This window comes from Tahibacter harae, assembly GCF_024437735.1.
GTDB classification, from domain to species: Bacteria; Pseudomonadota; Gammaproteobacteria; order Xanthomonadales; family Rhodanobacteraceae; genus Tahibacter; species Tahibacter harae.
On sequence record NZ_JANFQO010000002.1, the window covers coordinates 230686 to 288356 of the forward strand.

At 69.7% G+C, this 57671-nt stretch carries 26 protein-coding genes (2 of these 26 only partly in view); 9 read left to right on the forward strand and 17 right to left on the reverse strand.

The genetic code is table 11. The features are described 5' to 3' along the window. The 10 genes from NM961_RS02655 to NM961_RS02700 form a co-directional block, all read right to left on the reverse strand. Nucleotides 1-6021, reverse strand: partial view of a hybrid non-ribosomal peptide synthetase/type I polyketide synthase gene (locus NM961_RS02655; RefSeq protein WP_255910975.1) — the 5' portion only. The gene continues 5151 nt to the left of window position 1, outside the view; the window shows 6021 of its 11172 coding nt (coding positions 1-6021); it begins with the start codon at nt 6019-6021; its stop codon lies beyond the left edge, outside the window. Then, nucleotides 6021-10637: a type I polyketide synthase gene (locus NM961_RS02660; RefSeq protein ID WP_255910977.1), complete on the reverse strand. Its 4617-nt coding sequence runs from the start codon at nt 10635-10637 to the stop codon at nt 6021-6023. The genes NM961_RS02655 and NM961_RS02660 overlap by 1 nt, the downstream gene beginning before the upstream one ends. 79 nt (nt 10638-10716) lie before the next feature. Next, nucleotides 10717-17658: a type I polyketide synthase gene (locus NM961_RS02665; RefSeq protein WP_255910979.1), complete on the reverse strand. Its 6942-nt coding sequence runs from the start codon at nt 17656-17658 to the stop codon at nt 10717-10719. Next, nucleotides 17658-21062: a non-ribosomal peptide synthetase gene (locus NM961_RS02670; RefSeq protein WP_255910981.1), complete on the reverse strand. Its 3405-nt coding sequence runs from the start codon at nt 21060-21062 to the stop codon at nt 17658-17660. The genes NM961_RS02665 and NM961_RS02670 overlap by 1 nt, the downstream gene beginning before the upstream one ends. Next, nucleotides 21062-27709, reverse strand: a complete 6648-nt coding sequence (locus NM961_RS02675) for a non-ribosomal peptide synthetase (protein WP_255910983.1) — start codon at nt 27707-27709, stop codon at nt 21062-21064. Before NM961_RS02675 ends, NM961_RS02670 begins: the two co-directional genes overlap by 1 nt. Next, nucleotides 27709-31134 carry a non-ribosomal peptide synthetase gene (locus tag NM961_RS02680; protein ID WP_255910985.1) on the reverse strand — a complete coding sequence of 1142 codons (3426 nt, stop codon included), beginning with the start codon at nt 31132-31134 and terminating at the stop codon, nt 27709-27711. The genes NM961_RS02675 and NM961_RS02680 overlap by 1 nt, the downstream gene beginning before the upstream one ends. Further along, nucleotides 31131-32783, reverse strand: a complete 1653-nt coding sequence (locus NM961_RS02685) for a cyclic peptide export ABC transporter (protein WP_255910987.1) — start codon at nt 32781-32783, stop codon at nt 31131-31133. Before NM961_RS02685 ends, NM961_RS02680 begins: the two co-directional genes overlap by 4 nt. Before the next feature lie 110 nt (nt 32784-32893). Further along, nucleotides 32894-36109, reverse strand: coding sequence for a non-ribosomal peptide synthetase (locus NM961_RS02690; RefSeq protein WP_255910989.1), 3216 nt, complete (start codon nt 36107-36109; stop codon nt 32894-32896). A gap of 151 nt (nt 36110-36260) precedes the next feature. After that, a complete protein-coding gene (locus NM961_RS02695; RefSeq protein ID WP_255910991.1) occupies nt 36261-37157 on the reverse strand; it encodes a nicotianamine synthase family protein in 897 nt (298 codons plus the stop codon). Between the two features lie 335 nt (nt 37158-37492). After that, nucleotides 37493-39805 carry a M28 family peptidase gene (locus NM961_RS02700; RefSeq protein ID WP_255910993.1) on the reverse strand — a complete coding sequence of 771 codons (2313 nt, stop codon included), beginning with the start codon at nt 39803-39805 and terminating at the stop codon, nt 37493-37495. Nucleotides 39806-41635: 1830 nt separating this feature from the next. Here NM961_RS02700 and NM961_RS02705 point away from each other — a divergent pair. Continuing rightward, nucleotides 41636-43237, forward strand: coding sequence for a hypothetical protein (locus tag NM961_RS02705; RefSeq protein WP_255910995.1), 1602 nt, complete (start codon nt 41636-41638; stop codon nt 43235-43237). A 31-nt stretch (nt 43238-43268) separates the two neighbouring features. Here the strand turns inward: NM961_RS02705 and NM961_RS02710 are convergent, their stop codons facing one another. After that, entirely contained in the window at nt 43269-44177 is a 909-nt protein-coding gene (locus tag NM961_RS02710; RefSeq protein ID WP_255910997.1) for an SDR family oxidoreductase, read from the reverse strand. A 427-nt stretch (nt 44178-44604) separates the two neighbouring features. Between NM961_RS02710 and NM961_RS02715 the strand changes: the two genes are divergently transcribed. The 5 genes from NM961_RS02715 (at nt 44605) to NM961_RS02735 (ending at nt 50151) form a co-directional block, all read left to right on the forward strand. Continuing rightward, nucleotides 44605-45837: an acyl-CoA dehydrogenase family protein gene (locus tag NM961_RS02715; RefSeq protein WP_255911000.1), complete on the forward strand. Its 1233-nt coding sequence runs from the start codon at nt 44605-44607 to the stop codon at nt 45835-45837. 4 nt (nt 45838-45841) lie between these two features. Continuing rightward, on the forward strand, nt 45842-46660 hold the full coding sequence (locus NM961_RS02720) for an IclR family transcriptional regulator (protein ID WP_255911002.1): 819 nt from the start codon (nt 45842-45844) through the stop codon (nt 46658-46660). Nucleotides 46661-46947: 287 nt separating this feature from the next. After that, nucleotides 46948-48201, forward strand: a complete 1254-nt coding sequence (locus tag NM961_RS02725; RefSeq protein ID WP_255911004.1) for an MgtC/SapB family protein — start codon at nt 46948-46950, stop codon at nt 48199-48201. A gap of 150 nt (nt 48202-48351) precedes the next feature. Continuing rightward, on the forward strand, nt 48352-49578 hold the full coding sequence (locus NM961_RS02730; protein ID WP_255911005.1) for a DUF1444 domain-containing protein: 1227 nt from the start codon (nt 48352-48354) through the stop codon (nt 49576-49578). Between the two features lie 72 nt (nt 49579-49650). After that, nucleotides 49651-50151, forward strand: a complete 501-nt coding sequence (locus NM961_RS02735) for a GNAT family N-acetyltransferase (RefSeq protein WP_255911006.1) — start codon at nt 49651-49653, stop codon at nt 50149-50151. Here the strand turns inward: NM961_RS02735 and NM961_RS02740 are convergent. Then, a complete protein-coding gene (locus NM961_RS02740; RefSeq protein ID WP_255911007.1) occupies nt 50138-51025 on the reverse strand; it encodes a LysR family transcriptional regulator in 888 nt (295 codons plus the stop codon). The two genes, NM961_RS02735 and NM961_RS02740, sit on opposite strands and share 14 nt — an antisense overlap. A gap of 95 nt (nt 51026-51120) precedes the next feature. Between NM961_RS02740 and NM961_RS02745 the strand changes: the two genes are divergently transcribed. Continuing rightward, nucleotides 51121-51630 carry a cupin domain-containing protein gene (locus NM961_RS02745; protein ID WP_255911009.1) on the forward strand — a complete coding sequence of 170 codons (510 nt, stop codon included), beginning with the start codon at nt 51121-51123 and terminating at the stop codon, nt 51628-51630. Nucleotides 51631-51827: 197 nt separating this feature from the next. Here the strand turns inward: NM961_RS02745 and trxC are convergent, their stop codons facing one another. Then, nucleotides 51828-52280, reverse strand: a complete 453-nt coding sequence (trxC, locus tag NM961_RS02750; RefSeq protein WP_255911011.1) for a thioredoxin TrxC — start codon at nt 52278-52280, stop codon at nt 51828-51830. Between the two features lie 66 nt (nt 52281-52346). Next, nucleotides 52347-53012 carry a QsdR family transcriptional regulator gene (locus NM961_RS02755; RefSeq protein WP_255911013.1) on the reverse strand — a complete coding sequence of 222 codons (666 nt, stop codon included), beginning with the start codon at nt 53010-53012 and terminating at the stop codon, nt 52347-52349. A gap of 85 nt (nt 53013-53097) precedes the next feature. Here NM961_RS02755 and NM961_RS02760 point away from each other — a divergent pair, with 85 nt between their 5' ends. Then, nucleotides 53098-54894 (forward strand): acyl-CoA dehydrogenase, encoded by a 1797-nt coding sequence (locus NM961_RS02760; protein WP_255911015.1) that lies wholly within the window; start codon nt 53098-53100, stop codon nt 54892-54894. Nucleotides 54895-55178: 284 nt separating this feature from the next. Next, nucleotides 55179-56072 (forward strand): dienelactone hydrolase family protein, encoded by an 894-nt coding sequence (locus tag NM961_RS02765; protein WP_255911017.1) that lies wholly within the window; start codon nt 55179-55181, stop codon nt 56070-56072. A gap of 162 nt (nt 56073-56234) precedes the next feature. On the opposite strand, the gene NM961_RS02770 is transcribed toward NM961_RS02765, so the two are convergent. From NM961_RS02770 to pgaC, 3 genes are all read right to left on the reverse strand, one after another. Next, the gene (locus NM961_RS02770) at nt 56235-56579 is read right to left on the reverse strand and encodes a hypothetical protein (protein WP_255911019.1); all 345 of its coding nucleotides are present in this window, start codon (nt 56577-56579) and stop codon (nt 56235-56237) included. Between the two features lie 188 nt (nt 56580-56767). Then, nucleotides 56768-57367: a poly-beta-1,6-N-acetyl-D-glucosamine biosynthesis protein PgaD gene (gene pgaD, locus NM961_RS02775; protein WP_255911021.1), complete on the reverse strand. Its 600-nt coding sequence runs from the start codon at nt 57365-57367 to the stop codon at nt 56768-56770. Further along, nucleotides 57364-57671, reverse strand: partial view of a poly-beta-1,6-N-acetyl-D-glucosamine synthase gene (pgaC, locus tag NM961_RS02780; protein ID WP_255911023.1) — the 3' portion only. It continues 946 nt past the right edge of the window; only the last 308 of its 1254 coding nucleotides appear in the window; its start codon lies off the right edge, out of view; it ends in the stop codon at nt 57364-57366. The genes pgaD and pgaC overlap by 4 nt, the downstream gene beginning before the upstream one ends.

The window sequence follows — 57671 nt, forward strand, 5'->3', positions numbered from 1 at the left end:
GTTGAGCTTGACCTGATGATCGATGCGGCCGGCGAATTCCAGGTAGCCGGCATCGGTCCAGCGCGCCAGGTCGCCGGTGCGGTAGAGGCGCGCGCCGGGCCCGGCCGCGAACGGATCGGCGATGAACTTCTCGGCGCTGAGTTCCGGCTTGTTGAGATAGCCGCGGGCCAGGCCCACGCCGCCGATGTGCAGCTCGCCGAACACGCCGATGGGCACGACCTGGCCGTGTTCGTCCAGCACGTGCATCTGGATGTTCTGGATCGGATAGCCGATCGGAATGGTGTGCTCGCCGCGGCTGTCGCGGCAGTCCCAGTAGGTGACGTCGATGGCCGCTTCGGTGGGGCCGTAGAGGTTGTGCAGCTGCGCCGGGCTGCCGCTGGCGAAATGCTGCTGCACCAGGTTCTTGCCCAGCGCCTCGCCGCTGCAAAACACCTTGCGCAGGCTGCGCCGTGCGCCCCAGTCGGCCACGTCCAGCATCTGCGCCAGCATGGAGGGCACGAAATGCAGCGTGGTGATGCCGCACTCGTCGATGACCCGCTCCAGATACTGCGGATCCTTGTGGCCGTTGGGCCTGGCCATGACCAGGCGGGCGCCGACGATCAGCGGCCAGGTGAATTCCCACACCGACACGTCGAAGCTGAAAGGCGTCTTCTGCAGCACGCGGTCGTCGGCGCCGAGCGCGTATTCGCGCTGCATCCAGTCGATGCGGTTGACCAGCGCGCCATGCGGCACCATCACGCCCTTGGGCCGACCGGTGGAGCCGGAGGTGTAGATCACGTAGGCCAGGTGCTGCGGGGTCAGGCCCAGCGCGGCGCTGTCGGGGTTGTGCGCCGGCGCGGCGTCGATCTGCGCATCGGCCTGGTCCAGGCAGATCACGCGCGCGCCGCTGGCGGCGGCGGTGTCGCGCAGCCAGGACTGGGTCAGCACGATGCCGACCGCGGAATCCTGCAGCATGTAGCGCACGCGGTCGGCCGGATAGTCCGGATCGACCGGCAGGTAGGCGCCGCCGGCCTTGAGCACCGCGTAGATGGCGATCACCATTTCCAGCGAGCGTTCCAGGCACAGGCCCACCGGCTGGTCCGGGCGCACGCCCAGCGCAAGCAGGTGGTGGGCCAGCCGGTTGGCGCGCGCGTTGAGTTCGCGATAGCTCAGGCTGTGCGCCTCGTACTGCAGCGCGATCGCGTCGGGGCTGCGTTCGACCTGGGCCTCGAACAGCTGCTGCATGCACAGCGCGCCGGGGAAGTCGCGCGCGGTCTGGTTGAAACCGTACAGCGCCTGCTGCCGTTCCACTTCGGCCAGCAGCGGCAACTGCCACACCGGCCGGGCGGCGTCCTGCAGCGCGCCGTCGAGCAGCACCAGGAAATTCTCCGCCATGCGCTCGACGGTGGCGGCGCGGAACAGGTCGGTGTTGTACAGCCAGGCCAGCTGCAGTTCTTCGTCGTCCTGCTCGGCGACGATTTCCAGGTCGAAGCGCACGCGGTCGCCGGTGCCGGCCAGGGGCTGCAGCTGCAGATCCTTCAGCCCCAGCGCCTGCTGCTCGGTGTTCTGGAACGTGAACAGGATCTGGAACAGCGGACTGTGGCTGAGGCTGCGCGGCGGCTGCAACGCCTCCACCAGCATCTCGAACGGCACCTGCTGATGGGCATAGGCATCCAGGATGTCGCGCTGGTTGCGCGCCAGCAGCTGGTCGAAGCGTTCCTCGCCATCGACTTGCGTGCGCAGCACCAGGGTATTGACGAAGAAGCCGACCAGGGCTTCCAGGTCCGCATGCACGCGCCCGGCGATGGGCGCGCCGATGACGATGTCGCCGGCGTTGCTGTAGCGGCTGACGAACACCGCCAGCAGCGTGTGCAGGAATACGAACGGCGTGACGCTGTGGCGGCGGCAGGCCGCGGCGAGGCGGCGGCTGCGCTCGCCGCCGAGCGCGCGTGCGAGGCGGCGGCCGGCATGGCTCTGCCGCGGCGGGCGCGGCTGGTCCAGCGGCAGGCTGTGGCTCTGCGGAATGCCGGCGAGGCGCTGCCGCCAGTAATCCAGCTCGCGCTGCAGTGTCTCGCCCTGCAGCAGCGTGCGCTGCCAGCCGGCGTAGTCGGCGTACTGGAAACGCAGCGGCGCCAGCGCGGCGGCGGCGCCGCCGGCGTACTGCGCGTACAGCGCGGCGAATTCGCGCGTCAGCAGGCCCATGGACCAGCCATCGCAGATGATGTGGTGCACGTTGAACAGCAACGCATGTTCCTGCGCCGACAGGCGCACCAGCGCGACCGCGATCAGCGGCCCGGCGGCGAGATCGAACACCTCGCCGGCACAGGCAGCCAGCTGTACGCGCAGCGCCTGTTCCTGTTCCTCGCCGTGCAGGGCCGAGAGATCGAACTCGCGCAGCACGAGCCCGTCCGCGGCGAGCACCTGCTGCCGCGCGACGCCGTCGTGTTCGACGAAGCGCGTGCGCAGGATCTCGTGCCGTTCCACCAGGCTGTCCACCGCCGCCTGCAGCGCGGCGCGGTCCAGCCGGCCATGCGCGCGGAATGCGCTGACGATGTTGTACTGGGCGCTGCCGGCTTCGAGCCGGTCCAGCACCCACAGGCGCTGCTGGCCGTAGGACAGCGGCAGCACCGCATTGCGGTCCAGGGTCTGGAGGCCCTGCAGCAACGGCGCGGTGCGGCGCTGTTCCAGCAGGGCGGCCAGTGCTGCAATGGTCGGATGCTGGAACAGTTCGCGCAGCGCGACTTCCAGGCCCAGCTGCTGGCGGATCGCGCTGACCAGCCGCGTCGCCAGCAGCGAGTGCCCGCCGATATCGAAGAAATCGTCGCCGACACCCAGGGTCTCGCGCTTGAGCAGCGCCGACCAGATCGCGTGCAGATCGCTTTCCAGCGGCGTACGCGGCGCGACCACCGCATCGCCGGCGGCGAATTGCGGCGCCGGCAGCGCCTTGCGGTCGATCTTGCCATTGGCGGTCAGCGGCAGCGCCTGCAGGAACACGAACAGCGCCGGCACCATGTAGTCGGGCAGCACGCGGCGCAGCGCGGCCTTGGCTGCGGCGGTGCGCGCGGCCGCATCGCCGTCGGCCTCCGCGTCGCCGGCGGCGACGACATAGGCGGCCAGGCACAGGCCGGCCGGGCCGTCCTCGCGCGCCATCACCACGCATTCCCGCGCCACGCCGAGTTCGACCAGGCGGCGTTCGATCTCGCCCAGTTCGATGCGGAAGCCGTGCAGCTTGACCTGGTGATCGTTGCGGCCGAGGAACTGCAGGCTGCCGTCAGCGCGGCGGCGTACCAGGTCGCCGGTGCGGTAGAGCCGCTCGCTGGTCCGCGGCGCGGTCGCCGGGAACGGGTTGGCGATGAAACGGGTGCGGGTCAGCTCATCGGCATGCAGATAGCCGCGCGCCAGGCCGGCGCCGCCGATATACAGCTCGCCGACCGCGCCCTGCGGGCACAGCGTGCCGCCGGGCGACACTACGTAAAGGCTGGTGTTGTCCAGCGCCCGGCCTATGCCCGGCTCTTCTTCCAGTACGCCGCGGAACTCAGCCACGGTGGAATACGTGGTGTCTTCCGACGGGCCGTAGAGATTGAGCATGCGCCGGGCGCGGGTCTCGCGGAAGGTGCGGTTGACCAGTTCCTTCTTCAGCGGCTCACCAGCGACGTTCACGACATCCACGCAATCAGCCACGGCCGCGTCGTCGAGCAGCACCTTCAGCGCGCTGGGCACGGTGTTGATCAGCGTGGGACGCGGCGCCGCGGGCTGCAGCAGGTCCAGCACATTGCGCACGACCAGGATCTCGCCGCCGTCGATCAGCGGGCTCCACATCTCGAACACCGACAAGTCGAAGCACAGCGACGTGGACAGCAGCACACGGCTGCGTTCCTGCGCGCTGTAGGTACGCCGGGTCCAGTCCAGCAGCGCGGTGACCGAACGGTGTTCGATCGCCACGCCCTTGGGCCGGCCGGTGGAGCCGGAGGTGTAGATGATGTGCGAGAGATGGCGCTGGGTCAGGCCGATCTGCGCTGCGGACATGTTCTCCGCCGGCCCAGCCTGCAGGGCGGCGCGGGTCGTCTCCGCATCCAGGCAGATCACCTGCCGCCCTTCCAGCGGCAGCAGCGCGCGCAGGGCTTCTTCGGTGATAACCAGCGCGGCGCGGGAATCTTCCAGCATGTAGGCAATGCGCTCGGCCGGATAGTCCGGATCCAGCGGCACATAGGCCGCGCCGGCCTTGTGGATGGCGAGGATCGCAACCATCAGCTCGGCGCGCCGGCTCACGCACAGCGCGACCAGGTCGTCCGGCCGCAGGCCCTGTGCGCGCAGCTGCTGCGCGAGGCGGTTGGCGCGCGCATTCAGTTCGGCATAGCTGAGCGCGCCGTCGCAGTCGCGCACCGCGCTGCGCTGCGGCTGCAGCGCGGCCTGCTGCTCGAACAGCTCGAAGGCGCAGTACGGGCTGATCGGCTGCGCCGGCTCGGCCGAGTCGGCCAGGATCTGTGCGCGTTCGCGCGGCGCGAGCAGGCACAGCCCGCCCAGCGCGCGCTGCGGTTCGGCCACCACGCCGGCCAGCAGCGCGGCGAAGTTCTCGGCCATGCGCGCGACGCTGCTGTCGAGAAACAGGTCGCTGTTGTAGGTCCAGTTGATCAGGATGCGGCTGCCCGCCTCGGCGGCGATGATCTCCAGGTCGAACTTGGCCACCACCTCGTCCCACAGCAGCGGTTCCAGCTGCAGGCCCGGCAAGCGGAGTTCGCGCTCGCGGCCGCCGCCGCTTTCCAGATTGAACAGGATCTGGAACAGCGGGCCATGGGCCAGGCTGCGGCGCGGCTTCAGTTCCTCGACCAGGGCCTCGAACGGCACGTGCTGGTTGTCGTAGACGTCGAGGATGGCGCGCTTGTTCGCCAGCAGGGTTTGTTCGAAGGTTGCCGCCGGGTCGACCTGGGTGCGCAGCACCAGGGTGTTGACGAACAGGCCGATCAGGCCCTGGGTTTCCTGCTGCACGCGGCCGGCGATGGGCGTGCCCATGACGATGTCGGATTCGTTCGCGTAGCGGCTCAGCAGCACGGCCAGCGCCGTCTGCAGCAGCATGAACGGGGTTACGTCCAGCTGCTGGCACAGGCGCCGCACGGCCGCCGTGGTGTCCTCGCCGATCGCGCTGAAATGACTGCGGCCGTTGAAGCTGCCCTGGGCCGGACGCGGCTTGTCCAGCGGCAGCGAATGCACCACCGGCAGTCCCGCCAGATAGTCTTTCCAGAAGTGCAGCTGCTTTTCCAATACCTCGCCGCGCAGCCAGTCGCGCTGCCACACGGCGTAGTCGGCGTACTGCAGCGGCAGCGGATCGAGCCGGGCGGCCTGCCCTTGGGAAAAGGCCGCGTAAAGATGACTGAACTCGGCCACCAGCACGGCGAGCGAACCGCCGTCGGAGACGATGTGGTGCATGTTGAAGCACAGCACGTGCCGCGTCTCGTCCAGCCGGTACAGGCTGGCGCGCAGCAGGCTGCCGCCGGCCAGGTCGAACGGCCGCGCCGCGTCCTCGCGCAGCGCCTGCCGCACGCGCGCGTCCTGCGCGTCGGCGGGCAGCAGGCTCAGGTCGATTTCGTCCAGCGCCACCTCGGCCTGGGCCAGCACCTGCTGCCAGGGCGTGCCGCCTTCCTCCATCAGGCGCGTGCGCAGGATCTCGTGGCGCTGCACCAGCGCGGCCAGCGCCTGGCGCAGCGCGGCCCGGTCCAGCCGGCCGTGCAGGCGGTAGGCGCCCTGCATGTTGTACTGCGCCGAGGAGCCGTCGAACTGGTCGACGAACCACAGGCGCTCCTGCGCGTACGACAGCGGCGCGCGCGCCGCGCCGCCGGCGCGCGGCCGCAGCGGCGGCACCGCGGCGGCGGCGTCCGTCTGCAGGCGGCCGAGGTAGGCCACCAGTTCGTCCCGGTGGCGGCGCAGCTCTTCGCGCAGTGCGGGCGCCAGCGGCGCCGCCGTCGCCTCGAACTTGAGGCGGCCGTCTTCCACGCGCAGCAGGATGCCGGCGTCCACCGCCTGCTTGACCAGGGCACGCATCGGCATCAGATTTCTCCCGCTTCGGTGACCACCGCGGCGGCGCGCAGGCGGCTCATGTCCGCGGCGATCTGCTGCGAGTCCTCGCGCTCGACGATCAGCGCGGCCAGCGCGGCGACCGTGGAATGCTCGAACAGGGCCTTGAGCGAAAGTTCCTGCGTGCCCTGTGGAATGCGGCTGCGGATGGTCGCAAGCAGGCGCGTTATCAGCAGCGAATCGCCGCCGAGGTCGAAGAAGCTGTCATTGATGCCGACCTGCTCCAGACCGAGCAGTTCCTGCCAGATCTCCGCCAGTACGGTTTCCGTCGGCGTGCGCGGTGCGGCATAGGCCGCGGCGAGCTGCGGCCGTGCCTGGGCCGGGCCGGCCGCGCGCGCCGCGGGCGCGGCCGGCGGCTGGTACGCCAGCAAGGCTTCGGGGCTGCGCGTGGCGATCAGCCACTGCGCCAGCGGATGCGCCAGCGCGCGGCTGAAGGCCTGCACGCCTTCGGCGTTGCTGATGGCCGACTGCAGGTACTGCTCGCGCTGGGCGCGCAGGTAGTCGGGGATGTCGGTATCGGCGGCGAGGCCAGCTTCCTTCCAGGCGTCCCAGTTCAGGCTGATGTAGCGCGTTGCGCCCTGCGCATCGCGCTGGGCGGCGTAGGCATCCTGGAAGGCGTTGGCGGCGCAGTAGTCGTACTGGCCGAAGGCGCCGACCAGCGCGTTCATGGACGAGCACAGCACGAAGAAGTCCAGCGTTTCGCCGGCCAGCGCCGCGTCCAGTACGACCGTACCGGCGATCTTGGGCCGCGTCACCGTATCGACGAAGGCGCGCGTCTTGGCCGCGATCACGCCGCCGCCGGCAACGCCAGCCGCGTGGATCACCCCGTGGATCGAACCGAAGCGCTGCCGCGCGGCGGCGACTGCGACGGCAAGCTGGCCGGCGTCGGCCACATCGGCCGCGAGCGCCAGCACTTCGCCGCCGTGCGCCTCGATCCGCTGCAGCGCGCGCAGGCGCCGCGCGCCTGCATCGTCGCGCGCCAGCAGCGCTTCCCACTCGCTGCGCGGCGGCAGCGGCGTGCGGCCCAGCAGCACCAGCCGCGCCTGCACCGTCGCGGCCAGGTGTTCGGCCAGGGCCAGGCCCATGCCGCCCAGCCCGCCGCTGATCAGGTAGACCCCGCGCGGGCGCAGCAGCGCGGGCACGGCATCGTCTCCGCCCAGGGCCACGGCCTCGAAACGCCGGCACCAGCGCTGGCTGCCGCGGTAGGCGATCACCACCTCGTCAACCGGCGCCAGCACTTCGCCGGCAACGGTCGCGGCCTGGGCGCTGCGCGCGGCGGTGCTCGCGGCGACACGCACATCGATGCAGCGGCAGCCGACGGCGGGGAATTCCTGCGCGATCACGCGGCAGACGCCGCTCAGCACCGCATGTTCGGGACGGATCACATCGTCCTCGGCGACGCGGGCCAGGCCGCTGCCGAGCAGGCTCAGGCGCAGCGGCTGCGCCGCGGCGGCATCGTTGAGCGCCTGACACAGGAACAGCACGCTGTACAGGCTGCGCTCCAGCGCGGCGGGCATGAACGGCGCGTCCGCGTCGGCGGCCTGCAGCGCGAAGGCATGCACCACGGTGTCGACCGTGCGGCCCGCCTGGCGCAGATCGGCGAACAGGCGCTGGTAATGCGCCGGCTCGGCAATGTCGATGGTCGCCTCGTGCGCGCCGCAGGCATAGGCCCGGCCGGAACGCACGCGCACGACCTGGCCGGCGCGCTCGCCCAGCGCGGCCAGCAGCGCATCGTTGAATTCGCCGTCGTCGGCGAACACCAGGCAGCAGGCGGTCGGCACTGCGCTGCGGCGCAGTCCGGCCGGCGCCGCCAGGCGCCAGGACGGCATATGGAACCAGTCGCCGGGTTCGCGTCGCGCCAGCGACGGCGCCGCCGCGGCGCGCGCGCTGCGGTCTTCCTCGATCCAGTAGCGCTGGCCTTCAAACGGGTAAGCCGGCAGCGGCACGCGGCGGCGGCGTTCGCCGGCGTGATAGGCCTTCCAGTCCAGCGTGGCACCGGCCAGCCACAGCTGGCCCAGCGCCTTGGCGAACAGGCGGTTGTCGTCGCCGGCGTGATCCTGCGCATGGCGCAGGCTGGCGATTACCGTCGCGCCGGCCGCCGCCGGCTGCTTGCGCAGCAGGCTGCCCAGGGCCAGGCCAGGGCCGGCTTCCAGCAGCACGCGCCGGCCGGCCGCCGGCTGCGCCAGCAACGTCTGCGCGCCGTCGGCAAAGCGCACGCATTCGCGCAGGTGGCGCAGCCAGTACTCCACGTCGGTCGCCTGCGCCGCCTCGATGAAGCGGCCGCTCAGGTTCGACACGTACGCCCGCTGCGGCGCCTGCCAGCGCACCTGGTGCAGCACGCTGCGGTATTCCGCCAGCAGCGGTTCCATCATCGCCGAGTGGAACGCATGCGAGGTCGCCAGCGGCCGGTGCGTGATGCCCTGTGCCGTCAGCGTCGTGGCCAGTTGCTCGATCGCCTGCAGCGGACCCGAAGCCACCACCGACCGCGCGCCGTTCACCGCCGCGAGGCTGCACGGCGTGCCGGCGATCAGCGAACCCAGCGTCGCTTCGTCGCAGTCGGCCGACAGCATCGCGCCCGGCGCCATCGCCTGCATCAGCTGCGCACGCCGGGCCACCAGGTGCAGCCCTTCCTCCAGCGTGAACACGCCCGCCACGCAGGCCGCCACGTATTCGCCCAGGCTGTGACCGATCATCGCCTCAGGCTCGAGGCCGTAGCTCAGCAGGCACTGCGCCAGGCTGTATTCCAGGGCGAACAGCGCCGGCTGCGCCAGGCGCGTCTGGTTCAGCGCCTGCGCCGCCGCAGCACGGTCCGCCCCCGCCGGCGGATACACCGCCGCACGCAGGTCCAGCCCCAGCAACGGCTGCAGCAGCTCCGCACAGCGGTCGAACTGGCGGCGGAACTCCGCTTCGCTTTCGTACAGCCCCTTGCCCATGTCCAGGTACTGCGACCCCTGGCCCGGGAACAGCAGCACCAGCGACACGCCCGCCTCCGATGCCTCGGCCGCGACCGCCTGGCCGCCGTCCTGCTGCAGCTGCGCGATGGCGTCCTGCACCGAATCGGCCACCAGCGCACGCCGCTGCGCGTGGCGCGTGCGGCCCACCTGCAAGGTGTAGGCGATATCTGCCAGCGTCTGCGTCGCGCCTTCGCCCTGCAGATGCTGCAACAGGCGCGCACCCGCCGCCTCCAGCGCCGTCGGCGTCTTCGCCGACAGCAGCAGCAGGTGCACCGGCCGCTGCGTCGCCTGCACCGGGCTCTCCGGCGCTTCCTCCAGCACCACGTGCGCATTCGTGCCGCCGATGCCGAACGAACTCACCCCGGCACGCCGCGGCGTCTCGCCCCGCGGCCACTCGCGCAGCTGCGTGTTGACGTAGAACGGGCTCGCCGCGAAGTCGATCTGCGGGTTCGCGTTCGCGTAGTTGATGCTCGGCGGCAGCTGGCGGTGCTTGAGCGCCTCCACCGTCTTGATCAGGCCGGCTATGCCGGCGGCGGCGTCCAGGTGGCCTATGTTCGGCTTGACCGAGGTGATCGCGCAGAACTGCCTGCGGCGCGTATAGGTGCGGAACACCTGGCTCAGCGCATCGATCTCGACCGGGTCGCCCAGCGCGGTGCCGGTGCCGTGGGCTTCCACATAGGAAATCGTATCGGCGGAAACATCCGCGCAGACCAGGGCCTCGGCGATCACGTCCATCTGGCCGGTCACGCTGGGCGCGGCGAAATTCATCTTGTCGCTGCCGTCGTTGTTGATCGCGCTGCCCTTGATCACGGCATGGATGGTGTCGCCGTCGGCGATCGCGTCGGCCAGGCGCTTGAGCAGCACCAGGCCGACGCCGTCGCCGAAGAGCGTGCCGTTGGCGCGCGCATCGAAGGCGTAGCAGTGGCCGTCGGCGGACAGGATGCCGCCTTCCTGGTGCCGGTAGCCGTGGTTGTACGGGAATATCGCCGAGCCGCCGGCAATGGCCAGGTCGCAGTCGTATGCCAGCAGCCCGCGGCAGGCCTGGTGCACCGCGACCAGCGAAGTCGAGCAGGCCGTGTTGATGTTGACGCTGGGGCCGGTGAGGTTGAGGCGGTAGGAAAGATAGGTGCTGAGGAAATCCTTGCCGTTGGCCAGCAGCGCGGCCATGTCGACCGCGTCGCCCAGCGGCTTGTCCTTGCCGGCGAGCTGGTTCATCTGCGCCAGCAGGCTGGAAAACGGATAGGTGCTGTTGGAGGCGCCGACATAGACGCCGACGATCTCCTCGCGCGTGGCGCCGTCGGCATAGCCGGCGTGCTCCAGCACTTCCTGCGCGCAGGTCAGCAGCAGGCGGCGCTGCGGATCCATGTACATGGCTTCGTTCGGCGCGACGCCGAAATAGGCAGCGTCGAAACGGTCGGCGTCGGCGACGCGGCTGACCATGGGCACGTAGGCCGGGTCGCGCGCGCTGTCGGCGCTGACGCCGGCGTCGAGCAATTCCTGTTCCGACAGGCGGCGAATCGAACACATGCCGCCGGCGATATTGCGCCAGTAGCCGGCGCTGTCCACCGCGTCCGGATAGCGGCAGGCCATGCCGACGATGGCGAGTTCGTTTTCGTGTTCCTTCGCGTTGTTCATGCTCGACTCGTGAATTCGTGGTCAGCGCGGCGCGCTGCGTGGGGTTCGGTGCGGCGGCCGGCGGCCGCGGAGCAGCGGTTCAGGCGGATTCCTCCGCCGCCGCGCGGCTGCGTCCGCGGCGCCGCTCCATGCGTTTGCTGACGATGCCGGCGGCGACGGCCGCGCCGTCGTCCTTGTCCAGGAAGCGCGCCAGCTCCTCGATTGCCGGGTACTGGAACAGGCTGGCCACGGCCACGCCGCTGTTCACACTGGAACGGATGGCTTTGTGTACCTGTACCAGCATGACCGAGTCGCCGCCCAGCTCGAAGAAGTTGTCGCGTATGCCGATCTGTTCTATGCCCAGCACGTCCTGCCAGATCGCCGCCAGGCGCTGTTCGGTCGCGCTGCGCGGCGCGACGAAGCTGCTCTGCACCGCCGGGCGCGCATGCAGGCTGCGTGTGCGCGGCGCCTGCGGCGCGGGGTGCAGCCACTGCGCGATGCGCGCCTGCAGCGCGGTGGTGGAGTTGACCAGCTGGGCCTCGCGTCCCAGGCGCAGGGCGAGGTCGAAGGCCTCTACGCCTTCGGCCTCGGACATGCCGGCGCGTTCGGCCGTGGCGTCGCTGCGCGCGCCGAACAGCCAGCCGTCCCAGTTCACCGCCAGCCAGCGCGGCTCGCCGGCGTTGTGGCAGGCCTGGGCGACGGCATCCAGATAGCTGTTGGCCGCGGCATAGGCACCGAAGCCCAGGCCGCCCAGCACCGCCGACAGCGAGGACATCAGCAGGCAGAAGTCGTAGTCGCGCGTGGCGAGCAGCTGCTGCAGCACCCGCGTTCCGTCGACCTTGGCGCGGAAATGCGCGGCGCCGTCGGCCGGCATGATGGCATCGACCGGCTGCAGCGAATCGTGCACCTTGCCGGCAGCGTGGATCACGCCGGCAATGGGCCCGAGTGCGCTTTCGGCCTGCGCGAAGGCAGCCTGCATCTGCGCCGCGTCGGCGACATCGGCGCTGCAGACCAGCACCTTGCAGCCGCTGTCGCGGATTCCGCGCAGACGCTGCACGCGCGCGAAGGTGCCGGCATCCAGCGCAGCGGCGTCGGCCGTGTCCCACTGCGACGGCGGCAGGAAAGCGCTGCGCGTGATCAGCAGCAGGCCGGCGGCGCCCTGCCCGGCCAGGTGTCCGGCCAGCAGCAGGCCGATGTTGCCCAGGCCGCCGGTGATGACGTAGACGCCGTCCGGACGGATGCGCAGGGCCGCCGCGTCCGCCTGCGGCCGGCGCGGCTGGTAATCCAGGCCCCAGCGCCGGGCACCGCGCAGTGCCAGTTGCAGCGGACGCGCCTCGCTGCAGGCCTCGGCCAGCAGCTGGGCCGCAAGGCGCTCGCCGTCCGCGGCGCGCGCACCGGCATCGATGTGGCGCAGGCGGACCTGCGGCAGTTCCTGCGGAATCACCTTGGCCAGGCCCAGGCTGGTCGCCGCGGCCGCATCGACGGCTTCATCGCCGCTGGCACTGACCGCCTCGCGCGTGACCAGGTCAATCGCGATCGGCACCTCGGCGCAAACCGCGGCAAGCTGGCGCGCGAGGAACAGCAGGCTGTACAGGCCTTGCGCCTGCCTCTGTGCAAACCGCTCCGGCATGTCGCCGGTCACAGGCTCCAGGCTGCCCAGGTGCAGCACCTGCAGCGGACGCGGTCCCTCGGCGGCAACGGCGGCGGCAAGCGCGGCGTAGTCGGCTTCGCTGGCCGGATCCAGCGCGAAGCAGCGCGCGGCAATGTGGCGGAAAGCAGCGGCGGGCGTGACGGCGATCACCTCGCGGCCCTGGGCCCGCAAGTGCGCGCAGAGCGCCGCGCCCAGCCCCTGGGCGTCGCCGAACACCAGCCACAGCCGGCGGTCGTCCGCGCTGTGCGCGGGCGGCGCCGGCAGCGGCGGCAGCGGCTGCCAGACCGGCGCGTGGAACCAGTCGCGCGGCGCGGCGACCCGGCCGCTCTGCAGCGGCGCGGCCAGCACGTCGCTGGCGCGTTCGATCCAGAAGCGCTGGCGCTGGAACGGATACGTCGGCAGCGGCACGCGGCGGCGCGTGCCGTCGCCGTGCAGCGCGGCCCAGTCCAGGCCGACGCCGGCCAGCCACAACTGGCCCAGCGCCTTGCACAGGGTGTGCGTGTCGCTCTGCGTCTCCTGCGCATGGCGCAGCGTGGTCACCACGCTGCGCGGCGCGATCGCCGCGTGCTTGCGCAGCAGGCCGGCCAGGGTCGGGCCCGGGCCGATCTCCAGATAGACGCGGTTGCCGCGCAGCCGGACCGTATCGGCGGCCAGGCAGTCCACGCCGGCGGCGAAACGCACCGTGCCGCGCATATGCCGCACCCAGTAGTCCGGATCGACTGCGTCCTCGGCACGGATGTAGTCGCCGCTGACATTGGACAGATAAGGCCGCGCCGGTGCGGAAAGGACGATACCGTCGAAGATGCCGCGGAAAGCGCCGGCCACTTCGTCCATCAGCGACGAATGGAAAGCCTGCGCCGTGTGCACCGCGCGCGCGGCGATGCCGCGCTGCTGCAGCTGCGCGGCCAGCGCCTCGATGGCGCCGGCGGGGCCCGAGGCAACGCAATCGCGCGCGCTGTTGACCGCGGCCAGGCAGCAGCCGCCCGCGGCCAGCAACGGCGCGGCCTCCTGCTCGCCCAGGCTGATCGCCAGCATGCGGCCGGCCGGAGCCTGCTGCATCAGGCGGCCGCGGCGGGCGACCACGCGCAGCGCGTCGTCGAGGCTGAACACGCCCGCCACGCAGGCGGCGACGTATTCGCCCAGGCTGTGGCCGATCATCGCCGCGGGTTCCACGCCGCGCGCCAGCAGCAGCGTGGCCAGCGCGTATTCGAGTACGAACAGCGCCGGCTGGGCGATGTCGGTGCGGGCGAGCTGCGCCTGGGCCGCGGCACGCGCGGCTTCGTCGTCGGCGGGCAGCAGCACCGCGCGCAGGTCCAGCGCGAACTCGGCCTGCAGCAACGCCGCGCAGTGGTCGACCACGGCGGCGAAGCCGGGCTCGCTGCGATACAGGTCCTGCCCCATGCCCAGGTACTGCGCGCCCTGGCCGGTGAACAGAAACACGACCGAAGCGCTTTCCCCCTCGGCACAGTGCGCCTGCAAGGCAGGAGCGCCCTGCTCCAGCGCAGCCAGCGCTTCAGCCGCGGATGCGGCGACCACGGCGCGGCGGAACGGATGCGCGCTGCGGCCGCGCTGCAAGGTATAGGCGACATCGGCCAGCGCCGCGGCGCCGGGCTGCCGCAGGTAGTCGCGCAGGTTGGCCGCAGCCTGTTCCAGCGCGGCTTCGCTCTTGGCCGAGAGCAGCAGCAGCTGGCTTCCGCGCGGCGAATCCGCCGCCGCCGCCGCGGGCGCCTGTTCCAGCACCACGTGCGCATTCGTGCCGCCGATGCCGAACGAACTCACGCCGGCGCGGCGCGGACCGTCCACCGCCGGCCAGTCGCGCAGCGCGGCATTGACGTAGAACGGGCTCTGTTCGAAATCGATCTTCGGATTCGGCGTATGGAAATTGATGCTCGGCGGCAGCTGCGCGTGCTTGAGCGCGAGCACGGCCTTGATCAACCCGGCCACGCCGGCGGCGGCGTCGAGATGGCCGATGTTGGGCTTGAGCGAACCCAGGCCGATCGAATTGCGCGGCGCGCCGGCAAAGGCGCGCGTCAGCGCCTTGATCTCGATGGGGTCGCCCAGCTCGGTCGCCGTGCCGTGTGTCTCTATGTACTGGATGGAATCGGCGCTGACCCCGGCGTTGCGCTGCGCGTCGCGGATGACCTGGGCCTGACCTGGCACGCTGGGCGCGGTATAGCCGACCTTGCCCGCGCCGTCGTTGTTGACCGCCGAACCCTTGATAACGGCATGGATGGTGTCGCCGTCGGCGAGCGCGCGCTGCAGGCGCTTGAGCACGACCAGGCCGGCGCCGCTGCCGGCGCGCGTGCCGCGGGCGGCGGCATCGAAGGTGCGGCAGTGGCCGTCCGGCGAGGCGATGCTGCCTTCCTGGAACAGATAGCCGTTCGGCCCGAGCTGGGCGATGGCGGCGCCGCCGGCCAGGGCCAGCTCGCATTCGTTGTTGCGCAAGCTGGTGCAGGCCTGGTGTACGGCCACCAGCGAGGTCGAGCAGGCGGTGCCGACGTTGATGCTGGGTCCGCCGAGATTGAGTCGGTAGGACAGGCGCGTGGCGGCGTAGTCGGGCCGGTTGCCGTACAGCGCGGCCAGCCGGCGCGGCTCGATCAGCGCCGGCTGCGGCAGCAGATGTTCAAACAGGTAGCGGCTCTCGCCCACGCCGACATAGACGGCGACCGCGCGGCGCTCGGCTTCGTCGCCGTAGCCGGCATGTTCCAGCGCTTCCACCGCGCATTCGAACAGCAGGCGCTGCTGCGGATCCATGACTTCGGCTTCGCGCGGGGTGAAGCCGAAATAGGCGGCATCGAAGTCGGTCAGGCCCGGCAGCACCACGCCCGATTTGACGTAGGCCGGATCCTGCAGCAGCGCTTCGCCGACGCCGGCCTTGCGCAGTTCGTCGTCGGAGAACACGGTCAGCGACTCGACGCCGTCGCGGAGGTTGCCCCAGAACGCATCGACGCCGGCCGCATCCGGGAAGCGCCCGGCCATGCCGATCACGGCGATGGCGTCGTTCTGGGCGGCGGCGCGGTCCGCGTCAGCTTCCGGCGCCGCCGGTTCCGCGTCGCCCGCGCGCAGGAAGCGCGCGAGATCGGCGATGGTTGGATAGGTGAAGATATCGGTGACCGACACCTCCTGGCCGAGCCGGGCCGCGATCTCCTGCTGCAACAGGATGCTGTGCAGCGAACTGCCGCCGACGTCGAAGAAATTGTCGTGAATGCCGACCTGGGGCAGCGACAGCACGCCGCACCAGATTTCGCACAGCTGCGCTTCCAGCGCATGCGCCGGCGCCGTGTAGGCTGGTTTCGCCGCCGCGGCGGCCACCGCCGGCGCAGGCAATTCGCCGGCGCGGATACGGCCATCCGCATCGCGCGGCAGTGCGGGCAGGACGACCAGCGCCCGCGGCAGCAGGTAATCGGGAATGCGTGTCTTGAGGTGTTCGCGGCAGCGCGCGGCCAGGGCGGCGCTGTCGTCCGTCGTCGCGGCCACGTAGGCGACGAGGGCCTGGGCCTGCGGCGTTTCCACCCCGGCACGTACTGTCACATGCGCATCGCCGACGCCGTCGACTTCGCCCAGCGCCGCGGCGATACGCGCGGTATCCACGGCCATGCCGTTGAGGCGCGGCCAGGCGTCGGCGGCGAAGGTCTCGATGGCGCCGGTGCGGCGCAGGCGGCCGTGCAGGCCGCTTTCGCGCAGGCCGTGGCCGCGCAGATCGGCACCGGCAACGGCACCGGCCAGCAGCGCGGACCAGTCTGCCGCCGCGGCAACCTCGTATAGCACGCCGCTGACCGCGAACGGCTGCAGCCGGCCCTGCTCATCCAGCACGATCCGGCCGCTGGCGCGGCTGTGGGCCAGGATCTGCGCGCAAGCCGCCGCATCGAGCAGCGGCAGGCTCAGCGCCGCGCGGGTGGGATCGGCGGCGATCTCGCGCAGCAGCGTGGCATAGCCCGCGGCCAGACATTCGATGCTCGCCGCGTCGAACAGGCTGCTGGCGAACACCCAGGTCAGATGCAGCCCGTCGCTGCGCTCGGCCGCCATCACGCCAAGGTCGAACTTGGTGTTCTGCGCGTCGTTGGCCAGTTCCTCGATGGACAGGCCGGGCAGCTCCAGCGCGCCGACTTCGTAATTCTGCAGCGCGAACATCAGCTGGAACAGCGGCGTGTGGCTGAGGCTGCGCTCCGGGTTCAGCGCCTCGACCAGCAGCTCGAACGGCAGCTGCTGATGCTCGTAGGCGCGCAGCGCAGCAGTGCGGCCCTGGTCGAGCAGGCGCTCCACGCTCATATCCGCATCCAGGCGCGTGCGCAGGACCAGGGTGTTGATGAAGCAGCCGATGAGGTCTTCGGTCGCGGCGGATACGCGGCCGGCCACCGGTGTGCCGATGGCGATGTCGCGCTCGCCGCTCCAGCGCGCGACCAGCAACGCGAAGGCGGACTGCAGCAGCATGAACAGGCTGGCATTGCGCCGCGCGGCGAGCTGCCGCAGGGCTTCCAGCAGCGGCGCATCCAGCTGCTGGCGCACGACGCCGCCCTCGGCGCTGAGCGCGAGCGGGCGCGGCCGGTCCAGCGGCAGGCCGTGCAGCACCGGCAGGCCGCGCAGGCAGTCGCGCCAGAATTCGACATCGCGCGCGCTGCGCTCGCCCTTGCAGTGCTCGCGCTGCCACACGGCGAAGTCGGCGTACTGGATCGGCAGCGGCGCCAGCGGGTTGTCGCGGTGGGCGCTGAACGCCTGGTACAGCGCGATGAATTCCTTCACCAGCACGCCCAGCGACCAGCCGTCGGCGGCGATATGGTGCAGGGTCAGCAGCAGTATGTGGTGGTCGGCTGCCAGCCGCAGCAGCGTGGCACGCAGCATGCGGTCCGCGGCCAGGTCGAAGGGCTGCGTCGCCTCGGCGCGCATGCGCCGGGCGATCTCGGCATCCGCATCGGCATGCGCGGACAGATCGGCGTCTTCCAGCGCCACCGGCCCGGCCGGCTGTATCACCTGCACGCCGCCGGCGGCGGACTTGCGGTAGGTGGTGCGCAGGATGGCGTGGCGCTGCACGATGTTATCCAGCGTGCGCTGCAGCGCCGCGGCGTCCAGGCGGCCGCGCAGACGCAGCGCCATCGGCATGTTGTAGCTGGCCGCCGCGCTCTGGAAATGGTCCAGGAACCACAGGCGCTGCTGCGCGAAGGAAAGGACATAGTCCTGCGCCGGCGGCGCCGGTGCGATCTCCAGCGTGCCGGCCGCCGCCGGCGCCGCGGCGCTGAGCAGCGCGATCAGGCCGTCCTTGTGCGCGCGGATCTGCGCGGCGATATCCGCCGTGATCGCGCCGGGTTCGCTGCGCGTGCGCAGCTTTCCTTCTTCCACGTAGACATGGATGCCGCGGGCGGCAAGAGCGAGCAGAAGTTCTTTTTGCGAGGACATCACCATTCCATTTCTTCCTGCAGAGCCGCGTCCTGCGGCGATGGCGCGTGCTGTTGCGCGTGGAGCAGATTCAGATAATCGATGTGCAAGGCCAGACCGCGGGCGGTGCGCTGCTCGAAGACGTCCTTCAGGCTCAGGCTGCAGCCCAGGCGCTGGTTGAGCAGGGTCACCAGCCGCGCGCCGAGCAGCGAATGGCCGCCCAGGGCGAAGAAATCGCCTTCGACGCTGACCGGCTCGCTGCGCAGCAGCTCGGCCAGCACGGCGGCCACGGCGTGTTCGGTCGCGCTGGCCGGGGCAACATAGGCGGCGGCCGTCGCGGCCGGTGCGACCAGGGCCTTGCGGTCGACCTTGCCGTTGGGCGTCAGCGGCAATTCGTCCAGCACCACGAACAGCGTGGGGATCATGTACTCGGGCAGCTGCCGGGCCAGTTCGCGGCGCAGGCGCGCGGCAAGGTCTGTTTCGTCGCGACCGGCAGCGCTCACGACGTAGCCGACCAGGCGGCGTTCGTCGCCCTCGCCGTCGCCGGCGACGACGGCCTGCGCAATGCCGTCGAGCTGCAACAACTGCTGTTCGATCTCGCCCAGCTCGATGCGGAAGCCGCGGATCTTGACCTGGCCGTCGCTGCGGCCCAGGCAGACCAGTTCGCCGTCGGCGGTCCAGTAGCCCAGGTCGCCGCTGCGGTAGCAGCGTGCGCCGTCCAGCGCCGGCACGGCGACGAAGCGCTCGCGCGTGAGTTCGTCGCGGCCGAGATAGCCGCGCGCGACCGCGGCGCCGCCTATAGCGATCTCGCCGACGGCGCCCAGCGGCTGCAGCGCGCCGTGTGCGTTGAGCACATGCAGCTGCGCATGCGCGAGCGGCGCGCCTATGCGCACAGGCTGCGCGCCGGCGCCGACCCGGGCGCAGGACGCCCACACCGTCGCCTCGGTCGGGCCGTACATGTTCCACAAGGCCGCCACGCGCGGCAGCAGCTGGTCAGCCAGGGCGCGGTCCAGCGCCTCGCCGCCGCAGAGCACGGTGAGTTCCGCCTCGCCCTGCCAGTCCGCCGCCAGCAGCAGGCGCCAGGTCGCCGGCGTGGCCTGCATCACACGAATGCGGTGCTGGCGCAGCAGCGCGGCAAGGCGCGCGCCGTCGGCCGCGTCCTCGCGCGTGCACAGCACCACGCTGCCGCCGCTGACCAGCGGCAGGAACAGTTCCAGCACATGGATATCGAAGCTGACCGGCGTCACTGCGAGCAGGGAGTCGCCGGCGCCGAAACCCGGCACCGCGCGCACCGCGCGCAGGAAGGCCGCCATGCTCGCGTGCTCGATCTGCACGCCCTTGGGCAGGCCGGTGGAGCCGGAGGTGTAGATCACATAGGCCAGGTCCTGCGGCGCCGGCGCAGCCGCGCGGTCGACAGCAGGCTGCGCGGCCAGCGTTTCCTGTGCGCCGGCGGCGTCCAGGCACAGCAGCTCCAGGTCCTGCGACGGCAACAGCGGCAGCTGTGCGCGCGCCGTGATCGCATGGCGCGCGCCCGAGTCCTGCAGCATGTGCTGCAGGCGCGCAGGCGGATAGTGCGGATCCAGCGGCAGGTAGGCGGCTCCCGCCTTGAGCACGCCCAGCAGCGCAGCGACCAGATCGGCGGAGCGCTCCAGGCAGACCGCGACCAGGCTTTCCGCGCCGGCGCCCTGCGCCGCCAGCCAGTGCGCGATGCGGTTGGCGCGCGCGTTCAGCGCGGCGTAGCTCAGCGTCTCGTCCTGGAAAACCAGGGCCGTCCGCTCCGGCGCGGCCGCGGCCTGGGCCTCGAAGCAGCGCACTACCGAGGCGCCGTCGTCCGCCGCCGGCACCGCACCGCGGCCCCACTGCAGCAGTTGGCGGCGCTCGTCGGTATCCAGGCAATCCAACTGCGCCAGCGGCGTGTGCGGCGCCGCCAGCACGGCCTGCAGCAGGCGTTCGAAGTTTGCCGCCAGGCGGCGTATCGTCGCCGCCTCGAACAGGTCGCTGGCGTATTCCCAGGACAGGCGCAGGCCCTCGCCGGTTTCCTTGGCGACCAGGGTCAAGTCGTACTTGGTGCTACGCACCTGCGGCTCCAGCGCGCGCGCCGTGAGGCCGGGCAGCTCGAATTCGCCGGTCTGGTTGTTCTGGAACACCAGTGCGACCTGGAACAGCGGGGCATGCGCGAGGCTGCGCGGCGGCTGCGCGTGCTCCACCAGCACCTCGAACGGCAGCTGCTGCTGCGCCATCGCATCGATGAAGCGCTGCCGCACCTGGGCCAGCAGGCCGTCGAAATCCAGTTCGTCTGCCACGTCGCAACGCAGCACCAGCACGTTGATGAAGCAGCCGATCAGCGCGGCGATGCCCGGATGCTCGCGGTTGGCCACCGGCGTGCCGAACACGATGTCGCGGCTGCCGGAGTGGCGCGCCAGCAGTGCGGCGAAGGCCGCCTGCAGCAGCATGAACAGCGTGGCGTTGCCGCGCCGGGCCAGCGCCTGCAGGCGGCCGGTCAGCGCCTTGTCCAGGCTGCTTTCCACGGCCGCGCCGCGGAAGGAGAACACCGGCGGCCGCGGATGGTCGGTGCGCAGCGCATGCAGCGGCGGCACGCCGCGCAGGTGCGCCAGCCAGTAGTCGAGCTGGCCCTGCAATGCCGCACCGGCCAGCACCTCGCGCTGCCACTCGGCATAGTCGGCATAGTGCAGCGGCAGTGCGTCCAGCGGCTCGGCCTCGCCGCGCACGGCGGCGCTGTAAAGGTGGTTGAGTTCCGCGATCAGCAGGCCTATGGACCAGCCATCGGAAGCAATGTGGTGCATGTTGACCAGCAGTACATGCCGGTCGGGCGCCAGCCTGAGCAGGCTGGCGCGCAGCAGCAGATCGTGGCGCAGGTCGAACACATGGGCGGCCTCGGCCTCGATCCGCGCGGCCAGCTCCTGCTCGCGTTGCGCCGGCGCGAGCGCGGCCAGGTGATCGACACGCTCCAGCACGAAGCGTGCGGCATCGCCGGCCTGCTGGTACGGCGCGCTGCCGTCGTCGAAGAAATTCGTGCGCAGCGCGGCATGCCGCTGCACGATGCGGCGGATCGCCGCTTCGAGCAGGTCGGCACGGCAGTCGCCGCGCAGCTCGATCGCGAACGGCAGGTTGTAGTGGCTGCTGCCGCCGCCCAGGCGGTCCAGCGCCCAGAGCCGCTCCTGGGCGAAGGAAAGCCGCGCGCGCTCCAGCCCCAGCGCACGCAGCGGCGGCGTCGCGGCGGCACTGGCGTCCTCGTCCTGCAGCGCGGCCAGGTGCTGTTCGATCGCGCCCTTGTGGGCGCGGATCGCCGCCTTCAGCGCCTCGGGGAATTCGCCCTTGCGCGCCTTGAAGGCGAGCCTGCCATCCTGCAGGTAGAGCGCGACGCCGGCTTCCAGCGCCTGCGCGACCAGACTGCGCGCATCCATCACAGCAGCCCCTCTTCCACTTCTGCCTGCGCGTCGTCGAGCTGGCGCAGGGCTTGCTGCAGCGAACGCTGCTGCAGCAGGGCCGAAACCTGGGCCGCCACGGCCTGCACAGTCGGGTTCTCGAAGAAGCTGCGGATGCGGAACTGCTCGCCCAGGCCATAGTGGTTGCGGATCAGGCCGACCGCGCGCGAGGCCAGCAGCGAATCACCGCCGATCTCGAAGAAATTGTCCTCGGCGCCGACCTGCGGCAGCGACAGCAGCTGCTGCCACATCGTGCATACCGCGCTCTCGACCGCGTCGGCCGGCGCGCGGTATTCGCGCCGGGCCTCGCGCTGCAACTCCACCGCCGGCAGCGCCTTGCGGTCGACCTTGCCGTTGGCCGACAGCGGCACCGCGTCGATCAGTACGAAGGCCGCCGGCATCATGTAGGCCGGCAGGCGCTCGCGCAGCAGCTGCTGCACCTCGGCGCTGAGCGCATCCAGGGCGGCGCGATCGGCGCGCAGTTGCTGCTGGCGCGCGGCATCGCGCAGCTGCACATAGGCGACCAGCTGCCGGCGGTTGCGCTCGCCCACGGCGGCGGCAATGGCGGTGCGGATCTCCGGGTGGGCCAGCATCGCCGTCTCGATGTCGCCCAGTTCGATGCGATAGCCGTTGACCTTGACCTGGTTGTCCTCGCGGCCGAGGAATTCGATGTTGCCGTCGGGCAGGTAGCGGCCCAGGTCGCCGGTGCGGTACAGGCGCTCGCCGGTGTGCGGGTCGGTGACGAAGCTGGCCTCGGTCTTGACCGCGTCTTTCCAGTAGCCGTGGGCCAGGCCGACGCCGCCGATGTACAGGTCGCCGGGTACCCATTCCGGACAGTCGCGCCAGCCGCGCCCGAGCACGCGGAAGTACTGGTTCTCCATCGGCTTGCCGTAGGGAATGCTGCTCCAGGCCGGGTCCACGTCGCCGATCGGATAGATGATCGACCAGATCGACACCTCGGTCGCGCCGCCCAGGCTGTAGAGCTGCGCCGCCGGCAGCTGCCGGCGCAGCCGCGCCGGCAGGTCGGTCGGAATCCAGTCGCCGCTCATCATCACCACGCGCACGCCCTGCACCGGCGCGGCGGCCTGGTCCTGCAGCGATTCCAGCCACATGCGCGCCAGCGCCGGCACGGTGTTCCATACGGTGACGCGGTGGCTTTCGACCAGGCTGCTCCAGGCCAGCGGATCGCGCTCGCTGGCCGGATCCGGCATGACGATGCAACCGCCGGCGGCGAGCAGGCCGAAAATGTCGTAGACGGAAAGATCGAAATTCAGCGCCGACAGCGCCAGCACCGCGTCGTTCTCGTCCACGCCGAAACGGGCGTTGATGTCCAGCACGGTATTGACCGCGCCGCGGTGGTCGATCATCACGCCCTTGGGCACGCCGGTGGAGCCGGAGGTGAAGATCACGTAGGCCAGGTCGGTATCGCTCTGGCGCGTATCCAGCGCGCGCATTTCGCCGGCGGCGAGACGTTCGCGCTCCAGGCCGATGCGCACCAGGCCCTGCGGCCATTCCAGCGCGGCATCCAGCCAGGGCTGGGTCAGCGCCACGCGCACCTCGGCCTGGGCCAGCAATTGTGCGCGGCGCTGCGCGGGCAGCTCCGGATCCAGCGGCAGGTAGGCCGCGCCGGCCTTGAGCACGGCAAGCACGCCGACCACCTGCTCCCAGCCCTTGCCCGCCGCCACGGCGACGAGTTCGTTGACCTTCACGCCGTGCTGGCGCAGCTGGTGTGCCAGCGCGGTGCTGAGCTGGTCCAGTTCCGCATAGCTGAAGCGCTGCTCGCGCGTGACCAACGCGGTATGGCGCGGCCGCAGGGCGACCTGGGCCGCGAACAGCTGGTGCAGCAGCACGCCGGGTTCGCGCGCGACGGCCGTCGCGTTGGCCGCGGCGCGCACGGCGGCGTGGCGCGGCGGCAGCCCCGGCCTGTCATCCGGCAGGCCCACGGCGCCGGCGCAGACGATCTGCTGCAGGCGGGCGGCAAAGGCGTCGAACATATCGCCGAGCAGGCCGGCCGGAAACAGCGCTTCCACGCCGTTCCACACGATCTGCGCACCGCCCTTGCGTTCGGCCAGCTGGCAGTCCAGGTAGACCTGCGACGTGCGGCTGCGGCCGGCGCCGGCCGCATCGCTGACGACGAACAGCGGATCTTCCGCCGCCACGCTTATCGCCTCGCCCAGGCCCAGCGTGCTGGTGAACACCACCGGCATCTGCGCTGTCAGGCGCGTGCCGCGGCGGTTGTTGAGTTCGCGCAGCACTTCCACGCCGGAGAAATGACGCTGTTCGATATCGCTCCACAGCTGCTGCTGCACACGCCGCGCCTGGCGGGTGAAATCGCCGGCGGCGTCCAGGTTCACTTCCAGCAGCAGCGAGGAGGTGAAGTCGCCGGCAATATCGTTGACCTGGGCATGCAGCGGCTGGCGGTCGAACAAGGTCAGGTTGAGGCAGAAGTGGCCGCTCTTGCTCCACCGGGCCAAGGTCTCGGCGAACGCGGTCAGCACGACGTTGGCCGGCGTGAGCTGCTGCGCGGACGCACGCGATTTCAGCCGCTCCCACTGCGCCGCATCAAGGGCGAGCTGCCAGCGGCGCACGCCGCTGCCCGCACCGGGCGTGGTCAGCAGCGGCAGTTCCGGCGCGCCGGGCAGCGCATCCAGGCGCTGCAGCCAGTAGTCCCGCGCCGCGGCGTAGGCCGCGCTCTCGCGGCGCTGCTGCTGCGCCAGCACATAGTCGCGGTAGCACAGCGCCAGCGGCGCCAGCTCCAGCGCGGGATCGCGGTACAGGGCCGCGAATTCCGCGGCGAGCACGGCGCGGCTGCGCGCATCCAGCGTGATCGCGTCGGTAACCACGTGCAGGCGGCCTTCGCCGCCGGGCAGCAAGCTCGCGCGCAGGTCGAAGATGGGCCAGGTGTGCAGCGGCAGCACCTGCCCGGCCATGTTTTCGCGCAACGCCTCGGTGGCGGCGGCAATCTGCGCCGGATCCGCGGCGCGCAGATCCTGTACTGCGATCGCATAGTGCGGCACCTGCGCCAGGATGCGCTGCTCGCCGGCCGGGCTTATCACCGCGCGCAGCATGTCGTGGCGCGCGATCAGCCGGGCGAAGGCCTGTTCCAGCCGCGCCACGTCCAGCGCCTGCACGGCGACTTCGATGTAGGACTGGGTCGAACCGTTGCCCAGCTCGAACACATCGCTGCGGCCCAGCCAGTAGGCCTGCTGCAGCAGGGTGAGCGGGAACGGTTCGTGGCGCCGGGCGCTGTCGGCGGCAAGTTGCGGCAGTTGCTCCGGCGCCGACGCGGCGGCCGGATGCGCCAGCAGCTGCGCGCAGGCCTCGACCGTGGGCTGCTCGAAGAAGCGGCGCAGCGGGATTTCCACGCCGAACTCCTCGCGCAGCGCCGCCAGCAGGCGCAGCGCCTTGAGCGAGTGGCCGCCCAGGGCGAAGAAATCCGCACGCATGTCGATGGCTTCGCAGCCCAGCACGCGCTGCCATACCGCGGCAGTGCGCTGCTCGGCCGCATTGCGCGGCGCCAGCGATGCAGCGGCGGCAGGCTGCGGCCTGGGCAGGTTGCGCCGGTCCACCTTGCCGCTGGGCGTCAGCGGCAGGGCCGGCTGGAACACGAAAATGCCCGGTACCATGTAGTCCGGCAGCCACTGGCGCAGCCGCGCGCGGTACTGGCCGGCCAGTTCGCGTTCGCGCGCGGCATCGCCGGGTGCGAGGCCGTCCACGGCGAGATAGGCGACCAGGTGATGATCGCCTTCGTCGCCAGCGATGATTACCGCGGCCTGGCTGACTCCGGCGCATTCGCGCAGCGTGCTTTCGATCTCGCCCAGCTCGATGCGGATGCCGTTGAGCTTGACCTGGAAATCCTGCCGGCCGACGAAACGCAGGCTGCCGTCGGGCAGCAGATAGCCGGTGTCGCCGCTGAGGTATTCGCGCCGTCCGTCGCCGGCATCGAGGAAACGCTGCGCGGTCAGCGCTGGATCCTGCCAGTAGCCGCAAGCCAGGTGGGCGCTGCGAATCACGATCTGGCCGGTCTCGAATACGCGCGCGGGGCTGCCGTCAGCGCGGCGCACCAGGATCTCGGTAGCGGGAATCGCGTAGCCGAGATTGGGCGGCAGGCCGGCATCGACGGCCGCACGCGGCAGGCTGTTGAGCGTGGTCAGCGAGGATTCGGTCGCGCCGTACAGGCCGACCAGGCGGCAGTGCGGACCGAACACGCCGGCGAACACCTTGCGCGTCTGCGCATCCACCGCTTCGCCGCCGAGCACGACCAGGCGCACCTGTGCGAGGGGTTCCGGCGCCGCATCGGCAAACAGGTATTTGAACAGCGTCGGCGTGGAGTGATAGACGCTGATGCCCTGCGCGGCGATCTGCCGCAGCAGCTGCTCGCGGCTGCTGGCACGCGCATCGGCCAGGTGTACGGACGCGCCGGCCAGCAGCGCGCCGTAGGTATCCAGCACCGAGGCATCGAAGTTGTAGGAAGCCAGCTGGAGGATGCGGTCCTCCGCCGTCAGGCCCAGCTCCTGCACGTAGCTTTCGGCGTGATAGGCCAGGTTGGCGTGGCTCTGGTACACGCCCTTGGGCTGCCCGGTGGAACCCGAGGTATACAAAATGTAGGCCGGTGCATCCGTGGCCTGGACGGCGATCGCTTCGTCGCCGGCCGCGGCGGCGGGCTGCAGCAGCAACTGCGCCTCGCCGGCGATGGTCCGGGCCAGGTCGGCATGGGCTGCGCTGCTGATCAGCAGGCCGCAGCCGGCGTGCCCGGCCATGTAGTGCAGACGCGCCTGCGGATAGGCCGGATCCAGGCTCACATAAGGCCGTCCCAGCTGCAGCGCCGCGAGCATGGCCGCGACGATGTCCACGCCGCGCTCCAGCAGCAGGCCTATGGCGCCCTGTGTGCCGCCGGACTGGATCGCCTGCACGTAGCGGCGGCTGAGCTGCTGCAGTTCGGCATAGGAATGGCTGGCCTCGCCGGTGACCACCGCGGGCCGGGCGGCGCAGCTGGCGCAGCGCTCGGCCAGCCGCCGCAGCAGCTGCTGCGGCGCGCAGATGATGTCGGCCACGGCGGGTGCCGGCGGTGCGATGCGTGCGGCCGGCGCACGGAACACCGCATGAGCGAAGCAGGCCCGTTCGGGCGCATCGACGACGGCGGCGAGCAATTCGAGGAACTGGTCCGCCACATAGCGGATAGCCGCGGCATCGAACAGTTCGCGGCGGAACACCCAGTCCAGCGCTATGCCGTCCGCGCCTTCCGTCGCGTACAGGTTGAGTTCGTACTTGGCCGCCGGCGCCGGCGGTTCGGCGAGGGCGCGGACGCTGCAGCCGGGCAGCGCGAACGCGACTTCGCGGTTGTTCTGCAGCACGAACCAGAGCTGGAACAGCGGGCTGTAGCTGCTGCTGCGGCGCTGGCCCAGTTCCTCGACCAGTTGTTCAAACGGAATGTGCTGCTGGGCGAAGCCGTCGAGGATCTGCTGCTTGTTCCGCTGCAGCAGCGCATCGAAGCTCTGCGCCGGGTCCAGCCGGTTGCGCAGCGCGACAGTGTTGATGAACAGGCCGATCAGCGACTCACTTTCCAGCGTGGTGCGGCCGGCGACAGGCGTGCCTACGACGATGTCGTGTTCGTCGCCGTACAGCCCCATTGCCAGCGCGAAGGCGGTCTCCAGGAACATGAACAAGGTGACCTTGCGCGCCTGGCAATAGGCCTGGATGCGCTGCGCCAGCGGCGGCGCGATCAGGCTTGCGTGACGTTCGCCGGCGTGATCGGGCTGGGCGGGACGCGGCTTGTCCAGCGGCAGGCCGTGCACCGCCGGCGCGCCGGCAAGCGTGTCTTTCCAGAACGCCAGTCCCTTGGCCAGCACCTCGCCCTGCAGATGAGCGTCCTGCCAGGCGGCGTAGTCGGCGTACTGCAGCGCCGGCGGCGGCAGTGGCGCAGCGTGACCGCAGGCGGCGGCATAGGCAGCGCAGAACTGCTCGATCAGCAGCCCCACCGACCAGCCGTCGGAGACGATGTGGTGCATGTTGAAGATGGCGACGTGCCGTTCCGCGGCCAGCCGCAGCAAGGTGACCCGGAACAGCGGATCGGCGGCGAGATCGAAGCGGCGCCGCAGGTCCTGGCGAATCGCCGCACGCACGCTGTCGGCCTGGCGCGCGGCGTCCTCGGCGCCAAGATCGAGTTCGACCAGCGGCAGCGCATCGCGCGCGACCGCCCGCGCATGCAGCTCTCCGTCCTGCTCGAAGAAATTGCAGCGCAGCACTTCATGCCGCTCCAGCTGCTGTCGCAGGGCCTGGCGGAACGCGGCCGCATCGAAGCGGCCGTCGAACTCGAAACTGCCCTGTATGTTGAACTGGCTGCCGTCGCCGGACTGCCGGTCGGCGAACCACATGCGGCGTTGCGCGCGCGACAGCGGCAGGCGGCGGCGGTCGGCCAGCGGCTGCATGCCGGCGGCCGGCGCCTGTTCCGCGCCGCGCGCACCGCGCTCGCGCAGGTAGGCGATCAGCGCATCCTTGTGCGTGCCGATCAGGCCGCGCAGTTCGGCGGGCACGCCGGCCGCGGCCTTGTAGGCCAGGCTGTCGCCCTTGAGGTAAAGCAATACATCTGCAGCCAGGGCGGCGGCATAGATTTCGTTGGCGCGCATCAAAACACCCCTTCCTCGACATCCTGTTCCAGTGAGGCCAGATACGTTTCCTTGCGTCTTGCCTCGTCCTGCAGCTGCGCCGCGGCCACGACCTCGGCCTGTGCGGCCAGGGTCGGGTGCTCGAACACGTCGCTGATGGCCAGGTCCGCGTCGGCGAGCTGGAACTGCCGGCGCAGCCGGCTGGTCAGCCGCGTGGCCAGCAGCGAATGCCCGCCCAGGGCGAAGAAGTCGTCGTCGACGCCGACGGACTCGATACCCAGCAGTTCCTGCCAGATCGCGGCAAGCTGGCTTTCCAGCGGCGTGCGCGGCGCGATGCGCGCGCGTTCGCCGGCGGCATCCTGCGGCAGCGGCAGCGCGGCGCGGTCGACCTTGCCGTTCACCGTCAGTGGCAGGCGTTCCAGCACGAGGATGTGCGCCGGCAGCATGTAGTCCGGCAGGAACTGGCGCAGCGCCTGGCGCGCGCTCGCGGCGAAATCGGCCGCGGCCGCCGCTGCGTCTTCGCGCAGCACGGCATAGGCGACCAGATACTTGTCGCTGCCCTGCCCCAGCGCGGCGACATGGCAGTCGCTGACGCCGGCGAGCTGGCCCAGGCGCGCTTCGACTTCCGCCGGCTCGACGCGGAAACCGCGGATCTTCACCTGTTCGTCGGCACGGCCGAGGAATTCGTACGCGCCGCCGGGAAGCTGGCGTCCCAGGTCGCCGGTGCGGTACAGGCGCTGCGGCACACCACCGATCTCGCGCAGGACGAAGCGTTCCGCCGTCAGCTGCGGCCGGTTCAGATAGCCCTGGGCCAGGCAGACGCCGCCGACGCAGAACTCGCCGACCGCACCGGGCGCGACGCGCCGGCCGGCCGGGTTCATCAGATGGATCTGCGCGCCGCTCACGGCGCTGCCTATGGGCACGCACAGCGCGCCGGCAGCGCCTTCGCGCGGAAAGTGGTAGAGAGTGCAGCAGATCGTCGCCTCGGTCGGACCGTAGGCGTTGAGGATCTCCAGCTGCGGCAGCGCCGCGGCGATGGCCTGCAACTGCGCCTTGGGAATGGGCTCCACGCCGACCAGCAGGCGGCGCAGGTCGCGGCCGCGGCCGCTGGCGTGCAGGAATTCGGCGAACGGTTCCAGATAGCCTGCGTGCACGAAGCTGCTGTGGATGCGTTGCGCCGCCATCCAGTCGAACAGGCGCGGCGGATCCAGCCGCAGCGCCTCGGGCACGATATGCACGGCGCCGCCGCCGCACAGCGCGGAAAAGATCTCGTACACCGCCGCATCGAAGCTGTGGCTGCACCACTGCGAGCCGTTCCACGGCGCTTGCAGCGGCGTCAGTTCCTGGAAGTGCGCCAGCAGGTCCACCAGGCCCGCATGGGCGACGACCACGCCCTTGGGCGTGCCGGTGGTGCCGGAGGTATAGATGACATAAGCCGGATCCGCGGCACTGAGCGGCTGCGGCGCGCAGGTGATGTCCTGCGCGGGGCTGCCGGCGGTATCCAGCGCCAGCACGGCCGTGCCGAATCCGGCCGCGGTCTGCTCCAGGGCGGCGTGCGTGAGCACCACGGCGGCGCCGCTGTCGGCAACGATGGCGGCCAGACGCGCCGGCGGATGGGCCGGGTCCAGCGGCACGTAGGCCGCGCCCGCCTTGAGAATGGCGAGCATGCCGACCAGGCTGTCCGCACAGCGCGGCAGCAGCAGCGCCGCGGTGGATCCGCGCCCGACGCCCAGCGCGCGCAACCGTGCGGCGAGGCCATCGGCGCGCTGATTCAATTCCGCATAACTCAGCCGCTCGTCGCCGTGCGCGACAGCGAGGTGCTGCGGATGCGCACGCGCATGCGCCTCGAACAGGTGCTCCAGCCGCGGCACGCCGGCAGATGTCGCCGGCGCGGCCGGCGGCGCCGCGTCGTCCAGCTCGATGTCGAACAGGCGCACAGCGGGCTGCGCCAGCACCGCGGCGAGCAGGCGTTCGTAACTCTGCGCCAGACGCTGCAGCGACGCCGGCAGGAACAGGTCGCGGTTGCACTGCCAGATCAGATCCAGGCCGTCGGCAGATTCCTCGGCCAGCAGCTGCAGGTCGAACTTCACCGGCGCCTGGGCGTCGTCGAGGGGCTCGGCGGTCAGGCCGGGGAGTTCCAGCGCCGCGTCGGCCTGGTTCTGCAGGGCGAAGAAAACCTGCACCAGCGGACCGTAGGCGCGGCTGCGCGCGGGCTTGAGCGCCTCGATCAGCGCTTCAAACGGCAGATCCTGGTGCTCCAGCGCGGCGAGCACGTTGCGCCGGGTCTGCTGCAACAGCGCCTGGAACGGCGCGTTGCCGTCGACATCGCTGCGCAGCACCAGGGTATTGACGAACAGACCCACCGTATCGGCGAGCGCACGATGGCGGCGGCCGGCGACCGGAAAGCCGGTGACGATGTCGCGCTCATGCTGGTACAGGCCCAGCAGCGCGCTGTATACGGCCTGCAGGTAGACGAACAAGGTCACGCCGTGCTGCAGGCACTGCTGCCGCAGCGCCTGCACCTGCGCAGCCGGCAGGCGGCGGCGCAGGCCGTGGCCGTTGCTGGTCTGCAGCGCCGGCCGCGGCAGATCCAGCGCCAGGGCATGCAGCTGCGGCGCGCCGTCGAGGGTGCGCTGCCAGTAGGCCAGCTGTTCGCGCAGCTCCGGCGCGCCGGCGTTGGTGCGCTGCCATTCGGCGAACTCGGCGTATTGCAGGGCCGGCGCCGGCAGCCCGGCGCTGCGCTGCTCCAGGGCGGCGGCATAGCACGCGCCGATCTCGCGCGCGAGCAGACGTATGGACCAGCCGTCGCCGACGATATGGTGCAGGTTGATCAGCAGCAGCCATTCGCGCTCGGCGCGGCGCTGCACGCTCACACGCACCAGCGCATCGCGGGCGAGATCGAAGCGCCAGCGGTTTTCCCGCTGCAGCAGCGCCTGCGCGGCCTGCTCGCGGGCGCCGGCGTCCAGCGCGGACACATCGCTCCAGTCCCAGTCCAGCGCCGGTGTGTCGCGCAGCTCCTGCAGCAGCTCGCCGTCGCGCTCGCGGTAGTTCGAGCGCAGCACTTCATGCCGCGCCACCACCTCGGCCAGCGCCCGCTCCAGCGCAGCGCGATCCAGCGCGCCGCGCAGCCGGTAGCCGCCGACCATGTTGTACTGTGCCGAGGACTTGTCCAGCCGGTCGATCAGCCACAGCCGGCGCTGCGCCGGCGAGGCGGGCACGGCGCGACGCGCGGCCGGCGGCAGCGTCTGCGGCGCCGACTGCTGTTCGCGCGCATGCGCACGCAGCGCCTGCAGCAGGGCCGGCTTGTGCGCGCGCAGTTCTGCGATCAGGGCCGCCTCCGGCGCGGCGCCGCTGAAATGCACACGCAGTTCTCCGTCGCTTTCCGCCAGGCCTATGCCAGCCTCGGCGCAGCGGTGCAGCAAGGACTGGACCTGCGCCGTGCTCATGCGCGCAGCGCCTCGCGCGGCTGCGCCTGGCCCAGCTCGCGGCTATGGTTGTCCACCACCGAGACGATGCGGCCGCTCTCGAACTTGACCACCTTGTCGGCGAGGTGGAAATAGCGGTCGTCGTGGCTGACGACGATGACGGTCTTGCCCAGGCGCTTCAGGTCGAACAGAAATTCCTTGTAGAAGAACTCGCGGAATTCCGGATCCTGGTCCGCCGCCCATTCGTCGAACACGTAAATCCCGGAGTTGTCGAAATACGCGACCAGCAGGGCCAGGCGCTTGCGCTGGCCGTAGGAGAGCTTGGTCGTCGACAGGCGGCCGTCCTGCAGCGAGACCTTTTCCGACAGGCGCAGGCGCGCGATCAGCGCGTCCACTTCCTCGGTCTGCGGCAGGCCGCCGAGCTTGGGCACCAGGGTCTCGAACAGGTAGTAGTCCTGGAACACGGCGGAGAAATTCTGGAAATAGCGCTCGTCGGCGACGACTTCGCGGCCGTTGACCAGCAGGCTGCCGGCGCGCTTCTCGTACAGGCCGGTGACCAGCTTGGCCGCCGTGGTCTTGCCGCTGCCGTTGCCGCCGACGAAGTAGACGATTTCGCCGCGCTGGATCTCGAGATCCAGCGGCCCGACACGGAAACCGTCGCGGCCGTCCTCGGTCGCGCCGTATTCGAAGGCCAGGCCGCGCAGGGACAAGGTGGCGAAAGGCTCCGCGCCGTCCACGCCCGACGCGAGCGGACGCGGGCGCGTGTCCAGATCCAGGTCCTTGAGCTTCTGCAGGCCCACGCGCGCGGCGTACACGGTGCGGAAGGAGTTCATCAGGATGGTCAGCGGGCCGACCATGTAGAAGATGACGATGATGTAGTTCAGCACCGGCGCCCGGCTGCCCTGGCCCAGGACCGGCGCCAGGAACAGCAGCGCGCCGATGCCGATGAAGATCATGGCCGAACTCCAGTTGTTCGACATGTTCCAGAAGAATTCGGCCGACAGCGTGGCGTCGCGGTATTTCTCCGCGTGGGCTTTCAGGTCGCTGTGCACGAAGCCGGTCTCGCGCGCGCGGTTGAGCTTGAGTTCCTTGTTGCCGTCGATCAGCGCGCTGTAGCAGCGGAACAGATCGTCCTCGATCTTGCGGCGCAGCTGGAAGCGCTTCTCGGCGCGGTCGGCGATGGCGAACTTGGCCACGCCCAGGGCCAGCAGCAGAAAGCCGAGGAAGATCAGGAACAGCTGCACCGACATCAGACAGAGATAGACCAGGCAGGCCGCCACCACGGTGAAATTGAACACGTAGTTGGGCAGCACGATGATGAGTTCATGCACTGCCGGGATGTCCTTGGTCAGCGCGGTGTACAGACGCGCGCTGCCGACCGCCTCGATCTGCTGTGAACTCAGGTTGGCGATGCCGCTGACCAGCTGCTCGCGCAGCTTGTAGAAGGTGGCGGCGCTCAGGCGCGACAGCAGGATCTGCGACAGGAAGCTGACCAGCACCATGCTGCCCAGAGCGACGGCGAATTCGGCGACGCCGCGCTGCGCGTCCTGCAGCTGCGCGTTGCGGTTGATCAGCGCGAGCAGCCAGATGTTGGCCGCACCCGCCAGCGCGCTGATCGCACTGACGAAGGCGATCTTCAGGCGGTTGCGGCTTACTATTTCGATCACCATGTGGATTCAGTCCGCTGAGTGTGAGTGACGCGGCGCGTTGCCTGGAATTTGCGTTTCGTCCCGGCAGGCAGGCGCAGGCCCGGCGCCGCGTGGTTGAGTTGCGACCTTCCCTAGAGCACCAGATGGCTGCCGCCCTGCCCCTCCGCGGCCAGCGCGACCGCGGCCATGACGGCGCGGTGGCTGTCCTGCCGCAGCAGCAGGGCGGCCTGTGTTTCTATGGTTGCGTTGGCGAACAGGTGAGACAGGTCCAGCGTCACGCCGAACTCCGCCTCCAGCCCCGCCCCCAGGCGCATCAGCAGCAGCGAATCCCCGCCGAGGGCGAAGAAATCGTCGCGTACGCCGATACCGTCGCGGCGCAACACGGCGCTCCACTGCGCGGCCACGCGCCGTTCCTCCGGCGTGCGCGGCGCGACGTATTCGCTGCGCCGGCCGTGGGCAATGTCCGGCTGCGGCAGCGCGTTGCGATCGAGCTTGCCGTTGGGCGTCAGCGGCAGCTCGGTCAATTGCACGAACAGCGCGGGCAGCATGTAGCCCGGCAGTTGCGCGGCAAGGAGCTGGTTCACCGACTCCACCAGATCGCGCCAGCGCTCGCCGGCGCCGGGCTGGCACGGCACGAGGTAGGCGACCAGCGTCTTGCCCGCCTCGCCCACGTCCTCGCGCGCGAGCACCGCACAGCCGGCGATCTGCGGATGGCGCGCGAGGCAGCTTTCGATCTCGCCCAGCTCGACCCGGAAACCGCGAATCTTGACCTGGCTGTCCGCACGACCGAGGTAACGCAGCTCGCCGTCGGCGGCGAAGCGCACCAGGTCGCCGGTGCGGTAAACGCGCTCGCCCGCATGCCGGTTGAAGACGAATTTTTCCTGCGTCAGCGCCGGCTGGTTCAGATAGCCGCGCGCCAACCCGGCGCCGCCGATACACAGTTCGCCGGCCAGGCCGGTAGGCAGCGGATTGCCAGCACCGTCCAGCACATAGGCGCGGGTATTGGCAATGGGCCGGCCTATGGATTCGGCGCCGCCGCACCGGCGCAGCACGAAGGTGGAATAGGTCGTGTCTTCCGACGGACCGTACAGGTCGTAAACCTTCGCCGCGCGGGTGCCGGCGTACAGCGCCTCGACCAATTCCTGGCGCAGCAGTTCGCCGGCCAGATTGATACAGCGCACCGACGCCGGGATCGCGCCAGCCTGCAACAGCGAGCGTGCGGCAGAAGGCACCGTATTGAGCAGCGAGACTTCTTCCGCCACGCCGTCACGCAGGGCGAGCACGTTGTCGGCCAGCACCACGCAGCCGCCGGCCGCCAGCGGCACGAACAGCTCGAAGATCGACAGATCGAAGCAGATCGAGGTGCCGGCCAGCACGGCGCGCAACTCGTCCTCGGCATAGACCGTCAGAGCCCACTGCACAAAGGCCGAGGCATTACCGTGTTCGATCAGCACGCCCTTGGGCCGGCCGGTGGAGCCCGAGGTGTAAATCACGTAGGCGAGATTGCCCGGCGCCGCCCTGGTCGGCGGCGGCGGCGCCGCAACCGGCACATCCTCCCGCGCGAGAAATTCCGCTACATCGATGCAGGCATGGCCGCTCGCGCCCAGCGCTGCGCGGCCGGCGGCATCGACCAGCACGATGCCGACCCGGGAATCCTCCAGGATGTACTGCACGCGCGCCGGCGGATAGGCCGGATCCACCGGTACATAGGCCGCGCCGGCCTTCAGCACTGCCAGCAGCGCGACCAGCAGCTCCGGCGTGCGGCCATGACAGACGCCGACGAAGCCATCCGGGCCGGCGCCGGCGGCGACCAGCTGCTGCGCCAGGCGACTGGCCTGTGCGTCCAGTTCGGCATAGCTCAGGCGGCGCCCGCCGCAGACCAGCGCGGTGCGCTGCGGCGTGCGCCCAGCCTGACGCTCGAAGAATTCGTGCAGGCAGATGTCCTGCAGCGGCAACGCGGTGCCGTTCCACTGCTGCGACTGCTGCAGCCATTCGCCGGGCGCGAGCAGGTCGCAGGTATCGATGGTCTGCGCTGCATCCGCCGCCGCCTGCCGCAGCAGGCCATGCACGCGCGCCAGCGTGCGCTCGGCCTCGCCGGCGTCGAAGTAGTCGGGGCGATAGTCCAGATGCAGCACCACATCCTGGCCGTCGCCGTATTCGCACAGCACGAAGGTCAGCGGCACCTTCTCGTGCTGGTGCTGCAGATAGTGGGTTTCGGTGGCGCGGCCGTCGACGCTGAGCTGGAAATCCAGCTTCTGGTAGTTGAAGGCAAGCTGGTGGAACTGTCCGCCCGCCGCGGCGATCTGATCGCGCAGGCCACGCAGCAGGTCGCCGAATGGGAAGCGGCTGTGGCGGAAATCGCGCTTCTGCGTCTGGGCAATACCCTGCACCAGGGCGAGGAAAGTGACATCGGCCGCCGCGCGCAGGCGCAGTGGATTGACGTTGACCAGGGAGCCGATGATGTCCTTCTCGGCCGCGCCGCGGCGGTTATGTACCGGCGAGCAGATGACCAGATCTTCATTTCCGCTGGTGCGCGAGAAATAGACATACAGCGCGGCATAGAACACCGATACCACATGCGCGCCGGCGCGCCGGGCCAGGGCCTGCAGCGCCTGGAACAGCTCGGGCGCGAGCACCAGGCTGGTGCGCTGGCTGCGCGGCACGGCGCCGGCCGCGCCCTGCGGCGCGAACAGCGCCGGGGGCACGCTGTCGAACTGCTGCAGCCAGTAGCCGCGGCTATCTGCGGCCGCGCCGCTGCCGGCGTAGCCGGCCTGCGCGCGCATGTAGTCGACGAAGGAAGGACTGGCCGGCAGGGCCGGTTCGGCGCTTGCATCGGCGTCGGCCAGGGCGGCGTACAGGCCGAGGAATCGCCGCATCTGCAGGGCGAAGCCCCAGCCGTCCATGATCAGGTGGTGCGCCTTGGCGTAGTACCAGTATTCCTGCGCACCGATCTTGAGCAGCGCGTCCTGGAACACCGCGGCGCCGAGATCGGCGAAGGGCTGTTCGAACTGCGCGCGGATCCAGTCCAGCGCGAACGCCGCCGGCGCAGCTTCGCCGCTGCAGTCGATCAGCGCCAGCGCCGGCGGTGCCGCTTCCGACAGCCAGGGCCGGCAGGCGCCGCCGCTCTCGTGGAAGCGCAGGCGGTAGGCGTCGTTGCCGCGCAGCAGCCATTCGCGCGCGCGGCGGAAGCGGTCCTGGTCGATGGCGCAGAAATATTTCTGGTAGCCGCCGATGTTGTTGACGACTCCGCCGAAGAGCTTGCCTTCGAGGTAGATGTCGCGCTGCGTCGATGTCAGTTCCAGCATGGCGGTTTCCACTTCCACAAGTTCCCCGGCGAACTGCGACACTGGGTCGCATCCCTGCCGGTGGCGGTTGAGCGTAGGCTCGGTGCGCATCGCAAGGGTCCTGACGCCTGCCGCTGCGGTTGCGAAGGCCAGAACGGCCCCTCCGGGATGAAAGCGGCCCGGCCCTGCAGACAGCGGTAGCGGCGCAAGCGACCTAGGCGGCGGGCAGCTTCTTCAGCAACAGCGAGGAGATCGTGTCGTCGGTGCTGCCGGTGACGATGCGTGCGTCCTCGATGGAGAACCGTTCCAGGATCTCGTGCGTGACCAGGGTGGGTTCGTAGATGACGCTGCGCAGACCGAACGAAGTCCGGCAGATGATTTCGCAGCTGTCCTTGGCGGAACTATGGATATTCTCCAGAATTAGTTGCTTGGGCTTGGCCAGCAGCGCGACGATAATCACGTCGTATTCGGAGACGTTGTAGCTGCGCGAGTCCTCGTGGATGATGCCGATGGAACCGGACAGTCCCAGCTTGTCGATCAGCTCGCGCGAGCGTTCGACCGCGTCCAGCGACACGTCCAGGCCGTCGACCGGGATGCCGAGGTTGCGATGCAGCCAGATCGCACTGATCGGGAACGGCCCGGAACCTATGAAGAGCGCGCGGCGCGGGTTCTTGCCGCGCAGCAGCGAGGTTTCGCGCTGCAGCAGGCGCTGGAAGCGCTTGTTCAGGCGGTAGTCGTGCAGCGAACTGGCGCTGCCGCTGCACAGGCGCTTGGCGAAGATCTGTTCCAACGCGGTTTCCCAGGAACAATAGGCGTCGTTGAGCAGCTTCAGGCTGTCGCGGTCGTGCTTGACGCTGAAGGCCAGCTCGTCGGCTTCGCGGGCGAAAAAGATGCGCGATTCGATGTTCTCAATGAGCGGATCCAGGATCGCGAAATTATGTCGGGGGCTGTCGATCAGCCCGCGATTGCTGCGGATGAACTCCGCCGCCTTGTCGACATGCGCGTGGAACGGCGACTTGCAGTGCAGGATGTGCTCCAGTTTCGCCTGCGGCGAATCGCCGCCGTCGAGCACCTCGTCGAGGCTGCCTGCTTCCCACATATCAGCGTGCACTCCGTATCTCCTTCTGCATACCTGCCATCATTGGCTTGTGTGGCTATTCGCCAACGCGGCAACAGCCCGTAAGTGGTTCACCGGCCGCCGCGGCGGCCGATCCCTGTCGCAACCGGGTCATCCGGACCCCGCCGTGCTCCGCCCTGTACAGGGGCGGCCCCTCGCTGCGCCCTGCCCGGAAGCCGGCCGGGGCGCGGGACGCTCCCGGACCTTTCCCGCCTCTCCGACACGGGCAAGTTGCCCAGCCACATGTGTAACGACGGACAACGGCAAAGTGTTACAAAATCCACTGAACTATTTTTCTGCGCCGCCTCAGCCGTGCGGAACCCCTCCTGCTACAGACTGATTTCGCTGATGACGTAGCTCTGGTCGCCATCACCCTGGGCGATCGCATTGGCATCGCGCGCCTGTACCACTGCCCTGCCCGCTTCCGGCACGCCGGCGCTCATGCGCACGAGCAAGCCGGCCTGCGGCGCCTTGCCGCTCAACTCCAGCAGCAGCTGCCTGCCGTCGCAGGATTCGCCGCGGCAGACGAACGCCTTGTAGTCGCCCGCCTCGGAGAAGCGTTCCTTGTATTCCACGCGCTGGCCGTCCATCTCGATGGCCTTGAGTCCGGCGCTGCGCGGCAGCAGCAGCACCACACTCTGCACGTCGGCACCGGCATCGATGCGCGCGGTGAGCCTGCGGCCTTCGCCCTGCGCTTCCTCGGTCAGCAGCGTGAGCTTCGCCGGCGCCAGTGCCGCCGCAGCGACCGGCGCGGCATGAAAGCGCATGCCGACCCAGGGCAGTACCTTTTCCAGCGCCGCCTGCGGGCCCAGCGCCTGGCGTACTGCGGCGGGCGGCATGCGGTATTCGGTACCGGCCAACAGGCGGGCAGTGCCGGCCTGATCCTGCACATAGACCACGTTGACCGCCTGCGGGCTGCGCGGACCGTAGGCCGGCGCAAGGATCGAGGCGACCGCGCTGACGATCACGACGGCGGCTGCGGCAAGGCTGAGGTAGCGCAGGCGGCGCGAACCGTCGCCATCGACGGCCAGCGGCGCGATGAAGGTCGCCGCCAGAGCGACGAACGCCGCCATGCCGAGCACGCCGGCCAGGGCCCTGAAGCCGATCATGATCTCGACCAGGAAAACGGTCGGGAAGACCACGATGAAGGCAGCCAGGGCCGGAACCCAGAACAGCGCAGACAGGCCGGCAGCGCGCGCGCCGCCATCGAGGTGCGGCACGACCAGCGCGGCGATCACGAGCACAGACGAGGGCAGAATGAACAGGTAGCTCAGGCCTGGCAGGGTCAGCGCCGACACCACGCCCATCACCAGCCAGGCCAGCGCCAGGCCAACCCAGAAGCCCAGCGGGTTCGCACGCCGGGCGAGCAGGCGGCCGCACAGGAAAACAGCCAGCAACACTGCGCTCCACAGCAGCACGCGATTGGCCAGGACCGAACTGTGCCAGGTGGTGAGGCTGCCGTTGACCAGCGACAGCAGCCAGATCAGCAGGTACGCCGCGCCGGCACCAGCCAGCAGCGACAGCGGGAAGCTCAGAAAGCCGCGCAACGCGCTGCCGGCGGTGTAGCCGTAGCGCCGCTTGAGGCGCCAGCTTGCGAACACGAACGCAAGCAGCAGCACCGCGGCGATGGGCAGGGTGGATGAAACCGGCCAGTGCAGCAAGGTCAGGCCGAGAATATCGGTGTAGACGCGGTTGCCGGCGGGCTGCTGCGACAGGTCCGCGTTGCGCAACGCCTGCACCAGGCCGTAGACGTTGTCGCCGTGCTGCTGCACGCTGCCGGGGTTGAGTTCCTGCAGATTGTCCCTGGGCGTGTGGTAGTAGGGCAGCTGCTCGCCATGGGCGAAATTCAGGCCCTGCAGTCCACGCGCCTTGAACACCGTCAGGTCGGTATCGTTGGGCATCAGCCGGTAGACTTCGTACAGCAGCGAATTGGTCAGCGGTCGGCGCGCGGTGGACGCCAGCGCATCGACCAGCCAGCCGCTGCTGTCGCCGGTCTCGAACATCACGCTCTGGCCGGAGGTACCGCGCGCCTCGATGTTGATGGCCAGGGCGATGTCCCTGGCCAGCGGATGGCGCGCGGCGAAGGCATCGGCACCGAGCAGCGCGATCTCCTCGCCTTCGTTGAACAACAGCACGACGGAATTCTTCCCGGCCGGCGCCTGCTTGAGCAGACGCGCGATCTCCAGCAGCGCCGCGACGGCCGAACCGGCGTCGCTGGCGCCGGGACCGGCAGCGACGGAATCGTAGTGCGCCGACAGCAGTATCGCCTTGCCCTTGGCGCTGCCTTCATGCACCGCGACGAGGTTGCGTACGCGCGCGCAGGTAAGCAGGCCATAGCTGCGGCAGGAAGTTGTGTCCTGCACATCGACTGTATAGCCCAGTCCCTGCAGGGTTTCGCTGATGCGCTGCTGCACTGCGCGATTGGCGCTGCTGTCGACCGGATGCGGCCGTTGATCGCCGAGCAGCCTGCCCAGCACCTGCACGGCGCGGCCGGCGGAAAACACCTCGGCTGGCGCATCGGCACCCAGCGGCGTCACCGGATCCAGCCGCCAGCGGACCAACGCGGCGGCGAGTACCAGCAGGACGATCACCGCAAGCAGGGTGCGGCCGAACCAGGATTTATTCTGCAGCATCTCGGACATCTATACCTACCCCTGATTCCTTTCGGGCTGCGGCCGCAGCTTGCGCCCGCAGCGGCTGTGTTGTTCAGGATGCCAATGGCCGGATGAAACCTGCCGGCGCCGGGCCCCGGACGGCGCCGCGGCGATGTGGAGCTTTCTACGCGGGCAGCGGCTCATGGCCTGAGATCGCGCAGACGGATGCAACGGCCGCATGCGCAGCGCGGCGCGACGGGTGCAAAACGCCCGCGCAACAGCGTGGCCGCACGCTCCATCGCCCTGCCTGTCGCAGGGCCAGCCCGCCGATGATCGCAATAATCCATTACGCAGATCTTTCCCTTTCCGCAATCCGTTGCGTTCGGGCGCCGCGACGCAGACAGATCCGGGACGGCAGCCCACACGCAGGCAAGCCGCATCCCTTCACATCGCGCCGGCGCGAGCGAACAGCATGAATTTCCATTACTTGGAACTACCCGAAAACCGGCTGCCCCCCTGGACTTGCCGGCTTCCCGCGCAGACTCCGCGATCGACAGTGAACCTGTAACACCGGTTCGCTTGAAAACGGAACGAGCCGCGAGCTGTAGGTGCTGGGCAATTGGGATAGTAGTCGCAAACAGGTCACCCGCGTCAAGCATTTTGATATTAACTCTATATATACATTTCCTGATTTAGACAGCCGGCAATTGACTATATTTTGTTCAATGCGGCACGGCATGGAACGCACTTTCAGTTTCTGAAACTCAATTGCAATCGACTGATTACCCGAAACTTTTCCATGAAAAAATTCGACCGTTGATTTATCTGGCGGATTTTCTGAAAAGATTTTTTTCTCGTCCGGCAATCCGACGCCTCGCGCAGACGACGCAGCGAAAGGCTTGACAAGCTGCCGCAACGACGTCGTACACGGGCCTCGCCCCACTGAAGACGACATCCGATGCGCATTGCTGTCAGCACGCAGGAAGAAAATCGTGTAGTGCAATAATCGATTAAAAAATATCGGGAATACCGCGGCACCCGGCGGCCACACCGCGCGCGCTGCGGCTTCCCGCACGCGGATACAGCCGGCAGCCGGCGCTGCGCCGCACGCGGCGCGCAAGCCTCACGCGATCATCGCGGGAAAATTTCCGCGGACGCCGGGACCAGCCGTTCGCGCCTTCTTCGCACGCGCCAGTACGGACCCACGGCGGCGACCATGCAGGCCGGCGCCGCTGCGCAACCCTTGCAACGCGGCAAGGGGATCACGCCGCAGGAAGCGTCCGCCCGCATACTGCCGCGCTCCGCGGCGGCGGCCGGCCGCACCAGCCACCGTCAGGCGCGCCGGAACGGCAGCGGCAGCGCGCTCCGGCCGTGCGCACCGCCTGCCGCCGCATCTGGCGGGCACGAGGCGCGCCGACTGTGCGACAATCGCCGGTCCACATACCCATCGAGGACCTGCTCATGAAGACCGCCCGCGCCCGCCGCCGCAAAGCCCGCCTCCGCAGCGCCCTGCAGAGCCGCGCCAAGCGCTGAGCTTCCAGCACCAGCGATTCCCCCGCCCCGAGCCTGTGCCGGGGCGGTTTCCTGTACAGACGGATTCTCCGGACCGGCCGCACCAGCGGCCTTTTTTGCGTGCGCTGTCACGCACGGCACGGTGCAGGACGGCCAGCAGCACGTCACGCTGACGCATTACCCATCCGCACACCGCCCCACCGCGGCGCACGCGCCCAAGCGCAGGTGCCCGCCCAGCGGCCGCGCAGTCCCGAAAAGCAGTCGCCTGTCACCGCCGGCAGCCCGGCTTCAGGTATCGTTGCCGCGCACCGCCACGCCGCCGGGGGCCCCGGCAGGCACGCGGCACCGATCGATACAGGGGCAGCCATGGCAACACGGGCATCCGGCGCCGCGCCGCAACGTTGGTTCGTGAGCGGGGATTTCAACGGCTTCTTCGGCCTGGTCGTTGACAACCTCACCATACTCAGCTTCATCGCCGCGGCACTGATCGGCATTTTCGGTTTCCCCGCCGATGTCGTATTCCAGCGCATGTTCCCCGGCACCGCATTGGGCGTGCTGATCGGCAACCTGATCTATACCGCGATGGCACGGCGGCTGGCCGCGCGCAGCGGCCGCGAGGACGTGACAGCGATGCCGCTGGGCCTGGACGCGCCGACCTCGATCGGCATGGCCCTGCTGGTGCTGGGGCCGTCCTTCCTCGCCGGCAAGGCCGCGGGACTGGACGCACAGGCCGCGGCAATCGCGACCTGGCAGCTGGGCATGGCTTCGCTGGTGGTGATGGGCGTATGGAAATTCCTGCTCGCCTTCACCGGCGACTGGGTCACGCGCGTGCTGCCGCGGGCAGCGCTGCTCGGCTCCATCGCCGGCATCGCGCTGGTGCTGATGGGGTTGTTCCCGCTGATCGAGGCGCTGCGCGCGCCGGTCGCGGGCTTCGTCACCCTGGGACTGCTGCTGTATGTGCTGGTGGCCAAGGGCCGGCTGCCGCTGCGCCTGCCCGGCGTGCCGCTGGTGTTCCTGTTCGGCACGGCGCTGTATTACGGGCTGGGCCTGGCCGGTCTCGGTGCTCCGGGTTTCCAGCTGCCGGCGGCGGTGCACTGGCAGCCTGCCCTGCCCTGGCCCAACCTCGGTTTCATCGACGGCCTGCCGGCTACCCTGCCGTATCTGCCGCTGCTATTGCCTTTCGGCCTGCTGATGGTGGTCGGCGGCATCAATGTCAGCGAGAGCGCGCGCGCCGCCGGGGATGATTACTCCACGCGCGACATCCTGCTGACCGAGGCGCTGTCCACTCTCGTCGCCGGCTTCTGCGGCGGCGTGGCGCAGACCACGCCGTATATCGGCCAGCCGGCCTACAAGCATATGGGCGCACGTCATGGCTATACCCTGCTCACCGGCCTGTTCATCGGCCTGGGCGGCATGCTGGGCGTGGTTTCCAGCCTGGTGCAGTGGCTGCCGCTGGCGGTGCTCGCGCCCATCATCGTCTACGTCGCCATCGACATCACTACCCAGGCTTTCGAGGCCACGCCGCGGCAGCACGCGGCGGCGATGGTGCTGGGCTTCCTGCCCTCGGTGGCCTACATGCTGTCCATCAAGCTGGGCAATCCCGCCTGGATTTCTCCGGAAAAATTCAACGAACTCGCCACTACGCTGGATGGCCATGGCCTGCCCGAACTGGCGGTGATCAAGACCCTGGGCAATGGCTTCATCATCACCGCCATGCTGTGGACAGCGGCGGTGGCGGCGATGATCGACGCGCGCCTGCGCCGCGCTGCGCTGATTCTTCTGGTCGCCGCGGGCTTCACCCTGTTCGGCGTCATCCATTCGGTGGATGCGCGCGGCGGCCTGCATCTGCCCTGGCAGCTGAGCGGACTGGCCCAGACCATCAACCTGCAATTCAGTGCGGCCTATGCGGTGCTGGCCGCGCTGCTGGCCCTGCTATCGCTGCAGCGGCAGGAGGCTGCGCGGCCCTGAGTGGCGGCGCCCAGGCACCGCACCCGCCAGTTCAACGGCGCAGGGATTCGATCAGCGACTCACGCAGTCCGTCGCGCGCGCCAAGCGGATCAGTGGGATCGCGCAGCGCGGCGATGTCTTCGGCGCGCTGCTGCACGCTGGCCAGGGACTGCGGGTGCGAAACGATATAGAAGCGGCCCTCGTCGATGGCCTCGAAGGTCATGCGCGCCACATCGGCCGCGCTGACCTTGCCCGAGGTGACCGCCTTCTCGATCATCGCATGAGCGACGCGCTGCGATTGCGTGGCCGAGCGGTCGTTGGCCCGGCTGGCCGGGCGGTTGCGGTGCGAGGCATGGATGCCGGTGGGTACGTAGTAAGGACACAGCACCGAGCAGCGCACCTGCTGCGTCACCAGCGCCAGGTCGTGATGCAGGGTCTCGCTGAGCGAAACCACCGCATGCTTGCTCGCGTTATAGACGCCCGTCAGCGGCGGATTGATCAGGCCGGCCATGGACGCGGTATTCACCACATGGCCGCGATAGGCCGGATCGGCCTGCGCCGCTTCCAGCATGCGCGGCACGAAGGCGCGCACGCCGTGGATCACGCCCCAGAGATTCACGCCCAGGGTCCATTCCCAGTCGCGCCGGGTGTTTTCCCAGATCAGCCCGCCGCAGCCGACGCCGGCGTTGTTGAACACCGTATGCACCACGCCGTAGCGCTGCTGCGCGGTGACCGCCAGCGCCTCGACCTGGTCGCCGTCGGCCACGTCGACGACCTGGGTCACGGCCTCGGCGCCGAGTTCCTGCACATCGACCAGCGTGGCATTGAGCGCGTCGCGCTGGATATCGGCCAGCACCAGGCGCATGCCGCGGCGGGCGGCGAGCAGCGCGAATTCGCGGCCGAAGCCCATGCCCGCGCCGGTAATGACGGCGACCTTGCCTTGCGAATCGTTGCTGCTCATACCGTGGTATTTCCTCCGTGCGCGGCCAGGATCTGGCCAGGAATGTGCTTGCCGGCAGAGCGAACCGCTGCGGGACGATATGGCGATTGCAGATCGCCCGCAGCGGTGCGCCGCTTATAATTTGTCCATTAATTCACTAATTACTCCAGCGCCGCGCATTCCGCCGGCCGGCATCGCCATGGATCTGTCCGATGCCCGGCTTTATCGCGACGCAACAAGTTTCGTACAGCGGAACTAAATTTCGCGATACGAACCCACTCTAGCCAGCACCGGTACGCCGATCAAGTCCGAGATGTGCGCAGAAACAGGCACTGGCAGCGGCTGTACGCTCTTGCACCCACGACACGGCCACGCCTAGCATTTCGCCAATACCGCCACACAAGTTCCGCCTGACGGAATTCGTTCTCACCTCACCCCGGAGCCCCGCATGGACTTCAGCTACAGCGCCAAGGTCGAAGGCCTGCGCCGCGAACTGACCGCGTTCTTCGATGAATTCATCCATCCTGCCGAAGCGCGCCATGCCGCCGAGGCTCAGGCCCAGCGCACCGCAGGCAATCCCTGGCAGGCCAGCGCCGTGGTCGAGGAACTCAAGCAGAAAGCGCGCGAGCGCGGCTGGTGGAACCTGTTCCTGCCGCGCTCGGCGCACGCGCCGCAGGGCCTTAGCAATCTGGAATATGCGCCCCTGTGCGAAATCATGGGCCGGGTGCCCTGGTCGGCCGAGGTATTCAACTGCTCGGCGCCGGATACCGGCAACATGGAAGTGCTGGAGCGCTACGGCACACCGGCGCAGCAGGCGCGCTGGCTGGCGCCGCTGCTGGCCGGCGAGATCCGCTCGGCCTTCCTGATGACCGAGCCGGATGTCGCCTCCTCCGACGCGACCAATATCCAGTGTTCCATCCGCCGCGATGGCGACAGCTATGTGATCAACGGACGCAAGTGGTTTTCCTCCGGCGCCGGCGATCCGCGCTGCGCGGTGTACATCGTCATGGGCAAGACCGACGTGGATGCGCCCGCGCACCGGCAGCAGTCCATGCTGCTGGTGCCGGCCGATACGCCCGGCATACACGTGCGCCGGCCCTGCAGCGTTTTCGGCTACGACGACGCGCCGCACGGCCATATGGACATAGACCTGATCGACGTGCGCGTGCCGGCGGAAAACATCCTGCTCGGCGAAGGCCGCGGCTTCGAGATCGCCCAGGGCCGCCTGGGCCCGGGCCGCATCCATCACTGCATGCGCAGCATAGGCTTGGCCGAGGCCGCGCTGGAACTGCTGTGCCGCCGCGTCAGCAGCCGCGTCGCCTTCGGCCGGCCGCTGGCGGAGTATTCGATCTGGCACGAACGCATCGCCGAGGCGCGCTGCCTGATCGAGCAGGCACGCCTGCTCACGCTCAAGGCCGCCGACGCCATGGACAAGGTCGGCAACAAGGCCGCGCGCAGCGAGATCGCGATGATCAAGGTGGTGGCGCCGAACATGGCCGTGCAGATCATCGACTGGGCCATACAGGCCCATGGCGCGGCCGGCGTCAGCGCCGATTTCCCGCTGGCCGCGGCCTATGCCGGCGCACGCTCGCTGCGCCTGGCCGACGGCCCGGACGAAGTGCACCGCGCAACCATCGCCAAGCTGGAACTCGCGCGCTACGCCGCGCGCGCGGCGGACTGAGGCGATGGGCAATCCGCGCCGCGCCAGCGACACCTTCAGCCGCGGCATCGACACCGCGCACCCGCAGTTCGTCAGCGCGGTGGCGCGCGCGTTTTCCGTGCTGCGCTGTTTCGAGCACGGCGAACCGTATCTGGGCAACCAGGACATCGCGCGCCGCACCGGCCTGCCCAAGGCGACGGTGTCGCGCCTCACCTTCACCCTGGCGGCACTGGGGTATCTGAGCTATTCCGCCGAACACGAGAAATACGCCCTGGGCACGGCCGTGCTCAGCCTGGGCCACGCCTTCATGAAGAACAACGACGTGGTCAGCCTGGCCCGGCCGCTGATGCGCGAACTGGCCGCACAGACCCAGGCCGCGGTGATGCTCGGCGCCGCCGACGGCCTGCGCATGGTGCTGCTGGAAATCTGCCAGGGCGATGCCACCTTCGCGCTGCAATTGCAGCCCGGCGCGCGCGTACCGCACGGGTCCACCGCGCTGGGCCGCGCCGACCTGGCTGCGCGTCCCCAGGCCGTGTTCGATTCGCGCCTGGCCGAACTGCAGCGCGACTGCGAACCCGCCGCCTGGCCGCGCATCCACGCCGGCCTGCTGCGCGCACGCGCCGACTACGAAAACTACGGCTTCTGTTTTTCCCTGGGCGACTGGAACCCCGACGTGTTCGCCGTCGGCGTGGCCATGGTCTCGGCCGACCGCAGCCGTGTACTCGCCTTCAATTGCAGCGGCCGCGTCGGGCTGATGACGCGAGAGAAACTGCTGCACGAGATCGGTCCGAAACTGGTGGCGCTGCGCAACAGCGTGTTCACGCTGACGCAGGGACGGTTCTGAGCGGCAAAGGCTTCGACAAAGGAGGCGGTCGACGAAACGAACCTCGCCGCACAGCGCAGCCGGCAACGCCCGCGCGCGGCACGGCGATCCCGCGGCGCCGCCGCAGATGGATTCGCGCGATGCTGCCGGCGCGAACCAGCGCATGACGACGCGAAGCGTTGTCCGATACGCGGAAACGATGCACGCCTGTGCGGTGCGGCACGCCCACGCAGCAACCGCTGCGATCCACCGCCGCCGCGCGCGTCCGCGCTAGTATCGCCACCATCGCTACGCTGCGGGCAGAAACCATGGACGACGTCGGTGCGCAACAGCTGTTCGGCCTGATCGCTGCACTGGGCGGCGGCCTGCTGGTCGGCGTGGGACGCGAGCGCGAGAAGGCGGCCAGGCCCGAGCGCGAACCCGCCGGCGTGCGCAGCTTCACCGTCGCCGCCCTGGCCGGCGCCGTGGCCATGCTGCTGGGTCCCGTTGCCCTGGCCGTCGCCGGCGCCGGCGTGATCGCGATGGTGGTGACCTCGTACTGGCACAGCGTGGAACACGATCCGGGCGTGGTCACCGAACTGGCCCTGCTCGCCACCTTCCTGCTGGGCGCCCTGGCGCAGAACAGTCCGCAGTTCGCTGCCGGCCTGTTCGTCGGCCTGGCCGTGGTGCTGCAGAGCAAGACCGTGCTGCACCGCTTCACCCGTCAGGTGCTCAGCGAACGCGAACTCAACGACGCGCTGCTGCTGGCCGCCTCGGCCCTGATCGTGCTGCCGCTGCTGCCGGACCGGGCCGTCGATCCCTGGGCCGTGCTCAATCCGCGCAAGCTGTGGCTGTACGTGGTGCTGGTCATGAGCATCAACGCGCTGGGCTACATCGCCCTGCGCATCCTCGGCAGCGGCCGCGGCCTGGCCCTGGCCGGCCTGCTGGGCGGCTTCGTCTCCAGCGCGGCGACCATCGCCGGCATGGGCCAGCGCGCCAATGCGGATGCGCGTCTGCTGCCGGGCTGCGTCGCGGCCGGGCTGCTGTCCTGCGTCGCCACCGTGGTGCAGCTGGCCGCCATCCTGTTCGCGATCGCCCCGCCCCTGCTGCAGCGCCTGGCCTGGCCGCTGGCCGCAGCCGGCGTGGCGGCAATGCTGGTGGCGGCCTGGTTCGTGTGGCGCGGCCGCGGCCAGGACGGAACCGGCGACCAGGCCGTGCAGGGCCGGCCGTTTGAACTGCGCCAGGCGCTGCTCTTCGCCGCGGTGATCGCCGGCGCGCTGATCCTGTCGCGCGTGCTGCAGCATTTCATCGGCGACGGCGGCGTGCTGGCCGCGGCCGCCGCGGCCGGGCTGGCCGACGTGCATGCGGCGGCGATCTCGCTGGGCCAGTTGGTCGGCACCGGCAATATCGCCGCCCATGAAGCCGCATGGGCGCTGGCCGCCGCGTTCACCACCAATTCCCTGGTCAAATGCTTCGCCGCCGGCGCAGCCGGCCGCGCCTACGCGCTGCCGGTGGTGCTGGGCGTGGCGCTGATCAATGCCGCGCTGGTGCTGGCGGTGGTGCTGATGCCGGCGGCGGGCTGAATCGGCAGAGCCGCAGCGGCGGCGGCGGCCTGCATAACGGGCACGGCTCAAACCATTCCGGCGGTCGCCGCGTGATTTGTTGCATCATCGACGATCGTGCTCCGGCGGAAACGAACGCCGGGCGTGCCAAAGTTTCCTCCGGGAGTCCGTATGCCAAGCCTGCTGCAATGGTTCGAGGACTGGCGCCGCCGCCGCTTCGCCCGCCGCCTCATCGCCGAACTCGCCGGCGCCGGAATGCCGGGCTGGCGCCTGGACGAAGCCGAGGACCAGCTGGTCCACCCTTCGTCCCTGCAAGTCAATCTGGGCAACATCCGCAAGGAGTACCACAACGCCGGCTTTGCCCAGCGGCGCCAGCTGCTGCGGAAATACATCGCCATTGCACGCCAGCTGGAAGTCCGTCCGCAGAAACTGTGGCCGCTGGCCGCGCCGCGGATCTATCCGGTGGTGCGCTCGGCCTACCTCGCCGCCCTGTTCGAACTGGAATTGCGCAGCACAGGGAAAACGCCGCGCGCGGAGCTGAGCTGGCCGCTGGCCGGCGACCTCTGCGTGCAGCTGGTCTACGATTTCGGCGAGCACCTGAGCTATGTCGACCGCGAACTGGCCGGGACCTGGGGACAGTCCGACGCACAACTGCGCGAGACTGCGCTGGCCAATCTGGCCACCCTGCCGCGTGCGAGCTGGGTGCAGCGCGACGACGGCGTATACCAGCTCGCGTCCGAGGCCTCGTACGAAGAATCGCTGATGCTGCTGCCGCGCGTCATTGCGGCGCTGCCGTTCGCCGACCCGGTCTGCATCGCCAGCAATCGCGGCGTGCTGCTGGCCGCCGACGGCGCATCGCCGCGGGCGATGCTGGCCCTGATTGCCGCGGCGGCCGAAGCGCGCGAGACCCTGCCCTGGCCGCTGTCCTTCCTGCCCTGCCGGCGCCGCGGCGAGGAATGGCAGGCCCTGGATGCCGCGGACCCGGCGCTGCCTCCGCCCGTGGGCGAAGCCCTGGGCAACCTGCGCCGGCAGGCCCTGATCGGTTGCTACGCCAGCCAGAAGCCGCTGCTGGACGCCCTGCACGAACACACCGGCGAGGACGTCTTCGTGGCCAACATGCAGCTGCTGGAGCTGCGCGAACAGCCCGGGCAGCAGCAGAGCTGGTGCGTCTGGACGCGCGGCGTGCCCACCCTGCTGCCGCAGACCGACCTGGTCGCGCTGAACCGGGATGCGGACGGCGCCGGGAACGATTTCGTGCTGGTGTCCCGGGACAAGCTCGCTCCCCTGCTGCAGCAGTACGGAACGACGCCGCCGCTGCTGCCGCCGCGCGTGCGGGTCACTGGATTTCCCGACGACGAGCAATGGCAGGCGCTGCAGGCATTGCGCTGGAATGGCTGAAATGCCAGGCCGCCGATGCTGCAACAGGCCCGCGCCCGCCACGCCCCGCAACTCCTGGTCATTTTTAAACAGATGAGCAAAATACACATTGCACCTATCGAGGACATCGCCGGTCTCGCCGAAGTCCGCGTGCTGTTCGAGGAATACGCCGCCAGCCTCGGCATCGACCTGGATTTCCAGGGCTTCCCGCAGGAACTCGCCGGCCTGCCCGGCGCCTATGCCGCTCCCGGCGGCACGCTGCTGCTGGCGCGGCTGGACGGCGCGGCCGTGGGCTGCGTCGCGGTGCGGCCGCTGCAGCAGCCGGCGGTGGCCGAACTCAAGCGCCTGTACGTGCGCGAGGCCGGCCGCGGTCACGGACTGGGCCTGGCACTGAGCGAAGCGGCCATCGCCTTCGCCCGCGGCGCCGGCTATGCCAGCCTGCGCCTGGATACCCTGCCCGACATGCACGCCGCGCGCCGCCTTTATGCCGGCCTGGGTTTCCGCGAGATCGCGCCGTACCGGCATAACCCGGTCGCGGGCACGTCCTATCTGGAACTGGACCTGCGCGCGGCGCCCGCGCCTAAGCCGGGCTGAGGAAACGCGCCGCCGCCTCGGCCAGATGCCGGAAAACGACCGCGACGCGGCGGACCTTGCGCAGGCTCTCCGGCATCGCCAGCCACAGTTCCCGCTCGAAACCGAAGCCGTCCTGCAGCACCGGCACCAGCCCGTGGCGCCGCGCGATCGGCGCGTGGCAGGGGCCTATGCCCAGGCCGGCCTTCACCGCCGCGAGCTGAGCGAGATGGCTGTCGGCGCGCAGTCCGGCCTGCCCCTGGGTGCCGGGATGGCCGTGCGCCGCCAGCACGGCCAGGTCCTTTGCGGCGCGGTCCGGAATAATCAGCGGCCACTCGCCCAGCGCCGCCAGCACCGGCGGCGCGCCCAGGCGTCCGATCAGCGCCGGCGCGGCGTACAGGCCGATCCGGCTGCTGCCCACGCGCCGGGCGATCAGGGCCTCGTGTTCGGGGCGCGCGCTGCGCAGGGCGATATCGGCCTCGTGCTCGATCAGGTCTTCCAGCCGGTCCGACAGCGACAGCTCCAGCTCCAGGGCGGCATGGCGTTCGCGCAGGGGCGCCAGCAGCAGCGGCAGCAACTCCACGCCGAGCAGTTCGCTGCTGGTCACGCGCACGCGGCCGGCCAGGGCCGCGGCATCGGCACTGGCACCGCGCTGGAACGCCAGCGCGGCGCGTTCCATCGCTTCCAGGTGCGGGCGCAGCTCCAGCGCCTGCTGGGTCGGCACGACCGCGGCAGCGCTGCGGTTGAACAGGACCAGGCCCAGGGCCGCCTCCAGCGCTTCGATGCGGCGCCGCACCGTGGGCTGGCTCAGCGCCAGCGCGCGCGCCGCACCCAGCAGGCTGCCCTCGCGCAGTACGGCGAGCAAGGTGCGCTGATCGTCCCAGTCGGGGCTGCTCATACTGATCAAATCTGTCTAGTCACCCGACGGAGACCGATAATTTCATTTCACCGGCCCGCCCGGCAACATCGCGGCCTTCCCACCGAGCGACCACCATGCGCCCCATCATCAACCTTGCCGATACCGAACCCGCCCCGCTGCCGCCGCCCTACGCCCCGACTGGCGCCGCCGCCGAACACTACGCCCCGCGCGTAGCCCGGCTGGGCAGCCTGCTCGGCAGCCACCGGCTCGGTGCCAATCTGGTCGCGCTGGCGCCGGGCAAGCGCGCTTTTCCGTTCCATTCGCACCGCGCCAGCGACGAGGTCTTCTACGTGCTGGAAGGCGCCGGCGAACTGCGCCACGGCGAACACACGTATCCAATCCGCGCCGGCGATTTCATCGCCTGTCCCGCGGGCGGGCCGGAGACGGCGCACCAGATCCATAACTCGGGCAGCGTCGAGCTGCGCTACCTGGCCATAGGCACGAATGCTTCGCCGGATATCGTCGAATACCCGGACACGCAGCAGTTCCGCGCGCAGGCCGGCGTGCCGGGCGAGGCAGGCTTCGAGTTCCTGGGACGGCTGGACCGGCGCGGCGATTACTGGGCGCTGGCGGAGGAAAGCTGAACCGGCCAATGCAAGCCGCCCGGCCTGGGGCGGTACAACGCGCCGATCGGCCCGCCTCCCAGCTTGAATTATCCGCCGAAAATTCAACGCGGCCCGCGAACGTCAAGCCAGTCGCACCTTGCTTAAATCCCGCCTCACAACCGCCCTGCTCCCGGAGCGCGTCCTGCGCCTGGGAGCGGGCGCCTGTCGAACGTGAATCAGACAGCGCGCAGCTGCATCCCCACCCAGCGCAGGATATCCGCCGCCGGCATCGCGCCGGACTGCCGCGCGATCTCGCGGCCGCCCACGAACAGCGCCAGCGTGGGAATGCTGCGGATATTGAAGCGCGCGCCCAGGCCGGGTTCGGCTTCGGTATCGACCTTGGCCGCATGCACGCGCGGCTCCAGCTCGCGCGCGGCGGCGGCATAGGCCGGCGCCATGCTCAGGCAGGGCCCGCACCAAGGCGCCCAGAAATCCACCAGCAAAGGCAATTGCGCGCGGCCGGCGTGGACGTCGAAATTCGCCTGGGTCAGCGCGAACGGCGCGCCGCTGAACAGGGGCTGCTTGCACTGGCCGCAGGCCGGCCGGTCGGCCAGGCGCTGCGCCGGAAGGCGGTTGAGCTTGTGGCAGTGCGGACAGGCGATCAGCAGGGCGTCGGCGGTGGCGGTCATGGGGAACCTGGAGGACGGAAGATGGCGGCAATGCTGCAGAACCAGGTGTAGGCGCGCGCAGGCAGTTCAAGCCGGCCTGGCCGCAGCTTTGCGCCGCGCCGGCGGCGCGGCCACGCGGCCGGACAGCAGCAGTTCCACCGCCAGCGCGGCGTCGGCCAGGTCCACGCGCTGGTCGCTGATGGCCTCGGCATAGAGGAAGGATTCGCACAGGCGCACGACCAGATAGGCCAGCGTATTCGCCTCTATCGGCAGTTGCAGCGCGCCGCGCGCGGCTTCGGATTCCAGCAGCTCGCGCACGCGGGCGATGGCGCGCGCCTGTACCGGGCCCTGCTTGGAGGTGAGCAGGCGCAGCGCCTGTTCCGTGTCCTCGCGCAGGAAGCGGCGCAGCGGCGCGGAACGCACGATGGAGCGCATGGCGCTGGCGCAGATTGCGCCGACCCGGGCCGGACCGTGGCCCTGGCCGCGCTGCGCCGCCGCGGCGCGGCGCATCTGCGCATCGCACTGGGCCCAGAGGATTTCCCCCAGCAGCGCGTCGCGGCTGCCCACCCAGCGGAACGCGGTGGCGCGGCCTATGCCCAGCTCGGCCGCCAGCGCGCCCACGTCGATGCGCCCGCCCTGGCGCCAGCGCCGCTGGGCCAGCCCGAACAGATCCAGCGGGCCGGCGCGCGGCGCCGGGGCGGCGGCCAGGGCCTGGGCCAGGCGGGTGGACTTGCGGGCGGATGCGGACGGCATGGCCGGATCATAGTCAGCGGCGCCGATTGACGCCAGATGAGTCATTGCAGTATCAATGACTCATTCCCGACCACGGCGCCGCGCCATGCAGACCAGCCAGATCATCGACCGCCGCCACCTCGATTTCCTGCTGCACGATGTGCTCGACGTGACTGCGCTGTGCCGCTATCCGCGCTTCGCCGAGCACGGCCGCGAGACCTTCACCGCCGCGCTGGACCTGGCCCAGCAGATCGCGCTGGAAAAATTCCTGCCGCACAACCGCAAGGGCGACCTGGTCGAGCCGCAGATGATCGACGGCAAGGTGCAGTTGATCGCCGAGATCGGCGAGGCCGTGAGTGCCTTCTGCGAGGCTGGCTTCATGGCGGCACTGGCCGACGGCGGCCGCGGCGGCATGCAGCTGCCCTTCGTCGTCACCGCCGCCTGCGACGGCCTGTTCTGCACCGCCAATCCCGGCACCATCGCCTACCCCACCCTGGCCCGCGCCGCGGCCAACCTGCTGGAGGTCTACGCCAGCGAGGAACAGAAGCGGCTGTACATGCAGCCCATCCTCGACGGGCGCTATTTCGGCACCATGTGCCTGTCCGAGCCCCAGGCCGGCTCGTCCCTGGCCGACCTGAAGACCAGCGCGCGCCTCCAGGCCGACGGCAGCTACCGCATCAGCGGTGCGAAAATGTGGATCTCCGCCGGCGACCACGAGCTGGGCGAGAACATCGTCCACCTGGTGCTGGCACGCATCGAAGGCGCGCCGGCCGGCGTGCGCGGCATCAGCCTGTTCATCGTGCCGCGCTGGCGCGTCAATGCCGACGGCACGCGCGGCGCGCGCAACGACGTGCGCCTGGCCGGGCTGAACCACAAGATGGGCCAGCGCGCCAGCGTCAACACGTTCCTCAAGTTCGGCGAGAACGGCGACTGCGCCGGCTATCTGGTCGGCCAGCCCCACCAGGGCCTGGCGCAGATGTTCCACATGATGAACGAGGAACGCATAGGCGTAGGCCTGAGCGCGATACAGCAGGCCGCGGCCAGCTACCAGTACGCGCTGGCCTATGCGCGCGAGCGCCGCCAGGGCCGCCATCCGGACCAGAAAGACCCGGCCACGCCGGCCGTCGCCCTGGTCGAGCATGCGGATGTGCGGCGCATGCTGCTGCAGCAGAAATGCTATGCCGAAGGCGGCCAGATGCTGGCCTACGACGCCGCCGTGCTGGTCGACCGCCAGCACGACCCGGATGCGGCCGTGCGCGAACAGAGCCACCTGCTGCTGGAACTGTTGACGCCCATCGTCAAAGCCTGGAATTCCGACTACGCCCTGCGCGCCAATGATCTGGCGATACAGGTGTTCGGCGGCTACGGCTATACCCGCGACTATCCGGTGGAGCAGTGCTACCGCGACAACCGCATCAACCCCATCCACGAAGGCACCAACGGCATACAGGCGCTGGACCTGCTCGGCCGCAAGGCCCTGCTCGACAACGGCGAGGCCCTGCGCATACTGCTGCAGCGCATCGCGGCAACCTGTGCCGAAGCCGCCGCGGATGCGGAACTCGCCGGCCTGGCCGTGCAATTGAGCGATGCCGCAAACCTGGTGCGCGACACCACCCAGGCCGCCGCCAAACGCATGGCAGCCGGTGCAGTGCGCGAGGTACTGGCCAATGCGGCGCACTACCTGCACCTGCTGGGCCATGTCGTCGTCGCCTGGGGCTGGCTGCGCATGGCCCTGGCCGCACGCCGCGCATTGGCCGCCGGCGGCGATGCCGATTTCCACACGGGCAAGGTACAGGCCTGCCGCTTCTTCTTCGCCACCGAATTGCCGCAGGTCGCGCTGTCGGCGCGGCTGGTGGCCGGGGCGGATGACAGTGCGTATGCGATGCGGGACAGCTGGTTCTGAAGCGGCGATTGCCGCCGTCCTGCGTTCGCATCCGCACAAAACGCTGTTTCAATACTGCTTTCCAGCGGGCGCATCCGGACACGCCAGAGCGCCCTGCTCCCCGGCCTTGCTTCTTCAGCTCATGAAGCAAGGTGCGAATCCCCTGCGCATACGCGGCCACGCCGTCCGGCCCGGCCATGCAACAGCCCGGCGCATGCAGTTGCAATGCCCGCGCGCAGGCATTGCAACCGCGACAAAGCCGGCGCCATGCTTGCCGCTTGCCGCCAATCACCCGGAGAGCTGCCATGAACCGCAAGACCAGCGCCGATTTCGCCCCGGAAGTCCTGCAGCATTTCGATGCCTATGTGCATGGCGCGCTCAGCCGCCGCGGCTTTCTTGTTGCGATCGCGCAGTACGCCACCGGAGCGCTGACAGCCGAGCTGATACTGCAGCAGCTGAGTCCGCAGTTCGCCGCCGCGCAGCAGATCAAGCCCGACGATGGCCGCCTGAAAGCCGTGCGCACGGAATTCCCCTCGCCCGCGGGCAACGGCAAGGTGCAGGGCTATCTCGTCGAAACGGCCAAGCCGAAAACCAAATCCAGGCCCGGCGCGGTGCTGGTGATCCACGAGAACCGCGGCCTGAATCCGCATATCGAGGACATTGCGCGCCGCCTCGCGCTGGAAGGCTTTCTCGTATTCGCGCCGGACGCGCTCGCCCCGCTCGGCGGCTATCCCGGCGACGAGGACAAGGCGCGCGAACTGTTCGGCCAGCTGGACCAGACCAGGACCCGCGCCGACCTGGTCGCCGCCGCCAAGGGCCTGGCCGCCCTGCCGCAGGGCAACGGCAAGCTCGGCGTGGTGGGTTTCTGCTACGGCGGCGGCATGACGAATTACCTCGCCACCCAGCTGCCGGAACTCGATGCCGCCGTGCCCTTCTACGGCCCGGCGCCGGACCTCAAGGACGTGGCTGCGATCAAGGCCCCGCTACTGCTGCAGTTCGCCGAGAAGGACGACCGCGTCAACGCGACCTGGCCGCCCTACGAGGCCGCGTTGAAAGAACACGGCAAGAAATTCCAGGCGTATACCTATGCCGGCACCCAGCACGGTTTCAACAACGACACCACGCCGCGCTACGACAAGGACGCGGCCAGGCTGGCCTGGGACAGGACGGTGGCGTTTTTCCGCGAGCAACTGGGCTGATCGGCCGTAACGCGCGCGCTGCAGCCGGGAGGATCCGTCAGGATCCTCCCGGCGCATCCGCCGTGCGGCTTTGGCGTTTGCCCGATGCCCGAACCGGCTTGCTCTCGGAAACGGCATCCACCAGCGCTCGCCACATCCCCCCAGCGATGCCGCGAAATACCCTCAAGCGCCGTGTCGAAATGCGGCGGCGGCACCGGCAAGATGCGCCTCGATTGCCGCAAGCGATGAAAAATACGGATTGCCCTCGATGACCGCGATGCCGCCAAGCCTCTCGCCCAGCGACGCCGCCGGGCCGGCAGCGGGCACCAGCCGATAGGCACCGCTGGCAACGAACAACCGGCCCTGCTGGTTTGGCGCGAGAAACTCGGGCTGCAGCGCCACACCGTAGCGATTCCAGAACAGCCACGTGCCGGCCTGCACATCGATGCCCTCGCAATAGGCCACGGCTGCGGCCTCCGTGGGGAAGACATGCAAGGATTTCTCGTCGGTTGCGACGGCAAAGATCATCTGGACCCATCTCCCGCGCAGCGGCCATCCGAACCGCGTCGCAGCATCATGGCACGGGGACTACGGCACCAGCGCGGCCTGACCGGGCGCTCCAGACATCAGGCCGCAAGCACACAGTGGGACTGCCCGCACGGATCATCGACGCCTTCGACCGCGCAGATCCACGCATCGGTCCCACCAGCAATCCCTCAGGACGGCAGCTCCGCCAATGTCTCCGGATGCTCCACCGTCTGCGGCCGCGCATCGTAGCCATGCTCGTCGTCGCTGCCGTGCGGCAGGCCTTTTCCGTGCAGCGCGGGCGGCGGAATCACTGCGCGCACCGGGCGGCCGCCGGGATCCACATGCAGTATGGTGCGGCGTGCGCTGCGCAGGCGCTGGCTGACGACCGGCGTAGCGCCGAAGAAATCGGCGATGGCCTGCGGACAGGCTTCGGCGACGGCACGGCGGCGGTCGCGGCCGCCATAGCGGCGCTGGTTGTAGGCCGACCAGAGGAACAGTGCGACGGCGCAGACCACGGCGGCGCGCATCAGGCCGGCCAGTGCCTCGGCGCCGTCCTGGGTGCTGGCCAGCACGACCTGGGCATAGGCCTGATCCAGCCCCAGGCACCAGGCGGCCAGGGTGATCAGCGGCAGCCACAGCGAGATCCAGGCCAGCCAGGCGAATGCGGTCAGGCTGGCGTAGAGGCTGCGCTGGGCCAGGCTCTGGCGCTCCGGCGCCGAGATGATCAGGCCGTCGCCGAAACCGGTCGCCGCCGCCGGCGCGTCGGCAATCATCACGCTGTCGTTCATCGTATTCCCCGGTCGGGACTGACCCATACCGCGCGCGTGCCGCGGCGCTTGAGCAGCGCCTTGGGCAGGGCCACCACCGAGGTCAGCATGCTCAGCGACCAGTAGGCGATCGGGTACCAGATCATCCAGTAGAAATTGCGGCCCACGCCGGGCTCGTAACGCCGGTCTATGGCCATGCTCAGGGCGAACTGGGCCAGGCAGGTCGCGCCCAGGATCACGCCGTGCCACTGCGGCAGCAGCGTGGGCACGCTCCATTGCGGCGGCAGCGTGAAGACCTGGCCCAGCAGCCAGAGCAGCACCAGGC

Bases quoted from the DNA above. Each gene is read 5' to 3' on its own strand.
- NM961_RS02700 (WP_255910993.1), bottom strand. From the start codon at position 39,805: ATGTCCGAGATGCTGCAGAATAAATCCTGGTTCGGCCGCACCCTGCTT.
- NM961_RS02760 (WP_255911015.1), top strand. From the start codon at position 53,098: ATGCAGACCAGCCAGATCATCGACCGCCGCCACCTCGATTTCCTGCTG.
- NM961_RS02670 (WP_255910981.1), bottom strand. From the start codon at position 21,062: ATGGATGCGCGCAGTCTGGTCGCGCAGGCGCTGGAAGCCGGCGTCGCG.
- NM961_RS02705 (WP_255910995.1), top strand. From the start codon at position 41,636: ATGGCAACACGGGCATCCGGCGCCGCGCCGCAACGTTGGTTCGTGAGC.
- trxC (WP_255911011.1), bottom strand. From the start codon at position 52,280: ATGACCGCCACCGCCGACGCCCTGCTGATCGCCTGTCCGCACTGCCAC.
- NM961_RS02710 (WP_255910997.1), bottom strand. From the start codon at position 44,177: ATGAGCAGCAACGATTCGCAAGGCAAGGTCGCCGTCATTACCGGCGCG.
- pgaD (WP_255911021.1), bottom strand. From the start codon at position 57,367: ATGAACGACAGCGTGATGATTGCCGACGCGCCGGCGGCGGCGACCGGT.
- NM961_RS02755 (WP_255911013.1), bottom strand. From the start codon at position 53,012: ATGCCGTCCGCATCCGCCCGCAAGTCCACCCGCCTGGCCCAGGCCCTG.
- NM961_RS02730 (WP_255911005.1), top strand. From the start codon at position 48,352: ATGCCAAGCCTGCTGCAATGGTTCGAGGACTGGCGCCGCCGCCGCTTC.
- NM961_RS02680 (WP_255910985.1), bottom strand. From the start codon at position 31,134: ATGAGCACGGCGCAGGTCCAGTCCTTGCTGCACCGCTGCGCCGAGGCT.
- NM961_RS02660 (WP_255910977.1), bottom strand. From the start codon at position 10,637: ATGAACAACGCGAAGGAACACGAAAACGAACTCGCCATCGTCGGCATG.
- NM961_RS02665 (WP_255910979.1), bottom strand. From the start codon at position 17,658: ATGTCCTCGCAAAAAGAACTTCTGCTCGCTCTTGCCGCCCGCGGCATC.
- NM961_RS02675 (WP_255910983.1), bottom strand. From the start codon at position 27,709: ATGCGCGCCAACGAAATCTATGCCGCCGCCCTGGCTGCAGATGTATTG.
- NM961_RS02720 (WP_255911002.1), top strand. From the start codon at position 45,842: ATGGGCAATCCGCGCCGCGCCAGCGACACCTTCAGCCGCGGCATCGAC.
- NM961_RS02740 (WP_255911007.1), bottom strand. From the start codon at position 51,025: ATGAGCAGCCCCGACTGGGACGATCAGCGCACCTTGCTCGCCGTACTG.
- NM961_RS02685 (WP_255910987.1), bottom strand. From the start codon at position 32,783: ATGGTGATCGAAATAGTAAGCCGCAACCGCCTGAAGATCGCCTTCGTC.
- NM961_RS02715 (WP_255911000.1), top strand. From the start codon at position 44,605: ATGGACTTCAGCTACAGCGCCAAGGTCGAAGGCCTGCGCCGCGAACTG.
- NM961_RS02725 (WP_255911004.1), top strand. From the start codon at position 46,948: ATGGACGACGTCGGTGCGCAACAGCTGTTCGGCCTGATCGCTGCACTG.
- NM961_RS02745 (WP_255911009.1), top strand. From the start codon at position 51,121: ATGCGCCCCATCATCAACCTTGCCGATACCGAACCCGCCCCGCTGCCG.
- NM961_RS02770 (WP_255911019.1), bottom strand. From the start codon at position 56,579: ATGATCTTTGCCGTCGCAACCGACGAGAAATCCTTGCATGTCTTCCCC.
- NM961_RS02765 (WP_255911017.1), top strand. From the start codon at position 55,179: ATGAACCGCAAGACCAGCGCCGATTTCGCCCCGGAAGTCCTGCAGCAT.
- NM961_RS02735 (WP_255911006.1), top strand. From the start codon at position 49,651: ATGAGCAAAATACACATTGCACCTATCGAGGACATCGCCGGTCTCGCC.